At 32.4% G+C, this 57,671-nt stretch carries 44 protein-coding genes and 1 tRNA gene (2 of these 45 cut by a window edge); 17 read left to right on the top strand and 28 right to left on the bottom strand.

Annotated elements, in window-relative coordinates:
* The 3 genes in view from Q1B37_RS12750 to Q1B37_RS12760 are tightly spaced (at most 3 nt apart) and all read left to right on the top strand, a layout consistent with a single transcriptional unit that may run on beyond the window.
* Positions 1-155, top strand: the 3' end of a protein-coding gene (locus Q1B37_RS12750; protein WP_299899101.1) for an AAA family ATPase. The gene continues 1,159 nt to the left of window position 1, outside the view; 155 of the gene's 1,314 nt are visible here — the last part of the coding sequence; its start codon lies beyond the left edge, outside the window; it ends in the stop codon at positions 153-155.
* Entirely contained in the window at positions 156-1,385 is a 1,230-nt protein-coding gene (locus Q1B37_RS12755) for a tetratricopeptide repeat protein (RefSeq protein ID WP_299899102.1), read from the top strand.
* A 3-nt stretch (positions 1,386-1,388) separates the two neighbouring features.
* Positions 1,389-2,636, top strand: coding sequence for a tetratricopeptide repeat protein (locus tag Q1B37_RS12760; RefSeq protein ID WP_299899103.1), 1,248 nt, complete (start codon positions 1,389-1,391; stop codon positions 2,634-2,636).
* Positions 2,637-2,713: 77 nt separating this feature from the next.
* Here the strand turns inward: Q1B37_RS12760 and Q1B37_RS12765 are convergent, their stop codons facing one another.
* The 23 genes from Q1B37_RS12765 to Q1B37_RS12875 form a co-directional block, all read right to left on the bottom strand.
* A complete protein-coding gene (locus Q1B37_RS12765; protein WP_299899105.1) occupies positions 2,714-3,487 on the bottom strand; it encodes a M949_RS01915 family surface polysaccharide biosynthesis protein in 774 nt (257 codons plus the stop codon).
* Positions 3,488-3,562: 75 nt separating this feature from the next.
* Positions 3,563-3,871, bottom strand: a complete 309-nt coding sequence (locus Q1B37_RS12770; RefSeq protein ID WP_299899106.1) for a DUF6122 family protein — start codon at positions 3,869-3,871, stop codon at positions 3,563-3,565.
* Positions 3,871-4,503, bottom strand: coding sequence for a WbqC family protein (locus tag Q1B37_RS12775; RefSeq protein WP_299899107.1), 633 nt, complete (start codon positions 4,501-4,503; stop codon positions 3,871-3,873). The genes Q1B37_RS12770 and Q1B37_RS12775 overlap by 1 nt, the downstream gene beginning before the upstream one ends.
* A 52-nt stretch (positions 4,504-4,555) precedes the next feature.
* Entirely contained in the window at positions 4,556-6,127 is a 1,572-nt protein-coding gene (gene lepB / locus Q1B37_RS12780; RefSeq protein WP_299899109.1) for a signal peptidase I, read from the bottom strand.
* A gap of 64 nt (positions 6,128-6,191) precedes the next feature.
* Entirely contained in the window at positions 6,192-6,890 is a 699-nt protein-coding gene (gene dapB, locus Q1B37_RS12785; protein WP_299899111.1) for a 4-hydroxy-tetrahydrodipicolinate reductase, read from the bottom strand.
* Between the two features lie 29 nt (positions 6,891-6,919).
* A complete protein-coding gene (locus tag Q1B37_RS12790) occupies positions 6,920-7,531 on the bottom strand; it encodes a DUF5683 domain-containing protein (RefSeq protein WP_299899113.1) in 612 nt (203 codons plus the stop codon).
* The gene (locus Q1B37_RS12795) at positions 7,521-8,426 is read right to left on the bottom strand and encodes a ParB/RepB/Spo0J family partition protein (protein WP_299606998.1); all 906 of its coding nucleotides are present in this window, start codon (positions 8,424-8,426) and stop codon (positions 7,521-7,523) included. Before Q1B37_RS12795 ends, Q1B37_RS12790 begins: the two co-directional genes overlap by 11 nt.
* A 6-nt stretch (positions 8,427-8,432) precedes the next feature.
* Positions 8,433-9,197, bottom strand: coding sequence for an AAA family ATPase (locus Q1B37_RS12800; protein WP_299606999.1), 765 nt, complete (start codon positions 9,195-9,197; stop codon positions 8,433-8,435).
* Between the two features lie 132 nt (positions 9,198-9,329).
* A complete protein-coding gene (locus Q1B37_RS12805) occupies positions 9,330-10,541 on the bottom strand; it encodes a hypothetical protein (RefSeq protein ID WP_299899114.1) in 1,212 nt (403 codons plus the stop codon).
* Between the two features lie 141 nt (positions 10,542-10,682).
* Positions 10,683-13,550, bottom strand: coding sequence for a pitrilysin family protein (locus Q1B37_RS12810; protein ID WP_299899116.1), 2,868 nt, complete (start codon positions 13,548-13,550; stop codon positions 10,683-10,685).
* A 284-nt stretch (positions 13,551-13,834) separates the two neighbouring features.
* Positions 13,835-14,716: an SDR family oxidoreductase gene (locus Q1B37_RS12815; RefSeq protein ID WP_299607004.1), complete on the bottom strand. Its 882-nt coding sequence runs from the start codon at positions 14,714-14,716 to the stop codon at positions 13,835-13,837.
* A gap of 273 nt (positions 14,717-14,989) precedes the next feature.
* Positions 14,990-16,270 carry a CoF synthetase gene (locus tag Q1B37_RS12820; RefSeq protein ID WP_299899117.1) on the bottom strand — a complete coding sequence of 427 codons (1,281 nt, stop codon included), beginning with the start codon at positions 16,268-16,270 and terminating at the stop codon, positions 14,990-14,992.
* Between the two features lie 50 nt (positions 16,271-16,320).
* The gene (locus tag Q1B37_RS12825; RefSeq protein ID WP_299899119.1) at positions 16,321-17,370 is read right to left on the bottom strand and encodes a sugar-transfer associated ATP-grasp domain-containing protein; all 1,050 of its coding nucleotides are present in this window, start codon (positions 17,368-17,370) and stop codon (positions 16,321-16,323) included.
* 238 nt (positions 17,371-17,608) lie between these two features.
* Complete coding sequence (scpA, locus tag Q1B37_RS12830; RefSeq protein ID WP_299899121.1) at positions 17,609-19,744, bottom strand: methylmalonyl-CoA mutase; 2,136 nt, start codon at positions 19,742-19,744, stop codon at positions 17,609-17,611.
* 266 nt (positions 19,745-20,010) lie between these two features.
* Entirely contained in the window at positions 20,011-20,631 is a 621-nt protein-coding gene (locus Q1B37_RS12835; RefSeq protein ID WP_299607009.1) for a hypothetical protein, read from the bottom strand.
* A 93-nt stretch (positions 20,632-20,724) separates the two neighbouring features.
* Positions 20,725-22,092 (bottom strand): methylmalonyl-CoA mutase subunit beta, encoded by a 1,368-nt coding sequence (locus Q1B37_RS12840; RefSeq protein WP_299899123.1) that lies wholly within the window; start codon positions 22,090-22,092, stop codon positions 20,725-20,727.
* Complete coding sequence (locus tag Q1B37_RS12845) at positions 22,085-22,396, bottom strand: septum formation initiator family protein (RefSeq protein WP_299607236.1); 312 nt, start codon at positions 22,394-22,396, stop codon at positions 22,085-22,087. Before Q1B37_RS12845 ends, Q1B37_RS12840 begins: the two co-directional genes overlap by 8 nt.
* A gap of 87 nt (positions 22,397-22,483) precedes the next feature.
* The gene (udk, locus tag Q1B37_RS12850) at positions 22,484-23,092 is read right to left on the bottom strand and encodes a uridine kinase (RefSeq protein WP_299607013.1); all 609 of its coding nucleotides are present in this window, start codon (positions 23,090-23,092) and stop codon (positions 22,484-22,486) included.
* Positions 23,093-23,190: 98 nt separating this feature from the next.
* Positions 23,191-24,288 (bottom strand): anhydro-N-acetylmuramic acid kinase, encoded by a 1,098-nt coding sequence (locus Q1B37_RS12855; RefSeq protein ID WP_366944323.1) that lies wholly within the window; start codon positions 24,286-24,288, stop codon positions 23,191-23,193.
* A gap of 93 nt (positions 24,289-24,381) precedes the next feature.
* A complete protein-coding gene (locus Q1B37_RS12860) occupies positions 24,382-25,134 on the bottom strand; it encodes a hypothetical protein (protein ID WP_299899125.1) in 753 nt (250 codons plus the stop codon).
* A gap of 140 nt (positions 25,135-25,274) precedes the next feature.
* A complete protein-coding gene (locus tag Q1B37_RS12865) occupies positions 25,275-25,733 on the bottom strand; it encodes a cytochrome c (protein WP_299899127.1) in 459 nt (152 codons plus the stop codon).
* A gap of 17 nt (positions 25,734-25,750) precedes the next feature.
* Positions 25,751-26,869 (bottom strand): PQQ-dependent sugar dehydrogenase, encoded by a 1,119-nt coding sequence (locus tag Q1B37_RS12870; RefSeq protein ID WP_299899129.1) that lies wholly within the window; start codon positions 26,867-26,869, stop codon positions 25,751-25,753.
* A gap of 45 nt (positions 26,870-26,914) precedes the next feature.
* The gene (locus Q1B37_RS12875; protein ID WP_299899130.1) at positions 26,915-29,194 is read right to left on the bottom strand and encodes a TonB-dependent receptor; all 2,280 of its coding nucleotides are present in this window, start codon (positions 29,192-29,194) and stop codon (positions 26,915-26,917) included.
* A gap of 108 nt (positions 29,195-29,302) precedes the next feature.
* Between Q1B37_RS12875 and Q1B37_RS12880 the strand changes: the two genes are divergently transcribed.
* From Q1B37_RS12880 to pabB, 6 genes are all read left to right on the top strand, one after another.
* A complete protein-coding gene (locus tag Q1B37_RS12880; protein WP_299899131.1) occupies positions 29,303-29,917 on the top strand; it encodes a hypothetical protein in 615 nt (204 codons plus the stop codon).
* 71 nt (positions 29,918-29,988) lie between these two features.
* A tRNA-Pro gene (locus Q1B37_RS12885) sits at positions 29,989-30,063 on the top strand.
* 706 nt (positions 30,064-30,769) lie between these two features.
* Positions 30,770-31,579, top strand: coding sequence for a glycosyltransferase (locus tag Q1B37_RS12890; RefSeq protein WP_299899133.1), 810 nt, complete (start codon positions 30,770-30,772; stop codon positions 31,577-31,579).
* Between the two features lie 150 nt (positions 31,580-31,729).
* A complete protein-coding gene (locus tag Q1B37_RS12895; protein ID WP_299899134.1) occupies positions 31,730-35,698 on the top strand; it encodes a DUF4114 domain-containing protein in 3,969 nt (1,322 codons plus the stop codon).
* A gap of 182 nt (positions 35,699-35,880) precedes the next feature.
* Entirely contained in the window at positions 35,881-36,423 is a 543-nt protein-coding gene (locus Q1B37_RS12900) for an NAD(P)H-dependent oxidoreductase (protein ID WP_299899136.1), read from the top strand.
* On the top strand, positions 36,423-37,730 hold the full coding sequence (gene pabB, locus Q1B37_RS12905) for an aminodeoxychorismate synthase component I (protein ID WP_299899138.1): 1,308 nt from the start codon (positions 36,423-36,425) through the stop codon (positions 37,728-37,730). The genes Q1B37_RS12900 and pabB overlap by 1 nt, the downstream gene beginning before the upstream one ends.
* Positions 37,731-37,750: 20 nt before the next feature.
* On the opposite strand, the gene Q1B37_RS12910 is transcribed toward pabB, so the two are convergent.
* Positions 37,751-38,455 (bottom strand): hypothetical protein, encoded by a 705-nt coding sequence (locus tag Q1B37_RS12910; protein WP_299899139.1) that lies wholly within the window; start codon positions 38,453-38,455, stop codon positions 37,751-37,753.
* Between the two features lie 218 nt (positions 38,456-38,673).
* On the opposite strand from Q1B37_RS12910, the gene tilS reads away from it, so the two are divergent.
* The 8 genes from tilS (at position 38,674) to Q1B37_RS12950 (ending at position 53,527) form a co-directional block, all read left to right on the top strand.
* Positions 38,674-39,987, top strand: a complete 1,314-nt coding sequence (gene tilS / locus Q1B37_RS12915) for a tRNA lysidine(34) synthetase TilS (RefSeq protein ID WP_299899140.1) — start codon at positions 38,674-38,676, stop codon at positions 39,985-39,987.
* Entirely contained in the window at positions 39,988-41,964 is a 1,977-nt protein-coding gene (locus tag Q1B37_RS12920) for a thioredoxin family protein (protein WP_299899142.1), read from the top strand.
* 95 nt (positions 41,965-42,059) lie between these two features.
* The gene (locus Q1B37_RS12925; protein WP_299607034.1) at positions 42,060-42,704 is read left to right on the top strand and encodes a Crp/Fnr family transcriptional regulator; all 645 of its coding nucleotides are present in this window, start codon (positions 42,060-42,062) and stop codon (positions 42,702-42,704) included.
* 198 nt (positions 42,705-42,902) lie between these two features.
* The gene (locus tag Q1B37_RS12930; protein WP_299899144.1) at positions 42,903-45,275 is read left to right on the top strand and encodes a spondin domain-containing protein; all 2,373 of its coding nucleotides are present in this window, start codon (positions 42,903-42,905) and stop codon (positions 45,273-45,275) included.
* A 173-nt stretch (positions 45,276-45,448) separates the two neighbouring features.
* Positions 45,449-47,347, top strand: a complete 1,899-nt coding sequence (locus Q1B37_RS12935; protein ID WP_299899146.1) for a CocE/NonD family hydrolase — start codon at positions 45,449-45,451, stop codon at positions 47,345-47,347.
* 31 nt (positions 47,348-47,378) lie between these two features.
* Entirely contained in the window at positions 47,379-49,247 is a 1,869-nt protein-coding gene (locus Q1B37_RS12940; protein ID WP_299899148.1) for a DUF885 family protein, read from the top strand.
* A 202-nt stretch (positions 49,248-49,449) separates the two neighbouring features.
* Positions 49,450-51,426, top strand: a complete 1,977-nt coding sequence (locus tag Q1B37_RS12945) for a tetratricopeptide repeat-containing sensor histidine kinase (protein WP_299899150.1) — start codon at positions 49,450-49,452, stop codon at positions 51,424-51,426.
* A 154-nt stretch (positions 51,427-51,580) separates the two neighbouring features.
* A complete protein-coding gene (locus Q1B37_RS12950) occupies positions 51,581-53,527 on the top strand; it encodes a tetratricopeptide repeat-containing sensor histidine kinase (RefSeq protein WP_299899151.1) in 1,947 nt (648 codons plus the stop codon).
* 2 nt (positions 53,528-53,529) lie between these two features.
* Here the strand turns inward: Q1B37_RS12950 and Q1B37_RS12955 are convergent, their stop codons facing one another.
* The 4 genes from Q1B37_RS12955 to Q1B37_RS12970 form a co-directional block, all read right to left on the bottom strand.
* Positions 53,530-54,828, bottom strand: coding sequence for an HlyD family efflux transporter periplasmic adaptor subunit (locus Q1B37_RS12955; protein ID WP_299607040.1), 1,299 nt, complete (start codon positions 54,826-54,828; stop codon positions 53,530-53,532).
* 28 nt (positions 54,829-54,856) lie between these two features.
* The gene (locus tag Q1B37_RS12960; protein WP_299899153.1) at positions 54,857-55,219 is read right to left on the bottom strand and encodes a four helix bundle protein; all 363 of its coding nucleotides are present in this window, start codon (positions 55,217-55,219) and stop codon (positions 54,857-54,859) included.
* A 32-nt stretch (positions 55,220-55,251) separates the two neighbouring features.
* On the bottom strand, positions 55,252-57,456 hold the full coding sequence (locus Q1B37_RS12965; protein WP_299899155.1) for a peptidase domain-containing ABC transporter: 2,205 nt from the start codon (positions 57,454-57,456) through the stop codon (positions 55,252-55,254).
* 175 nt (positions 57,457-57,631) lie between these two features.
* Positions 57,632-57,671: the final stretch of a DUF6734 family protein gene (locus tag Q1B37_RS12970; RefSeq protein ID WP_299899157.1), read on the bottom strand. Its footprint extends 1,259 nt past the window's final position; only the last 40 of its 1,299 coding nucleotides appear in the window; the start codon falls outside the window, past its right edge; its stop codon occupies positions 57,632-57,634.

The following is a 57,671-nucleotide window of genomic DNA, read 5'->3' on the forward strand; positions in this document are numbered from 1 at the left end:
CTAAACCAATTAGTACGAAGGATTTGTTAAAAGCAATAAAAAGCGTAAAGCCTAGTACCAAAGAATGGTTTACTACCTCTAAGAATTATGCGCTATACGCGAACGATTCTGGCTTGTATGACGAAATATTATCGTACCTAAAAATAAGAAAGTAAATGGAGAATGTTTTTTTTGAAAGAGGTTCTCAACTTTTTCAAATAGGGAAGTTCGATAAAGCATTACAATCATTACAAGAAGGCTTACAATCGGATCCGGATAATTATTGGGCGAAAAGTTTACTCGTAAGGTGCTATTTAGAATTAGATGATTTTGATAAAGGGGAGAAGTTAAATGAGCTTTTGATATCACAGTATCCAAATGAGGATGAATTGTTTTATAATAAAGCCGTCATAAAATGGCATCAGGAAAAAAAAGAACAGGCGTTACAAGCAATTAACGAGGCTATCTCCTTGGATCCTTATAATCCCGATTATTTTGGCTATAAAGGACTAATGCTTTTGGAATCAAAAGACTATTCAAAAAGTCTAGATTGTGCAAACGAAGGTTTAGCTTTACATCCTAATAATGTTTTGTGTCTTAATGTTAGAGCGCAGACTTTAGTGAAACTAAATAGAAAAGAAGAGGCTCAGGAAACAGTAGAGAATACGTTACATCAGGATCCAGAAGGAAGTTTTTCTCATGCAAGTGTTGGTTGGGTACACTTAGAGCAAGGTGATCATAAAAAGGCGATGCATCATTTTAAAGAATCACTAAAGAATGATCCTAACTCCAGATATGCAAAAGATGGTATGTTAGAATCTATAAAAGCTAAAAACTTTGTGTATAGGCTTTTTCTGAAGTATGCTTTCTGGGTGTCGAATATGAAAGAAGGCAATCAATGGGCTTTTATTATCGGGCTTTATATTGCTTATCGGGTAGTTGTATTTTTATTAAGTAAAACGGAATATCCGTATGTAGCATATTTTGTTATTGTGCCTTATTTGTTATTTGCACTTGGTGGATGGATCATAGGCCCCTTATCAAATGCAATATTACTGTTGAATCCTAACGGCAAATATTTGTTAGAAACTAAAGATAGAGTATCAGGAATACTGTTTGCCATTTTATCCGGTTTGAGTGTTATTAGTTTTTTGATATTCTTTATATCCAAGGATGAATATTGGTTTTTATTCGGTATTTCATCGGTTTGCTCGGTAATTCCGATATCTATGTCGGCTTTGATCGAGAAAAAATCTTCTAGATATATTAGTTATTTAATAGGATTTGCTATTTTATTTTCTGGTACAGTGGGCTCTCTTTTTACAGAATCTATTACAGTTCCAATGATGATTTCTATTTTTGGTTTGGTAGGCTATAGTTGGATAGGAAATTTTCTTAAGAAATAACTTTTGAATCCATTAAAGAAAGGAAAAATATTATTTGATTTAGGTAGATATGAGGAAGCTATAGATTTTTTTAAAGCTACCCTTCAGATATTGCCTGATGCTTATATTGCTAAGTACCTCATAGGACTTTCTTATCATAATCTCGAAAAAAATGAACAGGCACATTCTATAGCAGAAGAACTAATAAGTAGTGAACCTGATCAATATTATGGATATTATCTAAAATCAAGTATTTTAATACGAAAAAAAAATTATACTCTAGCGCTTCATTTCATAGATGAAGGTTTAAGATTAACTCCTACTGAAGTATTACTGCTTAATGAAAAGGCATATATTTTAATGAGACTTAATAGACTGGATGCATCTTTTGAAGTAGTGAAGCAATCACTTAAAATAGAGCCAAGAAATTCAGATACACTTAATTTAAAAGCAAAACTTTTATCTAGAAAAAAATACAAAAGAGGTGAAACCATAAGAGCTATAAGAAGTTCACTGGAGATTTCTCCTGATGATGAAGGTACTCATCGAGCGGCGGCAGTTGTAAACTTAAGACTTGGTAATCTCAAGGCCTCCAAAGAGCACATCATAGAAGCGCTTAGAAAGGATCCTGCGGATAGAGATGTTTTGAAGTTTTTATTTCATATTGAAGTTCTTGAGCATAGATTTTATAATTTTTTTCAGAAAATAGATGATTATTGTAAAGGTCCTAATAAGTGGTCAATAGCATCATTATTTCTTCTTTTTTTAGGTGGTATTACTCTGTTTTTATTAATAAATAACGATTATAGTATTTTGCATTTTGCACCAGCTTTGTCCATACTAATTGTTGGGAGCATTTATGGGTATTTTTTAGACCCTATACACGGGTTATTATTTTATCTTAAAAAAGATAGAAGAAGGTTTCTTAGTCTTTCAGAAAAAATGAATGCAGTTACCTTTTTACTTTTGTCATTTTTGTTATTTGTGTTTCCAATGATTCATAGTTTTTACCCAAAATATGACTGGTCTTTTAGTTGGGCGATTATAATTGCAGTGCTATTTAATATCTTATCAAGATTTTTTTTAGACTTAGATTATATTGCTAGAACATTATTTAAGTCAATAGCATTAATAACAGTTATTACAGTTTTTTTAACTCACAATATTTTAGAGGATGATCTTAAGTTTGGTATCTTCTTTGTTATTTGTGGTATTTATTATCCACTATATTTTTTTATTATGGCTTGGCAAGGATATCTTACGGACGCATAAATAGTATAGCATTGTAAAGTCAATTAAATCAGCATAATATTTTAATACAGGAATAACGACATTGCCAAATTTAAGTGCTAGTTTCCTAATCGGACAGCCTGATTTTCCATACTTTTCTCCCAGCCATCTGCAAATACAGCATGGCCGTTTTTAACCATATTTCTCATAGTTTCTTTTACAGCTTCTTGTATAGGGGCTGGAAATGTATAAAGTTTCTTATTAATCTTTGTAATTCGACCATCCGCAATTTCACTATTTTGATGTTTGATCGTTATTCTACTTTTGTTGTGATATGCTAAAATCCGTACTCTACCATCCACATAGTTGTTATCAGTTGTCGTACCGTACACAATGATTGGGTCCACTGATCCGTCTCCATCATAATCAAACAATTGCGAGTATTGATTCCAGAAACCGATAGAAGTTTCCCATTGATCATCAATTTCTCCTTTTATTGTAGATCTCTTTTTAAATTTGTTATTATCCACTCGAACGCTCATAGCGTAAATATTATCATACAGAGTATCGTTTTTCTCATTTATATTTTTAACATGATCGGTTAGAAGAAAATAGTATACTCCAGATTTATCATTATAAGAATATGCTTGGTATAGTTCATTAGAAATGCCTAATTGAATTTGTCTGGTTGTATTAAACTTAGCATTCATCTCTTTCTTAGGTAATTTTCTTACTAAAAAAGTATCAATAGCTATCGAACCATATTTTTCAATAGGAAGTGCATTTGTTGCTGCTGTAGCATCAGATTTTGAAGAGTTTTCATCAGCTTCTTTTTTTTTGTTTCCACAAGAAATAAAAAATAAGATGGTAACAATGAGTAAAAATTTATTCATAGATATAAGGGGGATTATAAAATTGATTACAATGTATTCTGTATTAAAATTAAAAAATATTTTCTAATTATAACTTTATATCATCTGGCAATCAACGAAATCTGTAATAATATGCCATAATAAAGCAATACCAAAGATTCTAGTTCTTTTGAAAAATAGTAAAATACCGTAGAAAATTATAGCGTATATATTATGCAAAAAATGAAAACCAACACTACATCGATTAGGATCAAAAATGGGATTTGCTGCTAAATGATCAAGGTCTATGAGCATTGCAGAAAGAAAAATAAGATACACTGATTTCCATTTTTGAGGATAAAAAACAAAAGCAATCCCAAAAGGGATGATGAAATGAAAACCATAATGTATCATAAAACGATACATCAATAAATCATTTGATTTTCTAAATATGTAATAGCATTGGTACCTTCATTGAATAATAAATCCAAAATAGAAAGATTAGAGATAAATCCATGCTTTTCTGAAAATACCTGAATATACGATGATAATGCATGGTGCTTGTCTTTTTTGGCATTGACAAGAGCCCTCTGGTCGTTTAAGTCGTCACCATATTCTTTTAGAAAAGCTGTGGTCTTAGAATAGTCTGCTTCTAATTGTAAACAATCGTTAACTGCTTCCATGCACTCATAATTGAAATCTAAAAGGTAATCTTTCTTTTTTTCAAAAAGAGGGATCAGTTCATCTTCATAATACTCGAAAAAAGGAGAGGTTCTATATGCTGTTTGTATGGATTTCCAATGCAGTGACTGCCATTGAAATTCATTTTCTATTCTTACATCTCTATACAATTGTTTACCATTACTGTGTTTGCCAGTGTGTTTGATCGGTATGGTTAATAGTAGTTTACCATTTGCTCCATAAATATACGTTCTATTGCGATACGTTTGTTTTTGGTAGTTATCATAGTCTTCAAAAATAACAGTATCATTTTGAGCCATGGCAGCATACTGTGCAATAGATCCAAAATACATGGGATGTAGTAGAACAGTTTTCAAGATTGTGAACTTAAGTTTTTTAATAAATAGTCAGTAGTTATATAAATAGCAATTACGATGCTTTTTTTCTTTTTCTATACTGACTAAATCCAATCCAACCCACTAATGCAATTAAGAAATAATAGAAATAAGATACTGGTTCGCCATTACCACCTACAGTAGTAAATAAGCGTTTCCATCTTATTTTATTTAAAAATCCTTTCGCATTACTATCCCAGCTCATCCATACGAATACTGGTTTCCCTACCACATGATTTGCAGGGACATATCCCCAAACTCTACTATCTTCACTATTATGACGATTATCTCCCATCATCCAATAGTAATCTTGTTTAAAGGTGTAACTATCAATAGGATTTCCGTTAAGTAGTATTTGAGATCCTTTTACGGTTAGTTTGTTCTCAATTCCCATTTCAGAACCTTCATAAACTTCTATAATTCTTCGGTATAATGAAAAACTCTTTAGGTCTATCTTTACCGTTTTCCCCTCTTCAGGAATATAAATAGGACCGAAGTTATCGTTATTCCAGTTTACTTTTCCATTATTAGGGAAGATACCAGGATCTTTTTCTCCTTTAGGTTGTATTCTTCTTTTTAATTCAGAAACTCCTGGCTTATTTTTGAACTTTTCAGCATTTTCCTCTGTCAAGAATACAAAAGGGCGCTGCAAATCTCCGTCAAAACCAATTTCACCAGGTTTTATTTTATAACGATCATATAACACATCTTGGGTAAAATCACCTCCTTTTTTCTTAAAAGAATATGTAAACTGAATATCCGCTCGATCAGGTAATTCGGTTTGTTCTCCATTTATATGCACATATCCATCTACTACAGATAACGAATCACCAGGCACGCCTACACACCGTTTTACATAATTAGACTTTTTATCTATAGGTTTATAAACATGAATTCCAGAAGGGTCTCTAAAGAATCGTACTGTGTCCACTGGCCAGCTGAATACTACAATATCATTACGTTTAATTTTCTGAAAACCTGGTAGTCTAAAATATGGATATTGAATATCGCTATTGTAGGATTTAGTTTTGACTAACGGTATCGTATCATGCACCATAGGAAATGAAACCGATGTCATAGGTGTTCTGGCACCGTAATGAAATTTACTTACGAATAAGAAGTCTCCTACTAATAAAGTTCTTTCTAAAGAGCCAGTTGGTATGGTATAGGGTTGCATGAAATAGGTGTGTACCAAGGTTGCTGCTACAACCGCGAATAGAATAGAACTAATCCATTCTCCCGTTCCTGTTTTGGGTTTCAAGTCTCTATCTGGAATGTGAGTTACATCGAGCATATAATTCACATAATAGATGTAAAATCCTAAAGTAACTATTACCAATATCGTATCCGCGGTAGTATTTTTTCCAAAACTCCTAATAGTTTCTACCCAGATAACAGGTAGCATAATTACATTAATTACAGGAATAAACAATAAAATTACCCACCACCAAGGACGATTAATTATTTTCATTAGTACCACAGCGTTGTAAACAGGTACACCTGCTTCCCAAGCTTTCCTTCCTGCTTTAACATATAATTTCCAAGTTCCCAAGAAGTGTATTACTTGGATAGCAAGGAAAAAAATAAACCATTCCGATAGTGTCATTCTATGTGTTTTTTTAGTATAAGTATAAGTAACACAAAAAGTGTTACACTTTTTGTTAGTTTAGTTATATTCCTAAAACGTCTTTCATTCCATAAACGCCCGTTTTACCCACAAGCCATTCTGCTGCAATTACAGCACCTAAAGCAAATCCCTGACGATTATGAGCGGTGTGTTTAATTTCAATATCATCAACGGCTGATGTGTAGGTTACAGTATGAGTTCCTGGAACATTTTCTATTCTTTTTGCAACGATAGGAATTGTTTTGTCATTACCTTGGTCTAATTGCCAATTAGTTTTAGCACTATTTTCTATGATTCCTTCTGCTAATGTTATTGCAGTACCACTTGGTGCATCAAGTTTTTGGGTATGATGAATTTCTTCCATATGAATATTGTATCCTTCTATAGGATGCATCATCTTGGCAAGTTTTTTATTCAATTCAAAAAATAGATTTACTCCAAGACTATAATTAGAGGCGTAAATAAAGCCTCCATTTTTTTCTTTACATAAGCTAATAATTTCATCATAATGATCTAACCATCCGGTAGTTCCGGAAACGATTGGAACACCTGCTGTGAAACATTTGGTGATATTATCAACAGCAGCTGAAGGTATGCTAAAATCAATAGCGATATCAGCAACAGATATATCATACTCGGTATCATCTTTGTCTACGGTAAGTACAATGTTATGACCTCTTTCGGTCGCAATTTTTTCAATGGTTTTACCCATCTTACCATATCCTAAAAGAGCAATATTCATATTTTTGGTGGTTGTATTCTAATTAAAATCTAAAAACTATAATTTAATGACATTCCATAGCTTGGTGTGTAATCAAATTCGTTAATATTTATTTTGGGTTGAAAAGTTAGGTCCTTTGAAACATTGAATTGTTGCAAATGCGCAGTTACATTAGCATCTATAATGTTTAATACATACAGACCTGCGGTAATTAATATTGATAATTCTTGATCCCTTCTAAACCTACGTTGTCGATCAATTAACTGTTCATCGGTTAGGACACTTAATCTATTGTTTGGATCGTCAGGGATTCCTGCTAACCTTCCTTTATAAAAATCTCGGGCTTCTAGATACAGATTATTATTAAAGGTGTAAAAGTAGATACCAGCTCCTAAGGCTCCATACACAATAGGAATTTTCCAATACTTTCCTGTATATGCTTGACCTAAACCTGGTAATACGGCAGAATAAAAAGCAGCTCTTGCTGGAGCAAGAGGTTCGTAAGGTTTAATTTTTTTATTTCTTTTTCTCTTTTTTTTAACAGCAACTTCTTCAGTAACTACTTTTAGCTCTTCGTTTTCATTTTCATCTTTCTCTTGAGCGAAAACGCTATGAATACAAAAGCATAGGAATAAAACGATATAAATGGATTTAATTTTCACTATCAATAAGTTTCTTTAGGCGTTTAAAATCTTCTTCAGAAGAAAACGGGATGATTAATTTCCCTCGTCCGTTACTGGAAACTTTAACATCTATTTTAGCTCCAAAATATTCCGAAAAATCTTTAATTCCTTTTAAGATATATTGAGGCGCCTTTTGTTCAGTTTTTTCAGTAGCAGGTTTTTCTTCCTTGTTGTTTAAAGACCTAACTAATTTTTCAGTGTTACGGACTGATAAAGAATCTCCAATAATTTTTTCGTAGATATCTAATTGTTGTTGTTTGCTTTCTACATTTATTAAAGCTCTTCCGTGACCCATTGAGATAAAACCATCTCTAATACCAGTTTGTACAATAGGATCTAATTTTAGTAGTCTTAGGTAATTAGCAATAGTTGATCTCTTTTTACCTACACGATCACTTAATTGTTCTTGAGTTAGCTTAATTTCATCTATTAATCTTTGATATGATAATGCAATCTCTATGGGATCTAAATCCTGACGCTGAATGTTTTCAACCAGTGCCATGGTAAGAGATTCCTGATCGTCAGCAATACGAATGTAAGCTGGTATTGTTTTTAATCCTACTAATTTAGAAGCACGAAAACGTCTTTCACCACTGACTAATTGGTATTTGTCGAAATCTAATTTACGAACTGTTATTGGTTGAATTACACCAATTTCTTTGATGGAGGTAGCTAGTTCCTGTAGTGTTTCGTCATTAAAACTTGTACGTGGTTGGAAAGGATTTACATCAATACTTCCCAAATCTAATTCTATAATATTTCCAACAACTTTATCAGCATTTTTATCATCTGCTGATTTTATATCATTTTCAGGATCTTTCAATAAAGCTGATAATCCTCTTCCTAAAGCCTGTTTTTTCGTTGCCTTCGCCATAAATCCTTAACTATTTTTCTTTATAATCTCGTGCGCCAAACTTAAATAATTACTTGCTCCTTTACTAGCAGCATCATAATTAATTATACTCTCACCATAACTTGGGGCTTCACTTAAACGTATATTTCTCTGAATGATTGTTTTAAATACCATTTCATTGAAATGCTTTTGCACTTCTTCAACAACTTGATTAGATAAACGTAATCTAGAATCATACATGGTTAATAACAATCCTTCGATATCAAGTTGTTCATTATGAATTTTTTGAACACTTTTAATCGTGTTTAATAATTTACCTAATCCCTCAAGCGCAAAATATTCACATTGGATAGGAATAATTACCGAATCTGAAGCTGTAAGTGCATTTAGCGTTAAAAGACCTAATGAAGGAGCGCAATCGATTAAAATATAATCATATTCCGACTTTAAGTCATTTACAGCTTTTTTAAGCATATATTCTCTTTCATCCTTATCCACCAATTCAATTTCAATAGCAACCAGATCGATATGAGCTGGTATAATATCTACATTCGGAGAAGTGGTTTCTAATACAGCTTCAGAAGGATTGATAGTATGTTCGAGGATTTGATAGGTTCCTTTTTCGATACTTTCAACATCTAACCCTAATCCAGATGTAGCATTCGCTTGTGGATCGGCGTCTATTAGTAACACTTTTTTCTCTAGTACTCCTAGAGAAGCTGCTAAATTTACAGAGGTGGTTGTTTTACCAACACCACCCTTTTGATTGGCAATCGCTATTATTTTACCCATAGGGGGAGATTTGGATTTTAAGCGATAAAAATACAATTAATTATACATTATAAAAATGAAAAATGTTAACAGTGTTTAATAAAAAAAGACCGTCTTTTGGAACGGCCTTCTATATAAGCGATTAATCAAAGTTTATAGATCGAAACTATATCCAGTTTTTACATAAAAAGTATTAGTAGCATATGACGCTCCAAAATAGTCTAAGAAATCTCCAATTCTTTCATAACCTAACTTGATAAGGATATTATTTTTTGATGTTACAGCATATGAAGTACTAAATTCTATTGCAAATCCTGAAGAAGCACTAGAAATAGGTATTTCGAAATCTTCATATAAATATTCTTCAACACCTTCATTATCAATTCTTAGATAAGCACTGTCTTTATTTAGTAATCTACTATTTATATAGAATATCCCCAGACTAGGATTTAATTTTCTCTTGGACTTGTTTAGATTGTAGTGTATTCCAAGCTTAATATTTATTGTTTTAGGATTTATTTTTGTAGTTCTGTAATTACCAATAAGAACGTCGTTATTTCTGAAATAAGCAGTTTCGGAATTTACAGAATTGTATGAAATTCCAGTGGATAAGGATGTTCTAGAATTAAATATAGTGGGAGTATAGACATAGGTAAGACCAACAGTAGGGGAAAAAGAGTTATCGAAGTCTTTTCCTCGGACACGGTCTCCTTTTTCTCTAATCGAAGTGAAATTTATCCCTGCTTCAATAAAAATGGTGTGATAGTCAGTTCTGTTTAGTCTTTCAGATGTAAAAGACACTTCACTTACACAATTATTGTATGTTGTAAATGCTTTGGATAAACTACTTAATGTTAATCTTATTTGATTTGTTTTACCATTCATTTCTGTGCAATCATTAAACTCAAAGTTTAATATTCCTACGTATCGTTTCAGTTGGAACTGTCCTTTTTGTAGATCTCCTTCATTTCTGGTTATGATATCTAATTCCTTTAAACCAGACTTTTCAGATTTTAGAAAATACCTATTATCTCTATTTTCGTCTTTATAAAGCAAAAGGTTCGCTTTTCCCTCGATTATTACCTCCATAAAGATTGCTTTTAAACCTAGCTTTTCGGAGATTACTTTTTTATTTACATTATCAAGTTTGTAAGAATTAATTTGGTTGGGGGTGAATTGTGTTAGCTCACTATTTACTGATTCTTTATAAAAAACTTTATTTGTATTGGTTTCATTTAGAAATTGAATTAATCCTTTTTTTTCTTGACCATTTTTAAGTTGGATTATTCCTGGTTCAAACTCATTTTGACCAAAAATCATTGAACTCATTAAGAGAATAGTTACTATTACAATAGTATTTTTCATGTTGTTTTGTTTATCATTTCCTTTTAGTGTCACTATTGTTGATTTTGTTACTTCAAAAAATGATGTTTTTATAAAGAAATAGAAAAAGAAAAAGGCCATCAGTTGTAACTGATGACCTTGTGGATGATTAATAGGTGAAATTTATTTTTTTTCGGGCATCAACACTCCCAGGATATATCCTGCATCTACATATTTTTTAGCAACATCCTGAATGTCTTTTTGTGTTAATTTCTCAACGGCCTCTGTATAACTTTCTTTACTTTCAAATGGGATTTTATTGTAATCCGCATTTTGTAAGTTAGACAGCCAAAAAGAATTTTGTTTGCTACTTTCTTTATAATCCAATAATCTAGATTCTTTGATTTTCGCTAGGTCTTTTTCAGTTGGTCCATCATTAATGATCTTTTTAACTTCTGCTATGGCAGCATCTGTAAGTTTTGTTACATTTTCAGGCCCACAAGGGAAAGATATAGAAAAACGATATCCACTATATCCACCAGAAGGTCCTATTTTGTACATATTACCTCTGGCACCAACACCATATACTCCACCTTCTTCTTCACGAAGTTTTTCAACTAATTTTATACTAAGAATTTCTCCTAAAGCAGCAATAGAAAGACTTTCCGATTTATTATAAGGTGTTTCTCCTCTCCAAATAATGTTTACCATACTTTTTGGATCAGTTCCTTTATAGATTGTTTTTTCGTGTGCACCAGAAAGAGGTCTAAAATCACTTGTTTTATAGGTTTCTTCTTTTCCAGTGTCTGGTAAACTTCCTATGTATTTCTCTGCATATGACTTTAATTTTTCTTCATCAATGTTTCCGACGAAATAGAAATTGAAACCTCCAGCTCCAGCGAATCGTTCTTTATATTTTTGATAAGCTAAATCGTAATTTGTAGCATCTAGTTTTTCTGCAGTTGGAAATCCTATATACCTTGGATTTTTTCCAAATTGGAACTTTCCAAATTCTTCTCTGAAATAGTTTTGAGGATTAGACAAGTAATTTGCTAAGAAACCTTTTGTTTTTGCTTGATCCGATCTAAAAGCTTTTTCATCTTTATTTACATCCGTAAAGTATAAATGTACTTGTTGGAATAAGGTTTCTAAATCTTTTGGTGTTGTTGATCCGTTAAAACCTTCGGATAATGAGCTAATATAAGGGCGTACTCTCGCTATTTTACCAGCCATCACCTTATTCATGTCATTTAGGGATAACCCTCCCAATCCTGTTTGAGCAATACTTCCTAATCCATGAGCGATTTGAAGATAATCTTCGGTAGAGAATAAAGAGCTTCCTCCGTAACTAAATGCAGAAAACAGAATTTCATCATTTTTAAAATCTGTTTTTTTATAGATGATTTTAGCACCATTATTTAGCGTTAATGTAGTCACATCTAATTCTTTATTGTAATCTGAAGAAACTACTTTGCCAGGTGTAGGTGTTTTTTCTAATAAATTTTCTCTGACCTTTTTGTCTTTATAATCTTCTATAGGAGTATTTTTCACCTCTTCAAGAAGGCTTAATATTTCTTCCTTAGTAACTTTCTTTAGTCCTTCTTTTTCAGGACCTGTCATGACAACAGCACGATTGTCATCATGTATGAAGTTTTTAATAAGACTATTTGCCTCCTTTAATGTAATTGTAGGTAGCTGCTCCATCGTATACTTATATTCCCATTCGATTCCAGGAATAGGTTCCTGTACCAAAAAGTTGTTTATATACTCTCCCACAATTCTGCCTGATTCTCTTTTATCTCTGTCTTTAAACTGTTTTTCCCAACGAGCAACGATATCTTTTTTTGCACGTTCTAACTCTCCTTGTTTAAATCCATATTCTTGAACGCGTTTATTTTCCTGCAAAATAACCTTTAGCGCATTTAATTGTCCAGTTTCTGGAGTCATAGCAAAGGATTGATATGCTTTGCGGTTACGAGCAAAAGTTCCACTATGACTACTAAAAGCAAATACAAAAGGCGGGTTAGGAGTGTTACGTAATTCATCCAAACGATTATTCATCATTTGACTAAAGATGGATTTAATCAATTGATTTCTGTAATCAATTTCATTAGACATTGGAGTGCTTAACTCCTTATCTTTATACATGATTCTAACAATAGAATTAGAGGCTTCTTTGTCAGAAGCAACAGCTATTAGCGTTTCTTCGTGGTTAGGAGTATCAAATACTTCTCTTTTTGGAGGGTTTTCAGGCATTTTAATTCCACCAAAATGATCTTTAATTTTTTTCTCTAATGTCGCAACATCTAGATCTCCTACAGCAACAACTGCCATTAAATCTGGCCTATACCAATCTCTATAAAAACTTCTTACATCTTCATATTTAAAATTTTCTAGTACCTCTTTAGTTCCTATTGGTAAACGTTCGGAATATTTAGAATTATAAGCGATAATTGGCAAGTATTGCTGAAGCATACGTTCTTCCGCTCCTTTTCCTAATCGATATTCTTCTAAAACTACACCTCTTTCTCCATCGATGCCTTCTTCTGTAAGCTCAGCATTGTGAGCCCAATCCTCTATAATTTGAAATCCTTTTTCTAGTTTTTCTGGATCATCACTTGGAATTGGTAAGATATAAACCGTTTGATCAAAACTGGTATATGCATTTAGGTCTGCGCCAAATTTTACTCCAATGGTTTGTAGATAATCTACTAGATCATTTTTTTTGAAGTTTTTAGTGCCGTTAAAATTCATATGCTCCATAAAATGGGCCAATCCTAACTGCTTTTCATTTTCTAAAATGGAACCTGCATTTACAACAAGTCTCAATTCTACTTTATCTTCTGGTTTTCCGTTGTTTCGTATATAGTAGGTTAGACCATTTTCTAATTTCCCAACTTTCACATCAGGATCAACTGGAATTTTGGCATTGTTCTTAAGTTGAGCAGAGGTTTTTAATTCTTTATCTGCCGTTGTTTGAGCTATTCCTAAGAGTGGTAAACACCATAGAAAGACTCCTAAGAATACATTAAAGATTTTTTTTCTAGTCATAGATGATTTGTAAAAAATGAATTAATTAGTTTCAGTAACCGCCTAAAAATAGGAAAACTTTTACAATTCAACTATTTTTTTAGTTGAATGTTTTAGCGATACCTATTTCAAGTTAGAGTGTATGAATTATATTTTTCTCCGATTTAAAGCAGGATGAAAGTTATATAATTCCATTAGTAAGTGTCATTACAAGTCCATTTGTTACCCTCTTTTGTAAATAAAAAAACTGGATATCATTTTCATGGTATCCAGTTTATATCAGATTTTAAAATCTTTACTGCAGTTTATTTGTTCTTTTTAGCACGAATTGCTGCTTCTAGCATATCCCACATTTGTTCAGGAACTTGATCTAATAAGTTAAATTGACCCGCACCTTTCAACCATTCACCACCATCTAACGTGATGACTTCACCATTTACATAAGCCGAGAAATCAGAAACTAAATAGGCAGCTAAGTTTGCTAATTCTTGATGTTCTCCTAGACGCTGTAAAGGTACCTTTTTTGATAAATCAAATTTATCTTTCATGTCACCTGGTAATAATCGGTCCCAAGCACCTTTGGTTGGGAAGGGGCCTGGTGCAATAGCATTAAATCTCATTCCGTATTTTGCCCATTCTACTGCCAGAGATCTTGTCATAGCAAGAACTCCAGCTTTGGCGGTTGCACTTGGTACAACATATGCAGATCCTGTCCAAGCGTACGTAGTAACAATGTTCAGTACATTAGTATTCTCATATTTTGTGTCAATCCAGTGTTTACCAAAGGCAAGCGTACAGTTTTTAGTTCCTTTTAAAACAATATCTATGATAGTGTCAAAAGCATTAGCTGAAAGACGCTCTGTAGGAGAAATGAAGTTTCCGGCAGCATTGTTTAAAAGAATGTCTACGGTTCCAAAAGCTTCAATAACCTGATTTTTCATGTTTTCTACCTGATCATAATGTCTTACATCACATTGTAGTGGTAGACAAGTTCCTCCTGTCTCTGCTTCGAGCTCTTTTGCTGTTCCTTGTAATTTTTCTAGATTACGTGATGTGATAGCAACTTTAGCTCCTAGTTCCATAAAATATTTTGTCATAGATTTTCCAAGTCCACTACCACCACCGGTAACAACAATATTTTTTCCTTCTAGCGCTCCATCTCGAAGCATTTTATCAGTATAGCTCATATATCTTTGAATTATTATATCAGAATTTTGCTGAAAGTTACAATTTATATTTAAAGTATTATGCATGCATAATACTTTAAATATACAAACATCCTAATTTAAATACAGTTTAAACAAATATATCATAAATAAAGGAGCAAACCTTTGATAGATCTTAAATACTTTTATTGTAAAATTTGGTTGCTATCATTGAAGCTGTACTATTTAAAAGTAGGGGAGTATTTATATCAAAATACTAACTACTCTTTTTTTTACACTTTGGTATTAGTGTTATTACATCATCTGGTTTACCATTACTCTTCTTTTTCCAGAGGCTAGCAGAGGGATCTCGGAGACATATTCCACTTTTATAACAGCATCGTTACCTAAATAGTTTTTGAAATCAGCTATAAGTTCATTTTCTCTTTCAAAATTTTGTAGTGCATTTAGCTTTAGTATATAATGTTTTTGGTTTGTTTGAATTAATTGGCATTGAGCTAGCTGTAAATATTTGTTTACGATGAGCACGATATTAAATGTGATGATTTCACCATTTGTATTGGTAATTGCGTCAATTTTTCTTCCAGTTATTTGAGTAAGCACTTTTTTGTTATCAATCTCTTCTATCATTCCTAAGTCTCCAGTGTCATAACGAATCATTGGATTGTATTGATTAAAAAGATCTGTAATTACAATTCTTCCAAGTGCTCCATTTTGTTGTTGTTCGTCATTTTCTAGGTTTAGTATTTCTATGTAATAACTAGCTTCGTTAATAACAAAATAATCTTTATCCTTCGGCTGTTGTGCAATAATGCCGTTTTCTATATTAGAATATCTGGAAATAGGAGTTATACCGAAGTATTTGCGTGTAGATTCCTTTGTGTATTCGTTGAGTTTTTCTGATATAGCAATAATAGATTTTACAGCATTAGAACGAAAGTTTGGATTTGTGCTATCCAAATGTTTGCATATTTTTTCAAAAGCAGATACATATCCCAACAAACATATATTACCTTTTCCTTTTTGTATATTTTTTAAAAGATTTTCTATAAAAGAAGGTGTCAGATCAAAAACATCTATAGGTACAACGTTTTGAGCAAAGTTTATAAAGGATTTTTTCTTTTCGAAAGCATTCCATAATCTAAAAAAGAATAATTTGTCTCCAATATTGTATCCAGCTTTCTCCCAAAAGTATAGGTTATCAGAAGTGTTACGGATGATTTTTGATATGTCCTGGTGAACAGTAAATGGAGTTCCGGTAGAACCACTTGTAGAAACAGTTCTCTTTTTCTCATTTTGAAAAGATTCGGATTGGAATGCTTTGAAATTCTCTCTAAAGATATTTTTGTTTATTACTGGAAATGCAGTGATCAGTGGTTTTGTGTTTTTGTAATAGGGTACAGTACCGATAGCATGTTGCAGAATAGCGTCTAAATATTCTTTTTTTCTTTTAGTGGATGTTGTAGAATTAACGTTTTCTAGTAAAGATTGTATATCCTGAAAATTTGACTTTTTTTTACTTCCAGTTAGCGTGTCAATGGTCCAGAATAAAATGTTACGTAGGTTGTTTAACATAATAATATTGGCAGTTAGAATGGGGTAGGAGATTTTTTAAGAAAATAATATTAAGCTTCTTCTAAAATTTCTTTAAATATTGGATTTTTTAGATATCCTCCATAGATAATGTCTGGTGTAATCAAAGAATTATTGTCATTTCCTTCTACTAATATTGGTCCTTTTTTTCCTATGGCAATATCCCAACCAATGATACGATCAGGGATGAGTGTAATTGCTCTTAATACTAACTCCTTCGATTCTTCAAAATAGGGGATTTGAAAATCATTAAATATGATATTGGAGTCAGGATGTTTTATTAACTGCTTTCCTCCATGTTTCATCAGTTGATGGCTTTTTCCTTTTAGTTTACCTTCTTTTAAATCTACCGAAACACAAATTCCACCTGCACTACTATTATCTATAAAACTACCTCCACTTCCAAATCTCATAAAAGCAGATAGGATGTGCTTTTCTCCATTTTTGTCAATATAAGTTGTGAAACGAATAGTATTTATACTATGCTGATATATCATATTGATTTTTGGATGTTGTACGATTATTTTTTGGTGAACGAAATCATCATTGACTATTTCCTTATAGTATTTCGTTACTTGATTTTGGAGGTTGTTTCTGTTAATAAGAAAGCATCCTTTTCCTCCCATTCCTGTGGTAGATTTAAGAAATAATCCGTTGATTTCATTTAGGTTGAATTGAGACTCGAAAAATTGAAGTAGTTTTTCTTCAGAATCAATTTTAGTTGGTTTTGAATTAAGGTAAAATTGATTCTTATGATTATAGCTCACTAACTGAGGAACAGGGAAATTGTTCTCTTCCATAAATAGGGCAAATGAAAGCTTGTTTCTTAAGAGTTTAGAAAATTGAATCCGATGAAGCTTTTTGGATAATGTTATTTTATCAACTTCCTTGCTACTTAAATAGTCTTTATAGTTTGAAACATCTTTTCGATATAAGAATTTTCCAAAATAGAAATAAGGTATTTCTTTCTTAACAATCCAGAAATGTAGTGACTCTTTTAGGATGCGGGAAATACTTTTCCTGTTTTCGTCATTAATAATAACAGATACTCTTCTTATGAAAAGGTTAAGTTTCTTTTTCATCTTATCAATAAAATGGGGAATAATTCGATAAACTTTGTTTATAGAACGAACTTCGAACTATTTTATTTAATAAATAAATAATTATTTTTTAAAATAGTTTTTAACCCTATTTTACTTCGTAAAACTTCATATTAATATGGCATAGTATACCATATTTTTAATTTTAAAAACCACATCGTAGTTCTTTTAAAATTAAGTTATTAATTGTAGTATTTTGTATTTGATTTTTCAAATAAAATTACTCGAAAGTAGAAATTAGTATATCGAGAATGGTAATTGCTGCATCACTAATTTTGGTTCCTGGTCCAAAGATAGCAACTGCTCCTTCTTGAAATAAGAAATCGTAGTCATCTGGTGGAATTACTCCCCCAACTATTACCATTATATCTTCTCGTCCATGGTTTTTCAATTCTTCAATAATTTGTGGGACTAATGTTTTATGTCCACCAGCTAAAGAAGAAACCCCAACAATATGCACATCATTTTCCACAGCTTGTTTAGCAGCTTCAGCTGGAGTTTGGAATAAGGGGCCTATATCTACATCAAAACCAACATCTGCATAACTGGTTGCTACCACTTTAGCACCACGATCATGGCCATCTTGCCCCATTTTTGCAATCATAATTCTGGGTCTTCTTCCTTCTAATTCAGAGAATTGATTAGCAAGTTGTCTTGCTTTATTAAAAGACTCATCATTTTTTATTTCCTTAGCATACACTCCTGTAAACGATTTTATTTCGGCTTTATATCTTCCAAATTCTTTTTCTAATGCGTCACTAATTTCTCCCAAAGTGGCTCTCAGTCTAGCTGCATTTACAGCTAAAGCTAATAAATTTTCGTTGTCATCTTTGGCAGCAAGCGCTAGTTGATGTAGTGCTTCTTGTACAGCTTTTTCGTCTCTTGATTCTTTTACCTTGTTTAGACCTGCTATTTGCTGGTTTCTTACCGCATTATTGTCAACTTTCAGTGTAGCAATATATTCTTCTTCTTCAAGTTGGTATTTGTTTACTCCAACAATTACATCTTGCTGACTATCTATTTTAGCTTGTTTGCGCGCCGCAGCTTCTTCGATACGCATTTTAGGAATTCCTGCTTCTATGGCTTTAGTCATTCCTCCAAGTTCTTCTACTTCTTCAATGAGTTTCCAAGCTTTTTCTGCAATCTCATTGGTTAAAGATTCTATGTAATAACTTCCTGCCCACGGATCTACAGTTCTGTTTATTTGCGTTTCTTTTTGTAGATATATTTGTGTATTTCTTGCAATTCTAGCCGAGAAATCTGTAGGTAATGCAATAGCTTCATCTAATGCATTTGTATGAAGGCTTTGTGTTCCACCAAAAGCAGCGGCACTTGCTTCTATACAGGTTCTGGCAACGTTATTAAAAGGATCTTGTGCTGTAAGGCTCCAACCACTTGTTTGACAGTGCGTTCTTAACATTAAAGATTTTGGATTTTGTGGGTTAAATTGTTTAATTAACTTAGCCCAAAGCATGCGAGCTGCACGCATTTTTGCAATTTCCATGAAATGGTTCATTCCGATTGCCCAAAAGAAGGACAGTCTAGGAGCAAAAGAGTCTACATCTAATCCAGCTTCAATTCCTTTCCGAACGTATTCCAATCCATCTGCTAGGGTATAGGCAAGTTCAATATCACATGTAGCTCCTGCTTCTTGCATATGGTAACCAGAAATACTTATTGGATTAAATTTAGGCATGTTTTTAGAGCAATATTTAAAAATATCACTTATGATTCTCATCGATGGTGTAGGAGGATATATATAGGTGTTTCGAACCATAAACTCCTTCAAAATATCATTTTGAATAGTTCCGGATAATAACTTTTGATCGACTCCTTGTTCTTCTGCGGCAACGATATAGAAAGCCATAATAGGAAGTACGGCACCATTCATAGTCATGGACACAGACATTTTATCCAATGGGATTTGATCAAAAAGCACTTTCATGTCTTCTACTGTATCAATGGCTACTCCTGCCATTCCAACATCACCAAACACTCTTTCATGATCACTGTCATAACCGCGATGTGTAGCTAGATCAAAAGCAACAGATAATCCTTTTTGTCCTGCTGCTAGGTTTCTTCTATAAAACGCATTACTTTCTTCAGCGGTAGAAAACCCAGCATACTGGCGTATCGTCCAAGGTCTTCTAACATACATAGTAGAATATGGACCGCGTAAATATGGAGGAATTCCTGCTGCAAAGTCGAGATGTGATAGTTCTTCAATATCTTCTTTGTGATACGAAGGTTTTATTGAAATCCCCTCGGCAGTAGTGAAAGAGGGATTGCTAATATTAGGATTCTGTTGAGAAGGTTCTTTATTTATAGTAATGTTTTGAATATTCTTCCTTGCCATTTTAAAATTTCATTTTTTCAACATATTCATCAAAATGTATTTCCAAAAGAGTGATTTATTTAACCATTCGTATGGCTCGCCAGTAAAGTAATACATCCAATTGTATTACGTAAAATAGAAATCGACAAAATACATTTGAGAAAATATACTTTTCTATTTATTAAAGAATAACCATTAATAAAAATGTAAAATTACGGTTTTATTAATGATCTATTTTGAAAAATGCGAAATTAATTGATGGTTTATAAAGAAATTTATCAAAAAAATTAACCGAATGCTTTTTCGATTACCATGAGTATGGAGTAGTAAATATCAAAAGCGATGAATTTCTTTATTTCATCGGCTTTGAACCGGTCATCTGGGATATAATAAATTCGTTGTGCAATAAGTGAAGTACTTACATTTCCATCTTGCTCTAGGGTGCTTATGATGTTTTGAAAGTCATCGCTATTACTATTATTTTTTAGACATTGAATCAATCCTCCTCTATAATTAAAGATTAAAATTTCTTCTTCTCCTTGATTTGTAGTTGTGCTTGGAGATGTTTTTTTTGTAGCTTCCTGATTTTCGTATTCGCTTAGTTTTACCCAGATAGAATTAGGGTCACTCGATTTCTTTTTAAATGTACGCGCTAATTGTATTGAGTTGTTAGATGGTAGTTTTCTAAGATCTAATGAAAGACTAGCTACTTCTGCTAAAAATGTTCGATACGTTTTGATAGAATCATTACCGAAGTTGTAATGTTCGAATAAATCCTTTTCAAAAGAATTAAAGGCTTTGCTATACAAACCACTGGAATCAACAGTTAAACAATTGATACTGCTTTGAGCGTGACTTATAACTGTAAAAAATAAAAATGCTATTATAGCGATTCTAGATCTAATCATTTGGGGCATCGATTAAGATTTAGTTTTGTTAATTGTTTACTGCTTAACTGTTAATATACACGAAAGTTAACAATAAATTCTCAATTATTAGCGTTATATTAGGTTTTTCTCAATTTTTTCACACAATCTCCTGCTAATAATTGGGTTTATTAATGTTTTTCTTACGTTTTTTTCTTGAAACACTTCTTTTTGTAAAGGCGGCATGATTTCATCTGGATTTTTAAATGTATTTGCTCCAGTCAAAACAATTTCCTCTTTATCAAAAAGCTCCTGTTCTTTATCTGCACTTTCTTTTATTTTCTTCTGAATAGTTCCAGCTTTTAATTGACTCAAATAGCCTCCGCCTTCTTCGATATTCTTAAACAAAGCAAGTGCTTTTTCGGCTAATTGATTTGTTAAACTTTCGATATAATAAGAACCTGATGAAGGATTATTTACAATATCAAAATAACTTTCGCTTTTCAAAATCAATAATTGATTTAGTGCAATTCTTGTACCAAAATCATTTTCTAGATTATAGATTTCATCATATCTTACATTGTGTATGACATCCGCTCCACCTAAAACAGCGCTCATGCATTCTGTTGTAGTACGAAGCATATTAACATTATAATCTAAAATCGTTTTATTTCTGTGTGAAGGATGTGCGAATATATAACATTTTTTTAACATATTATATTCTCCTGCTAAAGAATCCCATAAAACTCGTAATGCCCGTATTTTCGCTATTTCGAAAAAGTAATTTCCACCTACAGCTACTTTAAAAATAACAGGTGTATTGTTAAAAGGGTTAAGGTTTTTATCTTGAAAATAATTTAAGTATTCATTTACATGTGCTAATCCATAAGCTAACTGTTGAATCATTGTAGCTCCAGCATTTTGAAAAGTACTTAAATCAACGCTGATACAACTTTTTAATGATGTTCCTTTTTCTAAAACCTTTTCTAATACATCATGATCTTCTTTTAGGTTTGCATACCAGTTCCCCGTTTTACTTAAGTTTCCAATAATATCGGTAAGAACAAAAATATCAAGTGCCGATTCGCTGACAATTGCATTTAACCTTTCAATGTATGTGCTAGATAAGAAGGCAGTTTCAATATAAATCCCTATATCAGATTTAATATTTGCTAATAATATATTAGGATCTATTTTTTCTGAAAGAATAACAAAATAGATTGTTTCCGCACCTTTCTTTATAGCTTCAAGCGCACTGGCATTTCCACCGGTAGCATCTTGAACCTCAATTTTTAGAGAATTTTTCCAAGTGGATGGATTTAAATTATCGATTGAAATGTTACTGATATCTTCTTCATTGTAGAAAGGTTTAACATCAATTCCTTCATATGATTTATAAATCAGTGCCTCATTATAGTCTGCTCCTTTAAGATCGAACTGAATTTTCTGTTTCCATTCTTTTGCAGAAACTTTATCAAATTGCTCAAACAAAGTTTTAGTCATCTTTCTTTTTTTTAGGGATACTGTCTTCGTATTCAATAATGTAAATTTCTTCATTGTCTTTCTTCATGAAGTACTCTTCTCTTGCGAATTTTTCAAGTTCGGTACTATCTTTCAGAATTTTTATATCCTTTTGATCTTTGACAATTTCCTTTTTGTAATATTCTTTATTTTCTTTTAATTCTTTGATTTCTTGATCTAATTCGCGATGGATTAACCATGAATTGGTATCCAAAAACAATATCCAAATCACAAATACCAAAACAATCAACACATATTTATTAAAAAATATGGCAAATACGGGTATTAATGCAGGAGTGTTCCTAAGCTTTTCGAAATATTGCTTTAGCTTCAATTTGGATTAAATCATTAATTGGTTATAAAGGTACAAAAGTTAATTCAAGCGTTCTTTTACTATTGTTCTCACAATATCTATAGCAACGTTGTTGTAATTATTATTTGGAATAATTAGATCCGCAAATTCTTTAGTTGGGTCAATAAACTGTTGATGCATAGGTTTTAAAGTGTTTTGATATCTGTCTAGAACTTCTTCCATATCACGACCTCTTTCTGCAATATCTCTTTTTAAACGTCTTATCAATCGTTCATCACTATCAGTTTGAACATATATTTTGATATCGAACATCTCGCGAATTTTAGGATTGGTAAGAATTAAAATCCCTTCTACGATGATTACTTTACTAGGTTTTGTAAGAACCGTGTCTTTGGTTCTATTATGTTCTACAAAGGAATATACGGGTTGTTCTATCGTTTCTCCCTTTCTTAAAGCTGTAAGATGTTCTCCTAATAAATCGAAGTCTATAGATTGCGGATGATCAAAGTTTATCTTAGTTCTTTCTTCGTATCTAAGGTGACTAGTATCCTTATAATAAGAATCTTGAGAGATTACACAAACTTCATTTTCAGGTAGTTCGTTGACAATTTGTTTTACCACGGTTGTTTTTCCACAACCAGTTCCTCCTGCAATACCAATAATTAACATTCCCAATATTTTTTTGCAAATTTAGAAATAGTTATTGAGTTATTATACGTTTAACTTGTAGAGTTTTTTCGGGATTTATCCGAAACCTGAATTTCGTTTTATGACGGATTGTAAATTACTCCAGAAGATGAATTTGTTTTTGCGCCTGTTACCGAACTTAAGCAATTCGCCTCATTTCTTTCTCGTAATACACCCATAAATGCGAATATTAAAGCTTCTTTGAAATCAATAATAGCTTCGGTAGGAGTAATTACTTTACAAAAGCTATGAGTTTTGTTTTCTAAAGTTTCTATTAAAAAATCATTTTTAGCACCTCCACCCGTGATCAGAAGTGTTGAACCTTGTTTATTGGTTTGTTTGACAGCATTAGCAATTTGTTCGGCTATATGGTGTATCGATGTATGTAATAAATTTTCGGTGGTGTCCTGAGTGTTTTTAATGATGGGAAGCATCTTTTCTTGAAACCATTCAAAACCAAGGGATTTAGGATACGACTTTTTGTAGTAGTCTAGTTCGTTTAGTGATTTCAGTAATTTTTCGTTTAAAGATCCGTTTCTGGATAGATTTCCTTTATCATCATACTCCAGCTGAATGGTTCCGCAAATATGATTTAATAACATATTTGCTGGAGAAATATCATATGCGATTCTTTTCTGGTGTAATTCAAAAGAAATATTGGCAATTCCTCCAAGGTTTAAACAGAAATCATATTCATGAAATAATAATAAATCTCCGATTGGTACTAAAGGAGCTCCTTGGCCACCGAGTGCTACGTCATTTGTCCTGAAATCACAAATTACTTTTTGCTCACTAGCATTGGCAATATGTTGCCCAGAACCAATTTGATAAGTAATACCAATTTCTGGCTGATGAAAAACCGTGTGTCCATGACTAGCAATAAAATCTGGATCTAAGTCATAACGCTCTGTAAATGTCTTTACTTGTTTACCTAACCATGTACCATATTCATTATGAAAAGCCAAAAGTTCAACAGGATTTAAGTGGATAGAATTCTTGAGTTTTTGTTTGAGTTCCGGAGAATAGGAAACATCAGATGTTTTTTCTATGGAAAAAGACCATCCTTTTGTGTTTTTTGTAAAGTGACAATAAGCAATATCTAAACCATCTAAGGATGTGCCAGACATGAGTCCAATTACTTTATATGTTGAAGGGTTTGTAAGCATTTGTGATCGCAAAATAGAACATTTTGATTAATATTTTGACCGAAATATGGGATTTACATGAGCCAAAATTTCCGAAAATGTTTAATTTGTTCGTGATGGACTCTTTTAGTTGTATTTGTTGATATATTGAAGATCCAATTTTTCTGGATTGATTTCTACGATAGCTTTTTTGTAATAGAAATCGATAATTTCATTTTCCAGATATCGTTTAATTTGATCCACACTCTTCTTTTTGTAAACAGAGAATACATATCCGGCTTGCGCTTTTTTAAACTCGGTAATTAATTCATCTGGATTTTCCACAACATTAATTCCTTTATAAGTATCGAACTTTTTTTTCATCCATCTATGACTCGCTAATCTAATCAAACTTTTCTGTCGTTCACTGCTTAAAAATTCTATTTCTTTTATATTGGTGGAGTCTGTTTTTTTTATGCGATCTACTGCGGTTTTTGCTTTTATGAATTGTCTTTCGAGTTTGAAATCAATTTTTTTCATATCTCTTTTTAGTTTCTCCACTACATCATAAAGTGCCCCGTTATACATAATAACAAACGCTTCATAATCGTACAGGGCATCTAGAAATACAATCGCCTTTCTTTTATAAACTCTAGGAAAAGCTTGGCTTTTAGCGTCCTTAAAAAGCTTGTTAATTCCAGTTTGTATTTCTTCGGGTATGCCAGAAAACTTAGGTCCGTTTTTAATAGTTCGAAGTTGTTCGGTTATCTGTAGCCGTGTTCCCTTAAAAACTTGAGACTTGTACTTAAATCTATATCGATTAGGAGAAAGATCTTCTATATCTTGATTGTAAGCACTAATGCTTATAAAAAGTAGTACAAAAAATAAAGAAGATTTCATCTATTTGTATTTTACCATTCTTTACCCATAAAAACTTAGAAGTAAGTTTTTATAATATACAAAGATAGTAACGTAAAGTTTAGGAGTATTGTTATCCTTGGTTTTTGAAAAATGGAAATTCAGAAATAAACAGTGTTCATTTATCGTTTAACAGATTTTACTTCTTCTACAGTAACCATTTTGCTTTGTTTGTTTCCCCAGCTATTCATAATATAGTTCATAACATCCGCAATTTCTTCATCTTCCAAACCTAATGAAGTCATAGCGTTATTGTATGTTTCCCCATTCACAGTTATAGGCCCGTTTAGACCATATTTTATAGAATGAATACTTTGTTCTCTTTTGTTTGTTAACCAATCCGAACCAGCTAATGGTGGAAAAACTTTTGGAGTACCTTTTCCATCTGGTAAGTGACATTGCATACAAAAATCAGTATATATTTCTTCTCCTCGTTCGATACTCTTGGAAAGATCTGTTTCCTGAGTATCTGGAATTACATTATACTCTTCAACATTCTTATGCTGTTTCGCTAGTAACGAAATACAACAGATGAGCGAAACTATTTCTAAAATTATGATTTGTTTGATTTGTTTTTTCATGTGAAAAATATCAGATATTACTTAGGAACTATTTTTACAATCCCTTTATTTTCAACTGCTACATAAATATATCCGTCAGGACCTTGACGTACATTACGTACACGACCTATACCATCAAGTAATTTTTTTCTGCCAATTACTTTGTTTTTGTCTAGTTCTACCAGTTCTAGATATTGAAATTTAAGAGATCCTACTAATAGATCATTTTTCCAATCGGGATATATGTCACTAGTTACAAAGTCCATTCCACTTGGTGCGATAGAAGGAACCCAATAGTATAGAGGTTGTTCCATACCTTCTTTACTCGTAATATCTGTTATAGAAGTTCCGCTATAATTAATTCCATAGGTAATTACTGGCCATCCATAATTTAAACCTTTTTCTATGATGTTAATTTCATCACCTCCTCTAGGACCATGTTCATGAACCCAAATTTTTCCAGTAGTAGGATGAATTGCCATTCCTTGTGGATTTCTATGTCCAAAAGAAAATATAGCTTTTTTTGATGTCTGGTGGTTTACAAAAGGGTTATCATTTGGGATGCTGCCATTATCTTGTAATCGATATATTTTTCCTCCATCTCTAGTAATATCTTGGGGATTCTCGTCTCTATTACCACGATCTCCAATACTAAAATATACATATCCATCATCGTCAAATTCTATTCTGGATCCAAAATGGTGACCACGAGTGGTATTAGGATCACCTTTATATAAAGTTTCTATAGACGTTAGTTGATCATTTTGCAGTTTAGCTCTTATTAACGCTGTGTTTCCACCTTTTTCAGAACCTTCTTTAGAAGAATAGGTAATATATAACCAACCATTTTTGCTATACTCTGGATGTAACTCTATATCTAGTAATCCACCTTGATTTCTATTATAGACTTCTGGAATATTGCCAATAGTTTTTTTAATGCCATCTTTATAATGAATCAGTTCTCCTTTTTTTTCGGTTATAAGCATACTGCCATCAGGAAGCCAGACCATTCCCCAAGGAATTTCTAAATCAGGAACTATAATCTCAGTCGTATAATTATTGGGGTCAGGATCAATTGTAATATCATTTTTCTTTTCTTGAGCACAAGAGAGAAGAGCGGATAAAATAACGGTTTTAAGTATTAAAAAGTTTCTCATTATAATGTCTTGTGTTTACGATAGAAAAGTACAAATATTTTTTATTTATAATCTATATTTTATGTTAATGCCACCATACATATTAAAAGGTAATCCCGGATAAAAATATCTAGGAGCATTACCACCAAATCCGCGAGCATTAATTTGTAATTGTGCTGTGTAAATATTATCCAAGATATTATTAGCTCCTAAAAAAATATCATAAAAAATGTGTGATCCAATCTGATTTTGATATCCTATTTTACCATTAAGTAATTCATAGCTATCACTATAAACGGTATTAGCATCATTAGCAGGTATCTGTCCAACTTGTTGGAAATTAAGATTACCATAGACACCTTTTTTTGTGATATAATCTAATCCAATATTCACTACATGCGAAGGTACTCCTGTTAGATCATTCCCAGAGAAATCATTATCAAGATCTATGAATTCATCAAACTGGAAATCATTGATAGTACCATTAAAGTAAAGAAGCAACTGCTTTTGTTTGGATTGGTATAGTTGATAATTTATTGATCCTTCTATACCATTATGCGTTGTTTTACCTGCATTAATAGCAAAAAAAATATCTTCTTCTGTTCTGCGAGAAACCAATAAGTCTCTTACTCGTAATGAATAGATAGAAAAAGTACCATATAATTTATTGTCAAATAATTGGTATCGAGTTCCTATTTCATAATTCCAGCCTATCTCAGGTTTTATATTTGCATTAAATTCTCCATCGGGCAGTAAGGTTTCTGCGCTGGTGGGTGTAGAAAAACCGTGTGCAATATTTCCAAAAATGATAACGCTATTATTTAGCTCATAATTAGCACCTATTTTCGGAGATAAAACAGGATCGAAATCAAAATCTCCAGAGCTATCCTCATTGTTTGTAAACAAGTCTTCAACTTCAAAAAACGTTTGATTTAAATGAACCCCTAAATTAAAGGTCAGTTTGGGAGTGAACTCCAAATTAGATTCTAGGAAAAGATTATAATAATTTCTTTTTTCATCTAGATCAGAGAGTTGCTCGCCTAATACACTTCCGGTTCCAATCGGGAAGTCTTCATATAGGTTTTCAAAGGTTTTACTATTGTAATTGTCAAAGAATAGTTCACCTCCAATAGTCCAGTTCAAATTTTTCCTAATGATTTTTGAATCACCAACAATACGAGTTCGAATCCCAAATGTATTTGATTTTTCTTTTAGAATATTAAAAGGTCTTGGTTCGAAATTATTTCTAAAAGAAGAAAATACACTGGTATGATGTGAAAGAGAAGTATGATAGTCATGCGTCCAATTAACACCTAAGATTCCATAAGCAATATCTTCGAAAGCCTGCGATCTGCCCCAAGTAAAAGCTGCTTGTCTTGGATTAGTTCGGAATGTTTCCTCATCTAAAGAACTTGGAATTCCAGCTTTTAAATCTATATAACTTGCCATGAGAGAAAGATGATTCTTTTTTCCAGCTTCTAAAGAAGAGGTAACAGTAAGTGTATTTCTATGATATGTATTGTTTTCACGATAACCATCGGATCTATTGTTGCTATAAATAACATTCAAGTTGGATACCTTTCCACCAACTTTTACAGTGGCAACGTTTCTTTGTAAACCATAACTGCCAATAGTACTAGAAATAGAAGATTCTAGCGGAGTATTTAATGAAAAATCTGGATGCAGTAAGATGGTACCTCCTAAGCCAACACCATAACTACTGGAAGAAGGACCTTTACGTATATCAATTCTTGAAATTGCTCCCAATTCCAAATCTTCAATTGCTGATTCTCCATTACCATCTGTTAATGGGATGTCGCCAAAATACGTTCTAATATTAGCAGTACCGAAAAGATTTCTAGCGCCAATACCTCTTATTGTTATTCTATTAGTATTTAACGTTCCGTGTTGCATAAATACACCAGGAACTTTATTAAGAATAGGATGTAGTTCAAGATTATTACCTCTATTAATTTGTTGTTGATTTATTATACTAATGGCTTCTGTTGCATTTTTTTGTTGTAATGGAATTGATAAACTATTTATAAATACCTCCTGTAATTTGTTGACTTTTGGAGATAAGGAAATAACGATAGTAGCATTTTCAGAAATAGTTATCTGTTTGGATTCATATCCAGGATGAGAAAATTCTAAGGTTCCATTACTAAGTATATCAAATTTTCCTTTTTCATCAGAAAAGTGTTGCTTTCCAGTTTTAAGATCTAGTATAGTTACATTATTAATAGGTGTTAATGACGTTTCATCTCTAATGATACCAGAGATGTTAGATTGAGAATGTAAAGAGTTAATGCAGAAAAAGAGGAGAAGAACGAGTGTTTTTTTCAAAGGATCAATTTTTGATCAAATATCGGAAACAAATTATGGAGGAGTTCTTAAAAATAACTTATAATTGCAGCGGGATAAATAATGGAAAAATCATAAAAAAATTATTGGATGCTTAAAAAAACAATTTTCTTACTACTTATAGGTGTTAGTACTGTTTCGTTTGCTCAACGAATTAAGATTGATAAAAAGAAGTTAGCGTTTCTAAAAAATGAAACTAAGGTAGCTGTAAAACTTACATTTCCAGAAGATCTTATTATTTACAGCCTTCATCCTGAGAAGGAGTTTATAGAGAATATGAAAAAGAAGTATGATCGAAAAGATAATGGTAATGGTGATAAGTGGTATCAAACATATCAAACGGCCAAAAAAGAAACTTGGAGAGATGCTTTTCTAGCAGGGTTACATGAGAGATTAAAAACGTATAGTGATTTGGAATTTGTTACGAATGATCAAGAAACGAATTATACGTTAATCATAGAAGCAGATTGGATATATACGGGTTACGGTGGATCCGCTAGTGTAGGAAGAGAAGAAGGTAAATTAGAAACAACATTGAGATTTGTGAAGACGTCAGAATCGGATTCTGAAGTGTATGCTATTCAGGCGCCAAAGGTTATAGGGAATTATGCTTATGGAGAATTTGGTGATATAGAAAGAATAAGAGAGTGTTATAATAAACTAGGATATCTTTTATCATTGCAATTAAAAAGAGTTCTGAAATAAAATATCAAAAAATAGTAGGTTTTAATAAAAGAGTTTATTTATATTTGCACCCGCAAAAAGGATAACCTTATCGGGGTGTAGCGTAGCCCGGTTATCGCGCCGCGTTTGGGACGCGGAGGTCGCAGGTTCGAATCCTGCCACCCCGACAAAATCCAATCACTAGTACAGTGATTGGATTTTTTTATGCTACCGTATAGGATACTTATTTCTAATTCAAAATTAAGAAGATAACTAGCTTAAGTACTTTCTATTTTACTTCCAATAAATAAGTTAGCTGTTTTCTGTTATTATAATACGTTTTCAAATAAAAATGTATATAAAGGACATCTTTTATTAAATTTAAAGTTTTTCGAGTAATATAAATGATCATTTTTGGAATATTTAATTCCATGAAAAACGCTTTTTTGGGTTAAAATGATCAAAAAGTGGATTTTTCCCTCAATTATTCGATAATAAAAAAGGGTTTTTTCCCCTAAATTTTGTTAAAACAGTAAAATTATTACTAGTAAATTTCATTTAACTTGTAGTATAATACTTCTTTTTTTGTGTTAAAGAGAGTTAAAAAATGTATTAAAAGCATAAAAATCGGATAAAATGCACATTTTTTTAACAAAACGTAATTTAATTGCGGTTTTTCCGTATTCAACTAATTCATGTTTGAAGTACTTTTACAATGTGCTGGTAATCAGATGGCAATACTGGCAGAAAAGTAATTTAATCTTCAGGAAGCCCCAGAAGAAAGTATGAACTAAATAGAGAACATTTATATCAATTTTAAACAACAACCGTTCTCTTTTGCTTTATAAGTTTTATTGGTAAAATCACTTATGGAGTTTTAAAATCTAAAATACGATGATTAAAACTGGAATTATTATCCCTGCTTATAATGAGTATTATAGGCTAGAAAAAGAGAAATTTTGCAACTTTTTAAAAAACAATGAAAATTATTACTTATGCTTTGTAAATGATGGAAGCACCGACAACACTTCATATATGCTTCATCAACTTAAAGAAACTAACAAAGAGAAAATCTATGTAATTGATTTAGAACAAAATCAAGGAAAAGCTACCGCAGTACAAACAGGAGCTAATTTTCTTAATTCTCTTCCTTTTATTGATAACATAGCATTCTTAGATGCTGATTTATCCACTTCTCTGGAAGAACTTGATAATCTAGCGAAAAAACTAAATAGTCAACAAAACTTAACCATGGTTTTTGGATCCAGAAAAGGAGGTGATTCTGATGGAATTAAAAGAAGTATGGTTAGAAGTTTATTATCTACTTTCGTGGGTTTTTTCATACAGTTTATTCTTCAATTACCTATTAAAGATACGCAGTGTGGTGCCAAAGTTTTCAAGAAAGAGATTATAGGAAATATCTACAACAAGAAATTTATTAGTAAGTGGTTGTTTGATATAGAAATCTTTTTAAGATTAAAGAAACAAGTTGGTGTAAAAGATTTGATGAACACTATTAGTGAGGAACCGCTAGATAATTGGGTAGAAGTTGAAGGATCCAAAATAACTTTTAGAGATTCGATCCTTATCCCGCTTAATTTATTATTTATATGGGTTAATTACTTCAGCTTCAAAAAAAGAAAGAAAACTACTATTGCAGAACCAGTATATGTAACACAAAATCAAATGTCTATGGCTAAATAACTACTTTATTTCCTTATAAAATATAGGGTTCGTTTATAGCCCTTATAGAAACTACTTAAAACAAAATAACCAAACAAATTCAAGCATCTACACTCCTTATCTTATGATTAATAAGCATGAGGAGTTTAGAGCATATCAATCCCCGATTCGATGAAAAAAATAGTACTATTCATATTCTCATGTGTTTTGATGAATTTTGCCTATGGTCAACAACCTTTTGATTGTAATGAGGCGAAATTTTATCAAGTAATTTCAGGATCTCTTAGATCCTATGATCCGGTAACAGGAACCTATTCTGATCCTTTACATACTACACCCAGTTATAATGCTGGAGGATATAATGTTGTAGATGATTTTTTATATGCCATACGAAGTAGCGACCGACATTTATTAAGAATTGGAATGGATCAGGTTGTAGATCTAGGTGCAGTAGCTCCTAACGGAGGAGTAGAATTTGGTGGAGGCTACGCGGCAGATGTGGATGATCAAGGTAATCTTTGGGTATTTCAGAATAATCTTGGTCGACAGAGTTTCCATAAAATTATTAATCTTCACACCTATGACGGTTCTAGCGCACCTACTTTTGAGATCGTAGTAGCTAATCAAGCATCTCCTAATACATGTGCAGATATTGTATTCATTAATGGGAATCTATATGGTGGAAGTAAAGGAGATGTCTATAAATGGGATTTATCTTCTTCGACTCCAGTATTTAGTTCTAAAGATGTTACTGATTTACCAAATGATACATTTGGAGCTTGCTATACGGATACAAGCAACAGACTATATGTGTCTAGTAATAAAGGTGGGTTACATTTAGTAAATGATTACGAAGGAGCTTCTCCATATGCAACATTGCTTAATAACACAGATGTAACCAATCAAAATGATGGATTTAAATGTGCAGCTGGTGTTTCTCCAATCGATGCCGATGGAGATGAGGTACTAGATCCTTTTGATAAAGATACTGACGGAGATGGAATTCCTGATGTAGTAGAAGGAGGGGGAATTGATCCTTACGGAGATGATGATGGAGATAATATTTTTAATTATTTAGATTCAGATTTTGGAAGTACCTGTAATGGAGGTGTTTCGGTAGCATTTGATATTGATAGAGATGGGATCCCAAATGTATTGGATTTAGATAGTGATAACGACGGTATTTTTGATATTGTAGAAGCTGGTTTGGGAAGTTATGATACTAATGGAGATGGTCAATTTAATAGTCAGGATGCTAGTTATCAGGATTCTGATTTGGATGGTATTGCGGATATCGTAGATGTAGATCAAACAGGTGTTGTTTTTTATCCAGATGATGCTGATGGTGATCTAATCTATGACCCATACGATATTGATTCTGATCAAGATGGAATTATTGATCTTGTTGAAGGTCAGAATAGTCAAAATTTTATAGGTTTATCGGGATTAGATCAGGATAGAGATGGAATGGATGACGCTTTCGATCCTGATCAGGGTGGTACTCCACAAGGGTATCAAAATACGGATAATACCGATACACCAGATTTTTTAGATACTGATTCTAATAATGATGGAATTTTAGATACTGTAGATGCCTATGATACTAATAGTGATGGTACCGCGGATACAGTCTTGGCTAATAATGATACTGATCAAGATGGATTAGATGATAATTTTGATATCACTGATACTGTTTTTGATTCTTCTAATGGATCACAAAACCCAGCGAGTTATCCGATAGCAAGCATTGGAGAAAGATATCAATATAAGGGAACATATGATGTTTTTGGAGTGCCAGATTATTTAGTAGCGGATATCAATGTTGATGCAGATATTTTGACCAAAATTGATAATGCATTACCAGAGGCAAATTCAGTTCCTAGTAGAAATCCAAATTATATCTATGGAGGATATGATACAGATATTATTGTACAACAATCAACCAATGTAGCAATAACCTTTATAAGTGAAAATACTGATAATACCAATGTTTTAGGTTATTATACATATGATATCAATGCACCATTGACCAAAGCACCTTCTCCAGAAGATATTACGGTGATCATTCCTAATGCATCAGCTTCTGGAAGTGGAGGTGGATTAGAGATGGGAAATACTGTTGATTTAGGAACTTTCTCCGCCAATACAGGTATTGGATGGGTGTTGTTAACAGATGCATGGAATACCAATGCGCTAAATGAAGGATTATGGCAATTGTATTCTCAATCAGAATTTAATCCAGAGTGTGATGAATCATTACAACCACATAATGTACTACTAAAAGATACATCTAAAGAAGTAATTATTTTAGGTTTTGAAGATATAAGAAGAGATTATTCTGAAACAGATAATGATTTTAACGACTTACTGTTTTGTATTACTACGGGTCAATATTCATCTATTAAAACGAATAACATTCCAGAGTTAGAAGAAGAAGGAGAAGTGTCTTCTGGTAATGATGGTGGTCTGGAAAGTAATGGAGATTTAGCTAGTTTAATAGCTAAAAGAAACTTTACCAGATCAAAAACAAATGAAGTTTACAATAAAAAAGAATTACAGAAAAAATTTAAGAAAGGACGTTCTTATAAAACAGCCAAAAATGGTACAGATTTAAGTAAATATTTCCCGGAAACAGGAGTAACTGGAGTGGAAAGTTCTTATGTATCTACACCAGATGATTTAATAGGAATAACAAATGCTTCTTCTGTCTTTTCTATCGATTATTATTTAGAAGATAGCAGAGTAGGTGTAGGATTAGCAACATCTACAGAAGGATCTGTATATGATCATTCTAAAACCATTTGTGATCGATTAAATGGTTCTACTTTAGAAGATATTAGAACAATCAATGTTCGAAATTTCGAATTGGTAAATACTAAAATACGTAGAGCTTCTGGAGAATTAGAACAGGCATTACATTTTTCAGTTCGCTTGGATGAATATCAGAATGAGCTTTATAGTCTATGGAATATTGATCAATATCCAGAAGGAGACTTTTTAAATTTCCAGATTTGGGGAGGCTCAATTCCTCAGGTTGTTAATATTGCTAATTCTATACTGGATAAACTTCAAGTAGAAAAAGGACTGGGAAAAACCTTTATCCCAGCTAGTATTCCTGAAGTATTTGTTCAAAAAGGATTTTATAAAGATGGAAAATTAGTATTGGATATCATTAATAAGAATCAGGCATCTACATTCGATTTCAGAGGAAATAAAAGAGTAACAGAATTATCGAATGAGGAGTTAATGACAACTTCTGTTTCCTTGTCAGGAGCATATGAGGAGCGTATTACTATCGAAACGGGACATTTGTTTGATATAGGATTCTCAATAATGGTTAATGACAAAACAGATGCTCTGTATCTTGCTGATGGTCCATGGGGATTAGATTATAATACCGATGGTGCTAACATCAATGAATTTAATATTAAAACAGCTAACAATAATTCAGACAATACTGAAGATTATAATGTAGAAAGAGCTATATCCGTTATTGGAGAGGTAAAAGAGACCATGAATATTTTTAGAAATATTTTGGGTGGAGACCGTACACTAGATGTTACATCGTATGATGCATTACAATTCGATATGAGTACTAACAATGATATTGAAGTAGTTTTAGTAACCAAAGATCTTGTAGATTGGAATGATAGGATGCGATATACAATTAAGTCTGATTCTGGAAGCGGAGTGCAAACGATTACTTTCTCTCAGTTTGTAAATGGCCAAGGTGTTGGTGCTGAGATAACAGATGTAAGAAGCATTGTGTTTTCTGTACAGGGAAATTATAAGGATTTCGAATCATTTAATATCAATATTAGTGATGTAGTATTTACCAATGCAGAAGTACTGGGTGTAGAAGATCATGAGATAGAAGAAGAAGTAGCAAATGGTGTTATGAACTACCCGAATCCATTCCGTATTTCGACATCGATTAGAGTACCTGAAACCTTAACAGGTAATGTTAAAATATCCGTGATAGATGTATTGGGGAAGATAGTGCAAGAAGAACGAGAAATTCCGGTGAACGCAGCCAAAACAATCACCTTTAGACCTAAAAATTTAAGTCCTGGAGTATATAGGTATATTATTCTAGGAGACCAATCAACCAGATATGTTGGTAGTTTTATAATATACTGATAAAATAAGCATCGTGTTTTTATTCACAAGATTACCTGTTCTAAGAATTGATAAGCTTAGGATAGGTAATCTTTTTTTATTCAGTTTTATCGGTTATTATTTTTGTATTGGTTTGTTTTAAGGGTTTTGTAAGGCTATTGATTTTGGTTATTTTTGAATCCAAACATAATACAAATCAATAGATGAAAAATATTCTTGCTTTTGCTGGTTCCAACAGCAGTACCTCAATTAATCAACAACTTATCGAATATGTTTCTTCTGAAATTACCGAGCATAAAATCAAAATAATGAAATTGGTTAACTATCCAATACCAATGTATAGTGAAGACGAGGAAAGAGAAAATGGTTTTCCAGGAATGGCTCTAGGGATAAAGCAGGAGATCTCAGAAGCAGACGCACTTATTATTTCTGTAAATGAACACAATGGTAGCTTAAGTGCATTTTTTAAGAATATTATCGATTGGTTATCTAGAATAGATCGTAATTTTTTAGCTGGTAAAAAAATATTGCTTATGAGTACTTCTCCCGGACAACGAGGTGGTTTAACAGCATTAGAATATGCAAAGAATGTATTTCCTAGGTTTGGAGGAGAGATTATAGAAAGTTTTAGTTTTCCTTCTTTTCACGCTAATTTTTCTACAGAAGAAAAGACAATTAAGGATGAAACACTTTTGTTGGGATTAAAAGAAGTTCTAAGTACTTTTGCGCATCAGATAAATAATTAGTGCGAACTACCAAAACATATACTTTAGATAATCCATCACAGTTTAAGAATAAACTATTACAATGGGCGCAACAATTTGATGAAATTATATGGTTAGATTCTAATAACTATATCCAACAGTATTCTAGTTATGATGCAATACTAGCGATAGATGCTTTTACCTCTATTAATAAGGACTATTATTCCTGCTTCGATACGTTAAAAGAATATCAGGAGCAAACAGCAGATTGGATTTTTGGTTATTTATCCTATGACTTAAAAAATGATACAGAGAATTTAGTCTCAAAGAATCCTGATAACTTAGAATTTCCTGATTTATATTTTTTTCAACCTAAAAAGATATTCTTACTAAAAGGAAATGAATTAGAAGTTCAGTATCTAAGAATGGTAGAAGATGAAATAGAAGAGGATAGAAAACTAATCGATACATTTCCAACTACCATTAAAGTATCTGATGAGGATAACCCTTGCGGGAAGATTAAAATTAGTTTAAGAATCACTAAAGATGTATACCGACAAAAAATCGAACAAATGCTTCAGCATATTCATCGTGGAGATATCTATGAAGCAAATTTTTGTCAGGAGTTTTTTGCCGAAAATAGTTGTATTGCTCCATTAGAGACGTATCATCATCTCAATCAAATTTCTAAACCACCATTTGCTACTTTTTTTAAGAGAAATCATCAATATTTGCTTTCTGCTTCTCCAGAACGTTATTTAAGAAAAAGCGGCAGTAAAATTATATCACAGCCTATAAAAGGTACTGCAAAACGTTCACAAGATCAGGAACAGGATCAAGAACTGATACAAATACTTCAGAATGATCCCAAAGAACGTTCTGAGAATGTAATGATTGTAGATTTGGTAAGAAATGATCTATCCAGAACTGCTGTAAACGGTTCGGTAAAAGTAGAAGAACTCTGTAAAATATATACTTTCCCACAGGTACATCAAATGATTTCTACCGTAGTTTCAGAAGTTGATAATACCACTTCTGCAGTTGATGTTATAAGAACCACTTTTCCCATGGGAAGTATGACAGGCGCTCCAAAAATATCGGCAATGAAAATTATCGAGGCATTAGAAGAGTCTAAAAGAGGTTTGTATAGTGGTGCAGTTGGTTATTTTACACCAGATAACGATTTTGATTTTAATGTGGTAATAAGGAGTATCTTATACAACGAAGAAAATCAATATATTTCCTATACTGTTGGAGGTGCTATTACAGCAAAATCAGATCCCGATAAAGAATATGAAGAGTGCTTGGTAAAAGCAAAAGCAATGCGCGAAGTGCTAGAAGGTATATAACGAGTTGGAAAGACAACTATTTAAATAAGGTTTTTTCTAAAACTTTTCCTTACGTCAATGATGACTTCTTTAACCTCATTGGCAGTCATATCTTTTATTCTTGCAATTTCCTCGAAATTGAGTTTTCCAAAAACGAATAGGTCAATAATTTTGGAGGTTTCTAGAGGTAACCAGCTATAGAATTTACCGAGTAATTTTTGCTTCTTATTCTCCGAAGAATCTTCTGATGCAATTAGCTTTAAAATTGCAGAATCTGTATCATCATAAATGAATAGCTGCTTATTTTCTTGGTTTTGATGATACGAAATGTCATTAAGCTCATCAGTCATTATTAGTTCATTATCACCTGTAGAGGTATAATATTCCTCTAACTTATTCAATTCTTCTTTTAAAAAGTAATTAGTACTAATAGACCTTTGGTGCCAGCCTTCTTTCTGATATAACTCATCTATTAAATGATCAGCAATTCTAAATAACTGCAACTCCAGAGATAGTTTGTCCATTGCAATATCTAAATGATCATCATGATATAGTTTTACAATAGCATCGTCTATAAGACCACTAGAGCAGTACATGTTTCTTGGTAAAATTCCAGTGCTTTCCGCAATATATATGCGGTGTTTAACGTATGGATGAAGATGAGGTACTACAGCTAATAATTTTTTACCGAACTCTTCCGTACGAGTATCTTCATAATATTTAGGCATTTCGTCAATTCTATTCATGATTTGTGTATTTAAGAGTTCCTTAAAAATAATAAAAAGCTACGTCAAAATGTGTTAAAACTCTGAATTTCAGCAGTTAAAGAAGTGTTTAATAAGAGTTGTTGAACCTTTTCAAAATCGTATATTTGATATTAATATGCAGGTTGTTATTTTAAAATATGTAAAACGCTCATCTCGAAAGTATTCGGTCTAAAAATCAAAAACAACTATATAAATACTTGAAACAAAAATTCAAAGATCATATCAAAAATCGATTACCTTTTCTACAAAAAAGTAAGTTACTTATTGCCTGTAGTGGAGGATTAGATAGTATAGTATTAGCTTATCTATGTCATGTAAATAATTTTGAAATTGGAATTGCTCACTGCAATTTTGGTTTAAGAGGAGTAGAGAGTGACGGAGATGAAAGTTTTGTATCTACGATAGCTGAGAAATTCGAGGTACCTTTTTTTGTAACCAATTTTGAAACAGAAAAATATGCACAAGACCATAAGTTATCTATACAAATGGCTGCCAGAGAGCTAAGATATCAGTGGTTTGAAACCTTGTTGAGCTCGCATAAATATGATTATGTACTAACTGCACATCATAAAGATGATAATCTAGAGACTTTCTTAATAAACCTATCTCGAGGTACGGGAATTGACGGACTTACTGGTATTCCTGAAATTAATAGAAATTACGTAAGACCACTTTTACCATTTTCTAGAAATCAAATCATGGAATTTGCTACCAAAAATGAAATAGAATGGAGAGAAGACAGTAGTAATAGTGATACCAAATATCTGAGGAATAAATTAAGACATAATGTAATCCCAGAACTTATTTCTATTAATCCAAGTTTTTTAAACAATTTTGAAAACACATTAGATTATCTAAAGCATGCGCAGGATTTTATAAGGAGTCAAATGTATCGTATTCGAAAAGAAGTTTTTGAATATGGAGAATTGGATACAATTAAGATTGCCATACATAAACTTCAGAAATATGATAACCCTAAAAAGTACTTGTACTTTTTATTAAAGGAATATGGCTTTACTGCTTGGGATGATATAATCCGAATGTTAAATGCGCAATCGGGGAAACAAATTTTTTCTTCAACCCATCGTTTGGTGAAAAATAGAGAATATTTGTTGCTTTGTCCAATTATTGAAGATGTTCCGGATCGAGTATATCATATTCCTGAAGAAGAAAATAGGATTATGATTCCATCTGGAATGATTCATTTAAAAGAAGTTTCAGAGCTTTGCGATACGGATTTGAAGACTATTTTTGTAGATAAAGAAAAGTTAAAGTATCCCTTAATTGTAAGAAAATGGAAAGAAGGCGACTATTTTTACCCTTTAGGCATGAAAGGTAAAAAGAAGTTGAGTAAGTATTTTAAGGATGAAAAATTATCTTTATTAGCCAAAGAAAGAGTCTGGTTATTATGTTCTGGAGAAGAGATTGTATGGGTGATTAACTATAGAGCAGATAACAGATTTAAAATAAACCCCGAAACGAAACAATTACTAAAAGTAACAATTACCTAAATGAGGAATATTTTACTACTATTTACAGCATTATTATTTTCGACAACTTTATTTTCCCAAATATTTGAACCTATAAAATGGAATAGTAATGTTATTAAAGAATCCGAGGATATTTATGTATTACAGTTCGAAGCCAAACTAGATAAAGGTTGGCATATATATTCGCAGAAGGAAGTAGAAACGGATGATATCGCTCCAACTGCTACCGAGTTTACCTTTTATAATGAAGACAAAAAGTATGAACTAATAGGAGAGACTACAGAGCCAGAAGGTATCCAGAAATATGATAAGGTATTTGAAATGGATATCAAATACTTTGAAGATAAGGTGTTGTTTACGCAAAAAATAAAACGCTTAGACCCTTCTCTAGAATCAGTAAAAGCTGAGGTGTTCTTTGGGATTTGTGATGACGAAAGATGTTTGGCACCGGACGTAGTGGAGTTTGATTTAAATATCTCTGGAAAAATTTCAGGTGCGAAAACAGCATTTGGAGCTGATACTAAATCAATTGATAAAAATGATAATGATAAACCTATTGAGGAGGAAAAGGAACAAAAAGGATTGTGGGCAACTTTTATTTTAGCTTTTTTATCTGGTTTTGCAGCACTTCTTACTCCATGTGTATTTCCAATGATTCCAATGACAGTAAGCTTCTTTACCAAACAAAGTAAAACCAGAGCTTCGGGAATTAGAAACGCTATTTTCTATGGACTGTTTATAATCGTAATATATGTTGGATTAGGATCTGTAGTAACTGCAATTTTTGGAGCAGATGCTTTAAATGCGTTATCTACCAATATTTGGTTTAATCTAATTTTCTTTGTGTTATTGATTGTTTTTGGTTTATCATTTTTGGGAGCATTCGAGATCATGTTACCAAATTCATGGGCAAATAAAGTTGATCAGCAAGCCGATAAAGGAGGTTTTTTAGGTATATTTTTTATGGCCTTAGCTTTGGCAATTGTTTCGTTTAGCTGTACAGGGCCAATTGTAGGAACCTTATTAGTACAAGCAGCGTCACAAGGAGGAATGGCTCCTGTAATCGGAATGTTAGGGTTCTCTTTAGCAATTGCATTGCCCTTTGCACTTTTTGCAATGTTTCCTGGTTGGTTAAATTCACTTCCTAAGAGTGGAGGTTGGTTAAATACAGTAAAAGTATTTCTTGGGTTCTTGGAAATAGCGTTTGCTTTCAAATTTTTATCCAATGCGGATTTGGTGCTACAATTAGGATGGTTACAAAGAGAGGTGTTCTTAGCAATTTGGATCGCAGTTTTTGGAGCCTTGTCATTATATCTTTTGGGTAAAATTAAACTTCCTCATGATTCTCCATCAGAACATATATCAGTAGGTCGATTATCAATTGCGCTTTTAACTTTAGCATTTACCATTTATTTAATTCCAGGGTTATGGGGAGCACCATTAAAAATCGTTAGTGGTTTTCCACCACCACAGACTTATAGTGAATCACCAAGAGGTTTTGGAGGTACTTCTAGTGCAGGCGCCTCAACTTCCGAATTACCCGAAGGAGCAAAATATGGAGAGCATGATATTATTTCATTTACGGATTATGAAACAGGCTTGGCATATGCTAAGAAAGTGAATAAACCTGTATTAATCGATTTCACTGGATATGCTTGTGTAAATTGTAGGAAAATGGAAGAATATGTTTGGTCGGAACCATCAGTTTTGAAAACCCTAAAAAATGATATTGTATTAATTTCCTTGTATGTAGATTATAAGAAAGAACTTCCAAAATCAGAGCAGTATGTTTCTGAAACTACTGGCAAAAAAATCAAAACGATTGGTAATAAATGGAGCGACTTTCAGATTACAAAGTATAAAGCAAATGCACAGCCTTATTATGTTTTGATTGATCATAAAGAAGCTAATCTCAATAAGCCTGTAGGCTACACCCCAGATGAAAATGAATACCTAAAATGGTTACAGGAGGGAATTGCAAATTTTTCAAAAAAATAGATTCCTTATAGTATTATAAATAATTATTATAAGAATATTGTAAGGATACTGTTAGTTATCGACTTTATTGTAGAACGAAGAGTAACTAACAGTCTATGGAAAATATTAACTTATCTCAGTGTTTCCCCTTTATAGAAAAAGAGCTCGAAGAGCAAATAATGTCTTTCGGGCATTTTAAAAGTATTCCCAAAGGAGAGTATGTAGTACGACAAGGAAGTTATCTCAATTTTTTACCGATCATTTTAGATGGTTTGATAAAGATGTATGCAGAAGAAGATGAAGTGGAATTTCTGTTGTACTACATACATCCTAATCACTGTTGTATCTTAAGTTTTAATCACTTGTTTAGTCAGGAGGCGGTTCGTTTTTCTGCAAAAACAGAAGAAGATACTACCGTTCTTTGTATTCCAATAAATAAAGTAAAAGAATGGTTTGTACAGTACCCATCTTTTACACAAATTATTTTAAAAGATTTCCAGCGTAATTATGAGGATTTGCTGCATACCACAAAACAAGTTGTATGTTATAAAATCGAGGAACGCTTGATAAACTATTTAAACGAAAAGGCAAAGTTTCAGAATTGCAACATGATTCTAATGTCTCATAAAGAAATTGCTGCTGATTTAGGAACATCAAGAGAAGTGGTTTCTAGAATAACAAAGAAGCTACAAGCTCAAAATATATTGGTACAACATAAACGACATATAGAATTGACAAAAGGTATTTATTGTCAAAACTAAAAATCGTTCTTTAAAACACCAACACCAAAACATCGCAAATAGCGATGTTTTGGTGTTGGTGTTTTTGTTTATTAAATATTTGATTTACAAGCAGTTAAATAACATTTATTTAACGTTTAACAGTGACTTTTATCACCGTTATCCACTTTGATGTGATTATATATTTGCTTCAGATTGATGAACAAAAAAATATATATCATGAAAAGAAATTTTATCTATTTAATTATTGGATTATTTACTTTCATCTCTTGTAGTGAAGATGATGATATTGTAATTCCACCAGACGGAGAAACTGATGACGAGAACATTCAGGTTGTTTTTAATGAGATTCGTTATCAAGGAACAGACTTGATAGAAATCTTTAATCAAGGAAATCAAGAAGCGGATTTAAGTGACTATTGGTTATGTCTTGGTCCTGGAACCTATGAACAAATTGGTGCTCTTACACCAGAAAGTGGTACTATAAATATTCCTGCAGGAGGATATTTAGTATTATCCTACGAACTTCCAGATAATTCAGGTGGTTTAGGATTATACTCGTCTAATGCGTTTACAGATGCCGATGCACTAGTAGACTTTGTGCAGTATGGAGCAGGTGGAACGGCTAGAGAAAATGTTGCCGTTGCTGCTGGTATTTGGACAGCGGGTGATTTTATACCTACTGTGTCTAATCCAGATAATAGTATTGTATTTGATGGAGAAGGAAACGGGTCTTCTGATTGGGCAGAAACATCTACAGTAACCTTTGGCGCAGAAAATGTTCTTACAATGCCTGATAATAGTGTACGTTCTATTGTAATAAATGAAGTAAATTATGCAGAAGATAAATTGATTGAATTATGGAATAATGGAACTGTCGCTGTTGATATTTCTTCCTACTGGTTATGTCTTGGACCTGGACAGTATCTTCAAATGCAAAATGCCTCCATTACTAGTGGAGATACAAATTTAGATCCAGGAGAATTCGTGGTGGTAAATTGGGATGAGTTAACCAATAGCGAAGGATTAGGTTTATATGCTAATAATTCTTTTACCAGTGCAGATGCTATTATGGATTTCGTTCAATGGGGAGCTGCGGGTAGTGCTAGAGAAAATGTAGCCGTTTCTGCAGGTATTTGGACCGCAGGAGATTTTGTACCAGAAGTACGATTACCAAGTTATAGTATTGCATATGATGGAGAAGGAGATGCTGCCAGTGACTGGGAAGAAAGAGTAAATCCAACATTTGGATTAGGAAATGCAACTGTGATTGAAACAACGACATTTTCTGTAACCATTACAAATACTATTAATTATTTGAATGTGCATACATTTACAACTCCCGTGGGAGCAACCACTCCAGGACCTCTAACCACTAATGGAGCACAATATCAAGTTTCATTCCAAGCAGTTCCAGGAACTAAGTTTACACCAGTGACTATGATGGGTAATAGTAATGATTGGTTTTTAGCACCAACAGATCTTAATGGGATAGACTTGTTTCCTAATGGTCAGGCATTAAATGGTGTGGATATAGCAAGTCAACTATCATTATATGATTTAGGTACTGAAGCAGATAATGATCCAGCCACTTTTCCTCCAGCAGGAGCTAATGTAGGGCCAGCGGATGCAAATCCTCTAGTTAGATTAGTTGATGGTAGAGATACAGGTGACATTTATATGACTGCTATTTTGGATTATACCAATGGAGATGGTAATTCTGCAGGTACATTTACATTAACGATTACAGCTATCAATACACCAAACGCTGCTATGGATCCAAGTTCGGAGAATGGTTTTGTAATCACACCAGGAATAGCAGTATTACATGCACAACCAGAACCGTTATTTACAATTGGTGAAGAAGATAGAGGTGTTGGACTGGAAGGTATTGCAGAAGATGGTATGCCAGGTGTGTTATATAATTGGTTTACAGAAACTGGATCTCAAGGGACACCTCTACGACTTTCCTCATCATTAACTCCTTTCTCTCCAGCTTTCATCTATGCATTTAATACAAATAGAGATCCCTGGTTTGTCCAAGGAGAAGCTACAAGTGTAGATAATGGTTTAGAAGAAATAGCTGAAGATGGAGATAGATCAATAGCATACAATTATATGAAGGACTTCGGAATTCCAGTAGCATTAAGTAATGAATCTGGACCGATCATGCCTGGAGGATCTCAAACTTTTACAATAGAAGTACCAAGAGGTCAGGATTATAAATTTGGTTTTGGGACCATGTTTGTAAAATCAAACGATTGGGTAGTAAGTTATAACAATGCTGGTTTACCTTTATTCTTAGAAGATGGCGTAACACCATATTCTGGAACAGATTTAAGTACCAAAACGTATCTATACGATGCTGGAACAGAAGTAGATCAACCAGTAGGTTTTGGAACGGATCAAGTAATGAATCAATCAGGACCTAATACAGGAAACGATGATGCTAATAATATTGTAAGAAGAGTATCAGATTTAGAAGATGTACAATTCGGAAAAGGAGTTATTAGTAGTCCACCGGGAGTAACTTGGACAGGTGATCCAAGAGGAGGATATAATATCATAGAGATTAATATCCAACCACAGTAGAATAACTAAGAACACTGTATTTGGGGATAAAGTAAGTTCTTAGTAGATGAGCCTTCAGTAATAACTGGAGGCTCATTAGTTTATATATTAACATTGATTGTTAAAATCTCCTTAAATAGAGGTTTGCCAGCATTCCAATTTTTTATCTTCCAGCTTCAACTAAACTCAAGCATATGCGATCAACTAGAATACCATTATTATTTATTTTAAGTTTTTTATTTTTTATTACTTCTTGTACCGAACAAAATGATTCTAAGAAGGCTGAAAAAACCACGGAACAGACCGTAACTAACGAAGAAGAGGAATATCAGGTTAAAGATCATTATACCAAAAAGGAAGTAGATATCGTAATGAGAGATGGGACTAAACTTCATACGACTATTTATTCTCCTAAGGATACTAGTAAGAAGTATCCAATTCTTATGCAAAGAACTCCTTATAGCTCTAGACCTTATGGAGAAAATGAATTTAGATCTAAGATTGGTCCTAATGAGTTTTTGATGAAAGAGGGCAATATTATCGTTTATCAAGATGTAAGAGGTAGATGGATGAGTGAAGGTGTTTATGACAACATGAGAGCTTATATTCCAAATAAGAAGGATAAGGAATTTGATGAAGCTAGTGATACCTATGATACTATTGATTGGCTAGTGAAAAATGTTGAAAATAATAATGGAAAAGTAGGTGTATGGGGAATTTCATATCCTGGTTTTTATGCTACATATTCATTATTAGATTCGCATCCAGCTCTAAAAGCAGTATCTCCACAAGCTTGTATAGGAGATTTCTTCTTTGATGATTTTCATCATAACGGTGCTTATTTGTTAAGTTATTGGAGAGCAACTGCAGTGTTTGGTTACGAAAAAACAGAGCCAGTAAAAGAAAGTTGGTATACATTCCCAGAACTGAATAGCAAAGATCAATATCAGTTTTTCTTAGATGCAGGCCCACTGAGTACATTAGATCAATACTATAAAGAAGACAATGTTTTTTGGACGCAATTAAAAGAACATCCGAATTACGATGAGTTTTGGCAAAAAAGAGGCATTATTCAGCATCTCAAGGATATAAAACCTGCAGTTATGGTAGTTGGTGGATTATTTGATGCAGAAGACTTATACGGTCCGTTCGAAACGTATGAGAAAATCGAGAAAAATAGTAGCAATTATAATATTATGGTTTTTGGTCCGTGGAGTCATGGAGATTGGGCGAGAAATAAAAAGAGACAGGCAATAGGAAATGTATATTTCGGCGATGATATATCGTTAAACTTTCAACAAAATATAGAAACAAAATTCTTTAATCATTTTCTTAAAGGAGCTGGTGATGAAAATAGTGGTTTAACTGAGATTCAGATTTTTGATACCGGTAAAAAAGAATGGAATACCTATGATAGTTGGCCACCAAAAAATATAGAAAAGAAAGTTTTATATCTAAATAATAATGGATTAACCGAAAATAAAGGTAATGGAGCACAAGAGTTTATCAGTGATCCTAAAAAGCCTGTACCGTATACAGAAGATATCAAAATGGTTTTTACACCTAGAAAATATATGACAGATGATCAGAGATTTGCGGCAAGAAGACCTGATGTATTAGTTTATGAAACACCTGTACTTACCGAAGATATGACGTTGTCAGGAGAGATTTTAGCTAAATTAAAAGTAGCAACTACGGGAACTGCTGCTGATTGGGTAGTGAAAATTATAGATGTATATCCTCCAGATGCAGAAGACACAGAAGAGACTCAAAAGTATCTTAAAATGTCTAATTATCATATGATGGTAAGAAGTGAAGTGCTAAGAGGAAGATTTAGAAATAGCTTTAGTAAACCTGAAGCTTTTACTCCTAACAAAAAAACAGATGTTTCTATAAAACTTCAGGATATACATCACACGTTTTTGAAAGGTCATAAAATTCAGATTCAGGTACAGAGTACCTGGTTTCCGTTTATCGACTTAAATCCTCAAACGTATGTTCCTAATATATTTAAAGCAAAATCATCAGACTTTAAAAAACAAACTCATACTGTATATGATGATTCTTCCATAGAATTTTCTATTTTGAAGTAAATTAGTAACCATCCAAATATCCCCCAGGAAAATGAACAGAACAAAATTCACTTTGTTATCTTGTTCCTTCTTATTAATAACTTTTAGTTGTAAAGACGAAGGTAATAAGGTCGTATCCGAAATCTCTAATGAGCAAAAGATAGAAATACATTCTCAAAAACTAAATGATTGGTTTGAGGCACAATTTCAGGAAGAAGTAGCAGAATCTCCAATGATGCAAACGTATTTAGGATTGAAAACGGATGATTATGGAAAGTGGAATGATGTTTCTTCTAAGAAATTGGTACACGATCTTGAAAAAGCAAAAAGAAGACTTAGATACCTTAATGATTCGGTAGATGTTACAGCTTTAAATAAATCTACGAGTTTGAGTTATCGTTTGATGAAACAAGATCTAAAAAATGCTATAGATGATTTTCAATATAGGTTTTATGATTATCCAGTGAATCAAATGCATGGCATGCAAGCAGAAATCCCTGCATTTCTGATCAATATGCATCAAATAGAGAGTAAGAGTGATGCCGAAGCTTATATTTCCCGACTTAAGGGAATGGATGAGTTATTTGCACAACAAATAGAGAATATCAAGATCAGAGAGAAGAATGGTATTGTTCCACCAAAGTTTGTTTTTGCAAAAGTGTTAAACGACTGTCGTAATTTAATTACCGGAATGCCTTTCGATGAATCTAATAAAGAGAGCACCTTACTCTCAGATTTTAAAGGTAAAGTAGGTAAAATAGAAATAGCAGAAGAAGATAAGACGGTTTTAATAGCTGAAGCAGAAAAAGCATTAAAAGAAGATGTAAAATCTGCTTATGATAAATTAATTGCGCTTTTAGAAGATCAACAGCAAAGGGCTACGGTAGATGATGGAGCTTGGAAATTTCCAAAAGGGAGTGCGTTTTACAATAATGCATTAAAGCGGACTACCACCACTAATATGACTGCCGATGAAATTCATCAATTAGGATTAGATGAGGTTGCTAGAATACATAAGGAAATGAAGGATATCATGACACAGGTTAAGTATGAAGGTTCCTTACAAGATTTTTTTAAGTATATGAAGGAGGATGAGAAATTCTACTATCCTAACGACAAAGAAGGTAAGGCTAAATACTTGGAAAGAGCAGTTGGATTAATAGATAATATGAAATCTAGATTAGATGAACTCTTTATCACAAAACCTAAAGCTGATATCGTTGTAAAAGCTGTGGAACCTTTTAGAGAAAAAAGTGCCGGAAAAGCCTTTTATCAGAGAGGTACTCCAGATGGTTCCAGACCTGGGACATATTATGCAAATCTTTATGATATGGAAGCTATGCCGATATATCAAATGGAAGCACTAGCATATCACGAAGGTATTCCAGGACATCATATGCAGATTTCAATAGCGCAAGAGTTACAGGATATTCCGAAGTTTAGAAAATTTGGCGGATATACTGCTTACATAGAAGGTTGGGGACTTTATAATGAGTTCTTGCCAAAAGAGATAGGACTGTATAATGATCCATATTCAGATTTCGGTAGATTAGCTATGGAGCTGTGGAGAGCTTGTAGATTAGTTGTAGATACAGGAATACATGCTAAGAAATGGACAAGAGAAGAAGGTATAAAATATTATACCGATAATACTCCGAATGCAGAGAGTGACGCCGTTAAAATGGTAGAACGACATATTGTAATGCCTGGTCAGGCTACAGCATACAAGATAGGAATGAATAAGATTCTGGAATTAAGAGAGAATGCAAGAACAGCATTAGGGAATGATAATTTCGATATTAGAGAGTTTCATGATGTCTTACTCACAAATGGTGCTGTACCACTTACCATTTTGGAAGAGCTGGTTAATGAGTGGATAACCTCTAAAAAGAATACGAATACACTTCAAGAAAACTCGTAATAAATCTAAAATAGCATAGATTTTTGAAAACAGCCTTTCTGATCAGGAAAGGCTGTTTTTTTATATAATCGTTTCCTTTTTATGGTAAAACTATAAAAATATGTAAGAATAAGACTACATTATTTTGTTGTTTGACTTTTTTTTGTGTATTTTGTTGAAATTAAGTAGCATTTCATCTGATTTAAGCCCCAAAGTAAATAGTATGAATAAAGCAACCTTTACCGTATTAGTTTTCTGTTTCACAAGTTTTTTTTGCTTCTCGCAAAAAGAACTTACTGGAATTGATCTTTCCAAAATTAAGACATTAAAAGATTCTTTGTCTTTCAACGATAAAGTAAATAAACTTCAGCAATTTGTTAATGAAGATCGTCTTGATATAGCCGAACCTTTAGCCAATCAATTGATTGATATTGCAAATGATATCGAATATACCAGAGGATTAGGTTTAGTATATAGATTAAAAGGAGTACTAAACAATGAATTAAATAGATATCTGGAATCTAACGAAAGCTTTGAAAAAGCAACGTTCAATTTTCAAAAAATTGAAGATAAGAATGGGTTAGCCATGGTAAGTAATGATAGGTATATCATAGAACGTAATAAAGGTAATATTGAAGAGGCAGCTAATCATCTGTTAGATGCTAAATTACAGAGAGAACAACTAAAGGATAGTATTGGACTTACTGCAGTATATAATAACCTAGCAATTATTTATAAAGAGTTAAATGATATCCCGAATGCTGAGAAGTTTTATCTTAAATCCATGAAGATGGCTAGAAGACTTAAACTTAAAGGTGTTGGTTTAACGATTAATAACTTAGCTCTACTTCATACTGAAGGTGGGAAATTGGAAGAAGCTAAGGTACTATTAAAAGAGGCACTACATATTAATAAAGCAGAAAATGATCTAAGACATACTGCACAGTCTTATAGTATTATGGCAAAGGTAGCCATGTATGGTAAAGAATATGAAAAAGCCAAAAAATTCTATGATACGACGCAATGCGTTGGAACACAGGCTAATTTTAAGCTTATTGTTCATAATGCAAAACAACAGTTAGGAATCATAGCTTTAGAACAAAACGAGTTCAAAAAAGCAGAGGAATATCTGAAAGTAGCAAGAGAAGACCTTATAAAATCTAATGTTACTTCTCTAATTCTTAAGAATTATAAATATTCTTTTAAACTAGATTCTACAAGAGGAAATCTACTAGGAGCCATTGCTTGGCAAAAGAAATATCAGGAACTTTCTGATAAACGTATGAATGATCTAACGACCAAAAAAGTAGAGAATACAAAGTCTAGATATGAAGCGCAGTTAGAACAGCTTAGATTACAGGATGAAAAGGAAAAAAGAGAGCAACAAACCAAAGAACAATTATTCAAGTATAGATTAATGACATTTATTAGTCTAGCGGTGATAGCAGTAATTCTAGTGTTTATGATCTTGATAATTAAAACCAGAAAAGAAAGGAAAAGATATATCAAAGAACTTAATGAGTCTAATCAGGTTAAAAACAAACTGTTCTCGATTATATCACACGATTTGAAAAATGAAATACACGGCTTGGAAAGTAGTTTAAATTTAATGAAGGAAGATGTAATTTCTACGGAAGAATTTAAAGAAATTGTGCCATTATTAGCTAATAGAACACACCAAACATCTATTTTGTTGAATAATCTGTTGAATTGGTCGAAATCGCAAATGAAAGAATTGAATCCTAAACCAACAACTTTTGATATTACAGAAGTTATCAGTAATAAGTTTACGTTTTTTAGACCTAAAGCAGAAAAAAAAGATATTCAGTTGATTAATCAGTTGGGATCAGCCAAAATTTTTGCTGATAAAGACATGTTTGGCATTGTAGCACAAAACTTAATTGCTAATGCCATTAAATTTTGTAATTCTGGAGATTCTATTGCATTGACAGCGAGGGAAAAAGAAGACTTTTATGAGATTTGTTTTGAAGATACGGGAGTAGGTATTGATCCAGAAAATTTAAATAAGCTATTTGCAGAAGATACTTTTACAACTAATGGAACGGAGAATGAAACAGGAACTGGTCTTGGGCTCCGAATCTGTAAAGAACTAATAGAACTTAATAGAGGCAGAATAGAGGTAGAAAGTATACCAGGAAAAGGAAGTACTTTTTGTGTGCAATTACCTAAAGCTGCCTAATACTTATATTCTTGATATAAGGTAAAGATCTATCTTGTTATCTCAATTACAAAAGGGGGCTAATATCTGTCTGTTTTAGACATATACAAATAGTATATTGAATATCTATTATAAACATATTACCCATTTAATAGCTTTTTTGAGCTGTGTTTTTGTGCTTCGTGGACAAGATGATATCAATAATCATTTGTGGTATCAAGGTCATATCGAGGGAACAGAAGAACTTCATAAAGCTCAACAATTTCTTGATCATTTAGTAGCTGTTAAGCAAATAGATAGTGCACTTTTCCTTTCAAAACAAGTCATATCCGCAGCACATAAGTACAAAGATTCAGTGGTTTTAAGTGATGCTTTTATCGATCAAGGAGAAGCATATAGCCAACAAAATGAATATTATTATGCGGGACAAAGTTATAAAGAGGCGATAAAAATTCTAAAGAAATTAAAAGATAAAGGACGTTTAGCGAAAGCCTATAAAAATCTTTATTTTTTAGAGTATTATAGTGATAATTTAACTGTTGCAGCGGAACACTTACTAGAATCTCAGACATATTACACAGAAGTAAACGATAAGAATGGTATCGCTACCGTGAATAATTATTTAGGCGATTTATATGCCAAACTAGAAGACTTTGAATTGGCAGAGCAATATTACAATAAGGCTATTGCTCAAATGGAAAAGATAAAAGATAAAAAGGGAATTGGTCTCTTTATGAATAATTTATCGTTTCTATATATCAATAATAAAATGCCAGAAAAGGCAAAAAATATAGTCGATGTAGCCTTAGATATTAACAAGAATGATAGTTTACCAGTGTACACAATCTATTCCTACTATATTCTTGCGAAAATAGCACTTCATGAAAAAGAATATACTACTTCAGAGAAGTACTACGATACCGTTTTAAGCATAGGCTCTAGAACTAAGCATTTCGCATTAACGATACCTTTAATAATTTCGAAACAACAAATGGCAAAAATAGCGCTAGAAACAAAACGTTATCAAGAAGCAGAAGTGCTATTAAATAATGCCAGAGAAGAGTTTTTGTCCATAAAAGATATAGATCCAACGGAGCATTTATTGGCCAATTATAAAATAGCTGCCAAATTAGACTCCGTTCAAGGTAATATCTATAAAGTCCTTGCTTGGCAAAAAAAGTCTCAAGAACTTTCTGAAAAAAAGAGAATTAAAATTTCTGCAGAGAAAATACAAAGAGCAGAGAAAAGGCATAAAGCAGAAATCGAACATTTAAAAATGATCGATGAAAATGAAAGAAAAGAAAGAGATAATGAAGCAAAGTTATTTAAGTACAAGACTTTTGCATTAGGATTGATTTCAGTTTTAATTGCTGTTTTGGCTTTCCTGATAATAATTTTTAAAACAAGAAGAGATCGCAAGAAATTAATCTCTCAATTAAACCATTCTAACGAAACAAAAAATAAGTTGTTTTCTATCATCTCTCATGATTTGAAAAATGAAATTCTGGGTTTAGATGGAAGTCTAAATCTTTTAAAAGATAATGCGATTTCCAACCAGGAGTTTAACGAGATCATTCCAATTTTGGCTAATAGAACGCATCAAACGTCTATTCTTTTAAATAATCTTTTGAATTGGTCGAAATCGCAAATGAAAGAACTTAATGCAAAACCAGTTAGTTTTGATATTAATGAGGTGATAGAAGATAAGTTTACTTTTTTTACTCCCAAAGCAGAGAAAAAGGATATCAAATTGATCAATAAATTAAATCCTACAAGAATTTATGCAGATAAAGATATGTTTGGTATTGTTGCGCAGAATTTGATTGCAAATGCTATTAAGTTCTGTAACCCTGGTGATTCAATAGCATTAGTTTCTATAGAGAAAGAGGATCATTACGAGATTTGTTTCGAAGACACTGGTGTAGGTATTGACCCATCTAATCTTCATAAATTATTTGCCGAAGATACATTTACTACCAAAGGAACTGGTAATGAAAGTGGAACAGGCCTAGGACTCAGAATCTGTAAAGAGCTTATAGAACTTAATAGAGGTAAGATACAAGTAGAAAGTGTTTTAGGAAAGGGAAGTGTTTTTTGTATCACACTACCCAAAGCGGCCTAATCTTATTTATCCATTAAACTTCTAAACTGATAAAAGAAACGTTCTATTAGACGTAGATCTTCTGTTATTATTTCTACAGAACCACGCATTTCCTGTTGGAAAGGAATTTTTTTATTATAAGTGGTAACTAACTCTTTAGGCAGTTTTACATCGATAAGATATAATCCATCTTTATCTGGTAACATGGATATATAATCTACTTTACCTTGTAGCATACCGAATTCATCATCCGGAAAATTTTCTAGTTTAATATTGGCTTTTTGGCCAATTTTAATTTTACCAGAATTTTGAGTAGGGGCTTTTATTTTAGCAACATAAGATAATGAGTCCTGAATTGGGATTACTATAAATACAATATCTCCTGCAGTTACATTTTCATTTTCAAATCGATAATTGGAAAAAGAAACCCTACCTTCTATATCTGATTGCAATAAATAGCGAAGTTCCCAATCTTTAATGCTCCTCTTTAACTGGTCAAAAGACTGTATTACTTTATTTCGTAGATTGATTTCTTCTCGTTGTTGATTAAACTCTGTTCCTTTTGAGTTTTTTTGTACTGTACTGATTTGCTCTTTTATTTGGGAAAGTTGATTGGTATAGTTTTTATAATTATTCTCAAATTGTGAGTATTCAATCTTTGATTGCTCATATTCTTGGAGAGAAATACTTCCTTTATCAAACAACTCTTGTTGCCTATCAAAAGTCTTTTTTCTTAAACTTAAAGTTCTTTGTTCAACCCTTTTTTGATTTAAAATGCTTTCTTGCCTTCGGTAAAGTTCGGACAGAGATATCTGATTTGCTAAGTTTTCACCAGAAAACGGTTTTAGTTCTTTGTTTAGAGTGTATTCGATATAGTTGTTTTCGAAAGTAGCATAACTAGTCTGAATGTCACCGAGTTCTAGTAATGGTGGCATTTTTTCAAAAGGAAATTTAATTTGTTGATTATTGATTTTGATCGTATCAACAACTCTTTTAAGACTAAAAACGTCAAGATAGTTTGCTGTATTTCTTAAAATAGCCAAAGGAGTTTTTTCTGGAACGGTATCACCTTCTTTAACGAATATCGCCTCTATTTTCTCACTTACATTTGCCTGCTCTTTTTGCAAAGGAACATCGGTTGTAATAACTGCTTGTGCAGGAATGGTATCAGGATATTTTAGCATCCAGGAAAGAAAAAGTAAAAGTAATATTAGTGTTAGAATCAGAAGGTTTCCCCATCGAATCATCCAATGCGGAACACGTGTTAGAATTTCCTGAACTTCTTCACTCCTTAATTGTATGTCATCTAAATTATCTGGCATGCTGTTATAATTTCAAAATTATAAATTATTAATTACGAATTTTGAGTTTGGTAGTTTTTTGTATTGAACCAATAATTCTAAGTAATTCTTCACATTTATCTATTAAATTTTTACTTTCTTCTACATTGACATAATTACTATCTCTTAATAATCTTAACCAGTAATGAGTTTCTCGAGCTTCTTTATAAGAGATGGATAATTTAGATAAAAAATCTTTAGTACTTTGCCCACCTATCGCTTCTTCTATATTAGCTCCTATCGATGTACCACTCCTTAGAAACTGTTTAGACAAAATATATTCATGTCGCTCTTTTGTTAACTTCCTAAATAAGTCAATACATAATAAGGCGAATTCGTAACTTTTTTGTTGAATAATATTTTCTTTTTTCATTAAGTTTTTAATTCGTAATTCTTAATTAGAAATTATTTTCCAAGTTCTAATTGATTCTTAACTAAATTATAATAGCTTCCTTTTTCTTTAATTAAGGACTCATGATTTCCTACTTCAATAATTTCTCCTTTGTCTAATACTACGATTTGATCTGCATTTTTAACGGTACTTAATCTATGCGCTATCACCATCACCGTTTTATCTTTAAAAAACGTATCTAGTTTTTCCATGATCACCTTTTCATTATTGGCATCTAATGCGGATGTAGCTTCATCAAAGAATAAGAATTTTGGATTTTTATACACAGCCCTTGCTATAAATAAACGCTGTTTTTGTCCAGTGCTGAGACCAACACCTTCCATCCCAATTTTAGTATTGTATGATAGTGGCAACGACTCTACAAACTCTTTGATATTTGCCACATCTACTGCGTGTGCTAATTTTTTCTTGTCTACATAATCTTCGCCAACGGCAATATTGTTGGCAATAGTATCATTAAAAATATATCCTTCTTGCATCACAACACCAAATTGATCTCTCCAGGCTTTTTGTGATACGTTATTTAAATCATGAGTGCCTATAAAGATTTGACCTTCATCTGGTTCATAAAATTTTAGAAGAAGTTTCATTAGCGTAGTTTTACCACTACCACTAACACCTACAACTGCAGTAATTTTATTGGCAGGAATCGATAAATCCAAATTTTGTAGCACAGGCTTATCTGAACCTACATATCTAAAACTTAATTTTTTGATTTCAAAACCAGAATTTTCAGGTACTTCTCTTATCTTTTCATCACCAGATTTTTCTTCATCGTCTTTATTATGAATTTCACCTAAACGCTCTAAAGAAATTTGTGCGTCTTGTAATTCTCTTAAGAAATTGATCAATTGGGTAATAGGAGCGTTTAATTGTCCTACAATAGAAGTAATGGCTAGCATCATACCTAATGTAATATCCCCATCAATAACAAGAACAGCAGAGAGAATTGTAATTAGTATATTTTTTAGCTCATTAATAAATGCTGAACCAACACTTTGGTATTGTTCTAAAGCTAGGTTTTCTATAGATATTTTAAATAATTTAGCTTGTACAAATTCCCAATTCCATCGTTTTCTTTTTTCGGCATTATGCAATTTTATTTCTTGCATACCATTCACCAATTCAATAACCTTACTTTGTTCTTCACTAATCTGAGAGAAACGTTTATAGTCTAATTTTTTACGTTTTTTGAAGAAAATAAGTATCCAAGCAAAATAGATAGCACTGCCCACAGCAAAAACAGCGAATATAGAAAAGCTATAATAGATAAGAACAATACTAAATACAATTAGGTTTACCATAGAAAACAACACATTCAGCGAAGACATGGTAAGTATTTGTTCTATCCTTTTATGATCGTTAATTCTTTGTAATAAATCTCCAGTCATTTTTACATCAAAGTAGGAGATAGGTAGATTCATTAATTTTATGAAGAAATCAGAGATTAACGAGATATTAATTCTCGTACTTAGATGCAGCAAGATCCAACTTCTCAGAACATCAATCAATGTACGACCGATAAATAATGATAATTGTGCAATTAATACCAGGTATACAAAATTAATATCTTCGTTTTTGATACCGACATCAACGATACTTTGTGTAAGAAATGGAGTTATTAATTGAAGCAAACTCCCAGCTGTTAATCCAAGTATTAGTTGGAAGATGAATTTTTTATACTTAAAAACGTATTTTGAAATGAATTTGAATCCGAATTCTTCGTCTTCCTCATCGATGTTATCACTGTAAAATTTTGGTGTAGGTTCTACCAATAATGCAACACCTTCTTCTGTAGTTTGATCAGCATTATTACCAATCCATGCTTTGATAAACTCTTCTTGCGTATAGGTAATCAGTCCATGTGCGGGATCTGACACATAAATTTTCATCCCATTTTTTTTGGTAGATTTCACTTTGTAAACCACCACGTAATGAACCTTATTCCAATGTACTATGCATGGTAAAGGAACCTCCAACAATTGATTTAAAGATAGCTTTACACCCAAGGATCTAAATCCAATACTCTCTACCGCTTCACTTAGTCCAAGTAATGAACTCCCTTCTCTAGTGGTTTCACTAAGAGATCTAAGCTTCTGAGTATTCAATACTTTTCCGTAATGTTTAGCTATAATTTTTATACAAGTAGGTCCACAATCTTTTGATTCGGCTTGTTTGTAAAAGGGAAATTTTGGCATTAAACGTTTTAATTATGAGTGATGAGTTGCGCTACAAAGAAAAGTAAATCTTTTCGATTTTGCTATCAAACTCATCTTAGTTCCTAAATTGCGTCTATATATTAGTTTATTTAACCTAGGATTTGTTACCCACCTAAAATGATTTTTTACAGCAAATGGATTTTATTTGTAACTATTATACTGGCTGAGATACTATAATAGGTTCTGTTTGAAGT

Origin of the sequence: uncultured Aquimarina sp. (assembly GCF_947492965.1) — a bacterium.
Lineage (GTDB): Bacteria > Bacteroidota > Bacteroidia > Flavobacteriales > Flavobacteriaceae > Aquimarina.

Excerpts from the sequence above, each read along its gene's own strand:
- Q1B37_RS12755 (WP_299899102.1), top strand. The coding sequence starts at position 156 with ATGGAGAATGTTTTTTTTGAAAGAGGTTCTCAACTTTTTCAAATAGGG.
- Q1B37_RS12765 (WP_299899105.1), bottom strand. The coding sequence starts at position 3,487 with ATGAATAAATTTTTACTCATTGTTACCATCTTATTTTTTATTTCTTGT.
- Q1B37_RS12770 (WP_299899106.1), bottom strand. The coding sequence starts at position 3,871 with ATGTATCGTTTTATGATACATTATGGTTTTCATTTCATCATCCCTTTT.
- lepB (WP_299899109.1), bottom strand. The coding sequence starts at position 6,127 with ATGACACTATCGGAATGGTTTATTTTTTTCCTTGCTATCCAAGTAATA.
- dapB (WP_299899111.1), bottom strand. The coding sequence starts at position 6,890 with ATGAATATTGCTCTTTTAGGATATGGTAAGATGGGTAAAACCATTGAA.
- Q1B37_RS12795 (WP_299606998.1), bottom strand. The coding sequence starts at position 8,426 with ATGGCGAAGGCAACGAAAAAACAGGCTTTAGGAAGAGGATTATCAGCT.
- Q1B37_RS12800 (WP_299606999.1), bottom strand. The coding sequence starts at position 9,197 with ATGGGTAAAATAATAGCGATTGCCAATCAAAAGGGTGGTGTTGGTAAA.
- Q1B37_RS12805 (WP_299899114.1), bottom strand. The coding sequence starts at position 10,541 with ATGAAAAATACTATTGTAATAGTAACTATTCTCTTAATGAGTTCAATG.
- Q1B37_RS12810 (WP_299899116.1), bottom strand. The coding sequence starts at position 13,550 with ATGACTAGAAAAAAAATCTTTAATGTATTCTTAGGAGTCTTTCTATGG.
- Q1B37_RS12815 (WP_299607004.1), bottom strand. The coding sequence starts at position 14,716 with ATGAGCTATACTGATAAAATGCTTCGAGATGGAGCGCTAGAAGGAAAA.
- Q1B37_RS12820 (WP_299899117.1), bottom strand. The coding sequence starts at position 16,270 with ATGTTAAACAACCTACGTAACATTTTATTCTGGACCATTGACACGCTA.
- Q1B37_RS12825 (WP_299899119.1), bottom strand. The coding sequence starts at position 17,370 with ATGAAAAAGAAACTTAACCTTTTCATAAGAAGAGTATCTGTTATTATT.
- scpA (WP_299899121.1), bottom strand. The coding sequence starts at position 19,744 with ATGGCAAGGAAGAATATTCAAAACATTACTATAAATAAAGAACCTTCT.
- Q1B37_RS12835 (WP_299607009.1), bottom strand. The coding sequence starts at position 20,631 with ATGATTAGATCTAGAATCGCTATAATAGCATTTTTATTTTTTACAGTT.
- Q1B37_RS12840 (WP_299899123.1), bottom strand. The coding sequence starts at position 22,092 with ATGACTAAAACTTTGTTTGAGCAATTTGATAAAGTTTCTGCAAAAGAA.
- udk (WP_299607013.1), bottom strand. The coding sequence starts at position 23,092 with ATGTTAATTATTGGTATTGCAGGAGGAACTGGTTGTGGAAAAACAACC.
- Q1B37_RS12860 (WP_299899125.1), bottom strand. The coding sequence starts at position 25,134 with ATGAAATCTTCTTTATTTTTTGTACTACTTTTTATAAGCATTAGTGCT.
- Q1B37_RS12865 (WP_299899127.1), bottom strand. The coding sequence starts at position 25,733 with ATGAAAAAACAAATCAAACAAATCATAATTTTAGAAATAGTTTCGCTC.
- Q1B37_RS12870 (WP_299899129.1), bottom strand. The coding sequence starts at position 26,869 with ATGAGAAACTTTTTAATACTTAAAACCGTTATTTTATCCGCTCTTCTC.
- Q1B37_RS12880 (WP_299899131.1), top strand. The coding sequence starts at position 29,303 with ATGCTTAAAAAAACAATTTTCTTACTACTTATAGGTGTTAGTACTGTT.
- Q1B37_RS12890 (WP_299899133.1), top strand. The coding sequence starts at position 30,770 with ATGATTAAAACTGGAATTATTATCCCTGCTTATAATGAGTATTATAGG.
- Q1B37_RS12895 (WP_299899134.1), top strand. The coding sequence starts at position 31,730 with ATGAAAAAAATAGTACTATTCATATTCTCATGTGTTTTGATGAATTTT.
- Q1B37_RS12900 (WP_299899136.1), top strand. The coding sequence starts at position 35,881 with ATGAAAAATATTCTTGCTTTTGCTGGTTCCAACAGCAGTACCTCAATT.
- Q1B37_RS12910 (WP_299899139.1), bottom strand. The coding sequence starts at position 38,455 with ATGAATAGAATTGACGAAATGCCTAAATATTATGAAGATACTCGTACG.
- Q1B37_RS12920 (WP_299899142.1), top strand. The coding sequence starts at position 39,988 with ATGAGGAATATTTTACTACTATTTACAGCATTATTATTTTCGACAACT.
- Q1B37_RS12925 (WP_299607034.1), top strand. The coding sequence starts at position 42,060 with ATGGAAAATATTAACTTATCTCAGTGTTTCCCCTTTATAGAAAAAGAG.
- Q1B37_RS12930 (WP_299899144.1), top strand. The coding sequence starts at position 42,903 with ATGAAAAGAAATTTTATCTATTTAATTATTGGATTATTTACTTTCATC.
- Q1B37_RS12935 (WP_299899146.1), top strand. The coding sequence starts at position 45,449 with ATGCGATCAACTAGAATACCATTATTATTTATTTTAAGTTTTTTATTT.
- Q1B37_RS12940 (WP_299899148.1), top strand. The coding sequence starts at position 47,379 with ATGAACAGAACAAAATTCACTTTGTTATCTTGTTCCTTCTTATTAATA.
- Q1B37_RS12945 (WP_299899150.1), top strand. The coding sequence starts at position 49,450 with ATGAATAAAGCAACCTTTACCGTATTAGTTTTCTGTTTCACAAGTTTT.
- Q1B37_RS12955 (WP_299607040.1), bottom strand. The coding sequence starts at position 54,828 with ATGCCAGATAATTTAGATGACATACAATTAAGGAGTGAAGAAGTTCAG.
- Q1B37_RS12960 (WP_299899153.1), bottom strand. The coding sequence starts at position 55,219 with ATGAAAAAAGAAAATATTATTCAACAAAAAAGTTACGAATTCGCCTTA.
- Q1B37_RS12965 (WP_299899155.1), bottom strand. The coding sequence starts at position 57,456 with ATGCCAAAATTTCCCTTTTACAAACAAGCCGAATCAAAAGATTGTGGA.